General features: G+C 69.2%; 43 protein-coding genes and 2 pseudogenes. 22 read left to right on the forward strand and 23 right to left on the reverse strand.

Features of this window, described 5'->3' with window-relative positions; translation table 11 throughout:
* Nucleotides 1-251 precede the first annotated feature (251 nt).
* Nucleotides 252-476, reverse strand: a complete 225-nt coding sequence (locus ABZS42_RS26775) for a winged helix-turn-helix domain-containing protein (protein ID WP_355149800.1) — start codon at nt 474-476, stop codon at nt 252-254.
* Nucleotides 477-979: 503 nt separating this feature from the next.
* Between ABZS42_RS26775 and ABZS42_RS26780 the strand changes: the two genes are divergently transcribed.
* Complete coding sequence (locus tag ABZS42_RS26780) at nt 980-1,198, forward strand: flavin reductase (protein WP_355149802.1); 219 nt, start codon at nt 980-982, stop codon at nt 1,196-1,198.
* The gene (locus tag ABZS42_RS26785; RefSeq protein ID WP_355149804.1) at nt 1,195-1,368 is read left to right on the forward strand and encodes a hypothetical protein; all 174 of its coding nucleotides are present in this window, start codon (nt 1,195-1,197) and stop codon (nt 1,366-1,368) included. The genes ABZS42_RS26780 and ABZS42_RS26785 overlap by 4 nt, the downstream gene beginning before the upstream one ends.
* 115 nt (nt 1,369-1,483) lie before the next feature.
* Here the strand turns inward: ABZS42_RS26785 and ABZS42_RS26790 are convergent, their stop codons facing one another.
* The 3 genes from ABZS42_RS26790 to ABZS42_RS26800 all read right to left on the reverse strand — a co-directional run bounded on the left by ABZS42_RS26790 (nt 1,484) and on the right by ABZS42_RS26800 (nt 4,056).
* Entirely contained in the window at nt 1,484-1,771 is a 288-nt protein-coding gene (locus ABZS42_RS26790) for a hypothetical protein (protein ID WP_355149806.1), read from the reverse strand.
* A gap of 514 nt (nt 1,772-2,285) precedes the next feature.
* A complete protein-coding gene (locus tag ABZS42_RS26795) occupies nt 2,286-3,332 on the reverse strand; it encodes a hypothetical protein (protein WP_355149808.1) in 1,047 nt (348 codons plus the stop codon).
* A 559-nt stretch (nt 3,333-3,891) separates the two neighbouring features.
* Entirely contained in the window at nt 3,892-4,056 is a 165-nt protein-coding gene (locus ABZS42_RS26800; RefSeq protein ID WP_355149881.1) for a hypothetical protein, read from the reverse strand.
* A 48-nt stretch (nt 4,057-4,104) separates the two neighbouring features.
* Here ABZS42_RS26800 and ABZS42_RS26805 point away from each other — a divergent pair.
* Nucleotides 4,105-4,400 (forward strand): annotated as a pseudogene (locus tag ABZS42_RS26805) (hypothetical protein); the annotation flags it as partial.
* Here ABZS42_RS26805 and ABZS42_RS26810 read toward each other — a convergent pair.
* From ABZS42_RS26810 to ABZS42_RS26835, 6 genes are all read right to left on the reverse strand, one after another.
* Entirely contained in the window at nt 4,384-5,670 is a 1,287-nt protein-coding gene (locus ABZS42_RS26810) for a hypothetical protein (protein WP_355149810.1), read from the reverse strand. The pseudogene ABZS42_RS26805 and the gene ABZS42_RS26810 overlap by 17 nt on opposite strands.
* Before the next feature lie 297 nt (nt 5,671-5,967).
* Entirely contained in the window at nt 5,968-7,455 is a 1,488-nt protein-coding gene (locus ABZS42_RS26815) for an alkaline phosphatase family protein (RefSeq protein WP_355149812.1), read from the reverse strand.
* A gap of 470 nt (nt 7,456-7,925) precedes the next feature.
* Nucleotides 7,926-8,288 carry a hypothetical protein gene (locus tag ABZS42_RS26820; protein WP_355149814.1) on the reverse strand — a complete coding sequence of 121 codons (363 nt, stop codon included), beginning with the start codon at nt 8,286-8,288 and terminating at the stop codon, nt 7,926-7,928.
* Between the two features lie 101 nt (nt 8,289-8,389).
* On the reverse strand, nt 8,390-8,725 hold the full coding sequence (locus ABZS42_RS26825) for a hypothetical protein (RefSeq protein WP_355149816.1): 336 nt from the start codon (nt 8,723-8,725) through the stop codon (nt 8,390-8,392).
* A 315-nt stretch (nt 8,726-9,040) separates the two neighbouring features.
* The gene (locus ABZS42_RS26830) at nt 9,041-9,553 is read right to left on the reverse strand and encodes an NUDIX domain-containing protein (protein ID WP_355149818.1); all 513 of its coding nucleotides are present in this window, start codon (nt 9,551-9,553) and stop codon (nt 9,041-9,043) included.
* Between the two features lie 165 nt (nt 9,554-9,718).
* Nucleotides 9,719-10,762 carry an ROK family protein gene (locus ABZS42_RS26835; RefSeq protein ID WP_355149820.1) on the reverse strand — a complete coding sequence of 348 codons (1,044 nt, stop codon included), beginning with the start codon at nt 10,760-10,762 and terminating at the stop codon, nt 9,719-9,721.
* 409 nt (nt 10,763-11,171) lie between these two features.
* Between ABZS42_RS26835 and ABZS42_RS26840 the strand changes: the two genes are divergently transcribed.
* The gene (locus tag ABZS42_RS26840; RefSeq protein WP_355149822.1) at nt 11,172-12,476 is read left to right on the forward strand and encodes a hypothetical protein; all 1,305 of its coding nucleotides are present in this window, start codon (nt 11,172-11,174) and stop codon (nt 12,474-12,476) included.
* A gap of 154 nt (nt 12,477-12,630) precedes the next feature.
* Nucleotides 12,631-14,514, forward strand: coding sequence for an Ig-like domain repeat protein (locus ABZS42_RS26845; RefSeq protein ID WP_355149824.1), 1,884 nt, complete (start codon nt 12,631-12,633; stop codon nt 14,512-14,514).
* Between the two features lie 147 nt (nt 14,515-14,661).
* Here ABZS42_RS26845 and ABZS42_RS26850 read toward each other — a convergent pair whose 3' ends face one another.
* Complete coding sequence (locus ABZS42_RS26850; RefSeq protein ID WP_355149826.1) at nt 14,662-16,449, reverse strand: glycoside hydrolase family 15 protein; 1,788 nt, start codon at nt 16,447-16,449, stop codon at nt 14,662-14,664.
* 296 nt (nt 16,450-16,745) lie between these two features.
* On the opposite strand from ABZS42_RS26850, the gene ABZS42_RS26855 reads away from it, so the two are divergent.
* Nucleotides 16,746-17,315: an SUKH-4 family immunity protein gene (locus ABZS42_RS26855; protein WP_355149828.1), complete on the forward strand. Its 570-nt coding sequence runs from the start codon at nt 16,746-16,748 to the stop codon at nt 17,313-17,315.
* 22 nt (nt 17,316-17,337) lie between these two features.
* Here the strand turns inward: ABZS42_RS26855 and ABZS42_RS26860 are convergent, their stop codons facing one another.
* On the reverse strand, nt 17,338-18,204 hold the full coding sequence (locus ABZS42_RS26860; RefSeq protein WP_355149829.1) for a hypothetical protein: 867 nt from the start codon (nt 18,202-18,204) through the stop codon (nt 17,338-17,340).
* A 404-nt stretch (nt 18,205-18,608) separates the two neighbouring features.
* Here ABZS42_RS26860 and ABZS42_RS26865 point away from each other — a divergent pair, with 404 nt between their 5' ends.
* Nucleotides 18,609-19,139 carry a SigE family RNA polymerase sigma factor gene (locus ABZS42_RS26865; protein WP_355149831.1) on the forward strand — a complete coding sequence of 177 codons (531 nt, stop codon included), beginning with the start codon at nt 18,609-18,611 and terminating at the stop codon, nt 19,137-19,139.
* Nucleotides 19,136-20,551, forward strand: a complete 1,416-nt coding sequence (locus tag ABZS42_RS26870) for a hypothetical protein (RefSeq protein ID WP_355149833.1) — start codon at nt 19,136-19,138, stop codon at nt 20,549-20,551. Before ABZS42_RS26865 ends, ABZS42_RS26870 begins: the two co-directional genes overlap by 4 nt.
* A gap of 226 nt (nt 20,552-20,777) precedes the next feature.
* Here the strand turns inward: ABZS42_RS26870 and ABZS42_RS26875 are convergent, their stop codons facing one another.
* Nucleotides 20,778-23,462: a fibronectin type III domain-containing protein gene (locus tag ABZS42_RS26875; protein WP_355149835.1), complete on the reverse strand. Its 2,685-nt coding sequence runs from the start codon at nt 23,460-23,462 to the stop codon at nt 20,778-20,780.
* Between the two features lie 318 nt (nt 23,463-23,780).
* On the opposite strand from ABZS42_RS26875, the gene ABZS42_RS26880 reads away from it, so the two are divergent.
* Together ABZS42_RS26880 and ABZS42_RS26885 are read left to right on the forward strand one after the other, a co-directional pair.
* Nucleotides 23,781-23,987, forward strand: a complete 207-nt coding sequence (locus ABZS42_RS26880; protein ID WP_355149837.1) for a hypothetical protein — start codon at nt 23,781-23,783, stop codon at nt 23,985-23,987.
* Between the two features lie 112 nt (nt 23,988-24,099).
* The gene (locus tag ABZS42_RS26885) at nt 24,100-26,700 is read left to right on the forward strand and encodes a M14 family zinc carboxypeptidase (protein WP_355149839.1); all 2,601 of its coding nucleotides are present in this window, start codon (nt 24,100-24,102) and stop codon (nt 26,698-26,700) included.
* Nucleotides 26,701-26,793: 93 nt separating this feature from the next.
* Here ABZS42_RS26885 and ABZS42_RS26890 read toward each other — a convergent pair whose 3' ends face one another.
* Nucleotides 26,794-27,900 (reverse strand): crosslink repair DNA glycosylase YcaQ family protein, encoded by a 1,107-nt coding sequence (locus ABZS42_RS26890; RefSeq protein WP_355149841.1) that lies wholly within the window; start codon nt 27,898-27,900, stop codon nt 26,794-26,796.
* 117 nt (nt 27,901-28,017) lie between these two features.
* Between ABZS42_RS26890 and ABZS42_RS26895 the strand changes: the two genes are divergently transcribed.
* From ABZS42_RS26895 to ABZS42_RS26910, 4 genes are all read left to right on the forward strand, one after another.
* Entirely contained in the window at nt 28,018-28,443 is a 426-nt protein-coding gene (locus ABZS42_RS26895) for an Rrf2 family transcriptional regulator (RefSeq protein ID WP_355149843.1), read from the forward strand.
* A gap of 51 nt (nt 28,444-28,494) precedes the next feature.
* Nucleotides 28,495-29,703 carry a globin domain-containing protein gene (locus ABZS42_RS26900; protein ID WP_355149845.1) on the forward strand — a complete coding sequence of 403 codons (1,209 nt, stop codon included), beginning with the start codon at nt 28,495-28,497 and terminating at the stop codon, nt 29,701-29,703.
* 77 nt (nt 29,704-29,780) lie between these two features.
* Complete coding sequence (locus ABZS42_RS26905; RefSeq protein WP_355149847.1) at nt 29,781-30,224, forward strand: group III truncated hemoglobin; 444 nt, start codon at nt 29,781-29,783, stop codon at nt 30,222-30,224.
* A 9-nt stretch (nt 30,225-30,233) separates the two neighbouring features.
* The gene (locus ABZS42_RS26910) at nt 30,234-30,662 is read left to right on the forward strand and encodes a hypothetical protein (RefSeq protein ID WP_355149849.1); all 429 of its coding nucleotides are present in this window, start codon (nt 30,234-30,236) and stop codon (nt 30,660-30,662) included.
* 16 nt (nt 30,663-30,678) lie between these two features.
* On the opposite strand, the gene ABZS42_RS26915 is transcribed toward ABZS42_RS26910, so the two are convergent.
* Nucleotides 30,679-31,227, reverse strand: coding sequence for a DUF488 domain-containing protein (locus ABZS42_RS26915; RefSeq protein ID WP_355149850.1), 549 nt, complete (start codon nt 31,225-31,227; stop codon nt 30,679-30,681).
* Nucleotides 31,228-31,389: 162 nt separating this feature from the next.
* Here ABZS42_RS26915 and ABZS42_RS26920 point away from each other — a divergent pair, with 162 nt between their 5' ends.
* Nucleotides 31,390-32,592 carry a cytochrome P450 gene (locus ABZS42_RS26920; RefSeq protein WP_355149852.1) on the forward strand — a complete coding sequence of 401 codons (1,203 nt, stop codon included), beginning with the start codon at nt 31,390-31,392 and terminating at the stop codon, nt 32,590-32,592.
* Here the strand turns inward: ABZS42_RS26920 and ABZS42_RS26925 are convergent.
* Nucleotides 32,579-33,367 (reverse strand): hypothetical protein, encoded by a 789-nt coding sequence (locus ABZS42_RS26925; RefSeq protein ID WP_355149853.1) that lies wholly within the window; start codon nt 33,365-33,367, stop codon nt 32,579-32,581. The genes ABZS42_RS26920 and ABZS42_RS26925 overlap by 14 nt on opposite strands.
* A gap of 121 nt (nt 33,368-33,488) precedes the next feature.
* Between ABZS42_RS26925 and ABZS42_RS26930 the strand changes: the two genes are divergently transcribed.
* Complete coding sequence (locus tag ABZS42_RS26930) at nt 33,489-34,085, forward strand: GNAT family N-acetyltransferase (RefSeq protein WP_355149855.1); 597 nt, start codon at nt 33,489-33,491, stop codon at nt 34,083-34,085.
* On the opposite strand, the gene ABZS42_RS26935 is transcribed toward ABZS42_RS26930, so the two are convergent.
* Nucleotides 34,086-34,574, reverse strand: coding sequence for a MarR family transcriptional regulator (locus ABZS42_RS26935; RefSeq protein ID WP_355149857.1), 489 nt, complete (start codon nt 34,572-34,574; stop codon nt 34,086-34,088). It lies immediately after the preceding gene.
* Between the two features lie 131 nt (nt 34,575-34,705).
* On the opposite strand from ABZS42_RS26935, the gene ABZS42_RS26940 reads away from it, so the two are divergent.
* Nucleotides 34,706-35,737 carry an LLM class flavin-dependent oxidoreductase gene (locus tag ABZS42_RS26940; RefSeq protein WP_355149859.1) on the forward strand — a complete coding sequence of 344 codons (1,032 nt, stop codon included), beginning with the start codon at nt 34,706-34,708 and terminating at the stop codon, nt 35,735-35,737.
* Between the two features lie 40 nt (nt 35,738-35,777).
* The gene (locus tag ABZS42_RS26945) at nt 35,778-36,491 is read left to right on the forward strand and encodes an NAD(P)-binding domain-containing protein (RefSeq protein WP_355149861.1); all 714 of its coding nucleotides are present in this window, start codon (nt 35,778-35,780) and stop codon (nt 36,489-36,491) included.
* A 79-nt stretch (nt 36,492-36,570) separates the two neighbouring features.
* Here ABZS42_RS26945 and ABZS42_RS26950 read toward each other — a convergent pair whose 3' ends face one another.
* Nucleotides 36,571-38,421 carry a CocE/NonD family hydrolase gene (locus ABZS42_RS26950; RefSeq protein WP_355149863.1) on the reverse strand — a complete coding sequence of 617 codons (1,851 nt, stop codon included), beginning with the start codon at nt 38,419-38,421 and terminating at the stop codon, nt 36,571-36,573.
* 233 nt (nt 38,422-38,654) lie between these two features.
* Between ABZS42_RS26950 and ABZS42_RS26955 the strand changes: the two genes are divergently transcribed.
* The 3 genes from ABZS42_RS26955 to pdxY all read left to right on the forward strand — a co-directional run bounded on the left by ABZS42_RS26955 (nt 38,655) and on the right by pdxY (nt 41,495).
* A complete protein-coding gene (locus ABZS42_RS26955; protein ID WP_355149865.1) occupies nt 38,655-39,608 on the forward strand; it encodes an acetamidase/formamidase family protein in 954 nt (317 codons plus the stop codon).
* 95 nt (nt 39,609-39,703) lie between these two features.
* Complete coding sequence (locus tag ABZS42_RS26960; RefSeq protein WP_355149867.1) at nt 39,704-40,567, forward strand: ATP-grasp domain-containing protein; 864 nt, start codon at nt 39,704-39,706, stop codon at nt 40,565-40,567.
* Between the two features lie 76 nt (nt 40,568-40,643).
* Complete coding sequence (pdxY, locus tag ABZS42_RS26965; protein ID WP_355149869.1) at nt 40,644-41,495, forward strand: pyridoxal kinase PdxY; 852 nt, start codon at nt 40,644-40,646, stop codon at nt 41,493-41,495.
* Between the two features lie 109 nt (nt 41,496-41,604).
* Here the strand turns inward: pdxY and ABZS42_RS26970 are convergent, their stop codons facing one another.
* Together ABZS42_RS26970 and ABZS42_RS26975 are read right to left on the reverse strand one after the other, a co-directional pair.
* Nucleotides 41,605-42,906 carry a MalY/PatB family protein gene (locus ABZS42_RS26970; RefSeq protein ID WP_355149871.1) on the reverse strand — a complete coding sequence of 434 codons (1,302 nt, stop codon included), beginning with the start codon at nt 42,904-42,906 and terminating at the stop codon, nt 41,605-41,607.
* A gap of 46 nt (nt 42,907-42,952) precedes the next feature.
* Nucleotides 42,953-44,008, reverse strand: coding sequence for a methyltransferase (locus ABZS42_RS26975; RefSeq protein WP_355149873.1), 1,056 nt, complete (start codon nt 44,006-44,008; stop codon nt 42,953-42,955).
* A gap of 214 nt (nt 44,009-44,222) precedes the next feature.
* Here ABZS42_RS26975 and ABZS42_RS26980 point away from each other — a divergent pair, with 214 nt between their 5' ends.
* A complete protein-coding gene (locus ABZS42_RS26980; RefSeq protein WP_355149875.1) occupies nt 44,223-44,582 on the forward strand; it encodes a hypothetical protein in 360 nt (119 codons plus the stop codon).
* Nucleotides 44,583-44,649: 67 nt separating this feature from the next.
* On the opposite strand, the gene ABZS42_RS26985 is transcribed toward ABZS42_RS26980, so the two are convergent.
* The 3 genes and pseudogenes from ABZS42_RS26985 to ABZS42_RS26995 form a co-directional block, all read right to left on the reverse strand.
* Nucleotides 44,650-45,669 (reverse strand): LysR family transcriptional regulator, encoded by a 1,020-nt coding sequence (locus tag ABZS42_RS26985; protein WP_355149877.1) that lies wholly within the window; start codon nt 45,667-45,669, stop codon nt 44,650-44,652.
* Nucleotides 45,656-46,555 (reverse strand): SDR family oxidoreductase, encoded by a 900-nt coding sequence (locus ABZS42_RS26990; protein ID WP_355149879.1) that lies wholly within the window; start codon nt 46,553-46,555, stop codon nt 45,656-45,658. The genes ABZS42_RS26985 and ABZS42_RS26990 overlap by 14 nt, the downstream gene beginning before the upstream one ends.
* Nucleotides 46,556-46,610: 55 nt before the next feature.
* Nucleotides 46,611-46,704, reverse strand: a pseudogene (locus tag ABZS42_RS26995) (3-ketoacyl-ACP reductase); the annotation flags it as partial.

Below are 46,704 nucleotides of genomic sequence, written 5' to 3' on the forward strand. Positions count from 1 at the left end.
ACTGCGAACGCGTCCTGCAACCGCGAGTGCTCACCCGCCAGCAGCTACCGGATCCGAGTCTGCCGCAACCGACCCGGCAACTCTCATTAGCAACCTGCTCGCACGAGGACGCCCGCTGGCGGACGAGTGCGGACGATCGTCCGAGGTCGCAACGAGGACGGACGATGCGGGACGACGCGCACAGAGCTTGCAAGCGAGGGGTCACGAGCCGAGCGAGCGCGGCCGGAGTCGACCAGTTCGGCACTCCCGGTCTACCGGGGGAGGGGGTTCGCGATGTACACGCCCTTGCCTTGCCGGCCGTCAATCAGCCCCTCGGCTTTGAGGATGAGCATCGCGGCGCGGATGACGGTGTTGCTCACGTCGTAGTGGTCGCAGAGGGCGGCGAAGGACGGCAGCTTGTCGCCCGGCTTCAACTGGCCGGAGCTGATCTGCTCGCGGATATCTCGGGCGACCTGTAGGTAGGCGGCTTCAGACATAGGTGGTGCTCCCAGCTTGGCGGCTGGTGCTAGCAGAACACACCCGAGGCTCGACTTACAACGCTATGTGCGTCAGCTGTTGACCCTGCGCACATTGCGTCTTAAGTTGCTCGTGGGGCTACCCAGCTTGGCGGCAAGGGGGTCCTGCCGTGGGTGCTCGTCTCCCGAAGCGGGTGCCCACGGCTCCACCGGTCATTGGCGGGAGGCATGGTGACCAGGCCGAACAACGCAGGCGTTTGGACCGCAAATCCTGCTCTGGATCACGGGCGCGCTGGCGATCGTCGGCGGATCACCCGTGACGGCGGGGCCGATGGCGGTCGACCGCGTGTGCCGTATGACGGGTACCTCCTAGCCGTCGCGCTGACCCTCGCCCGTCGCCATCGACCCGTTTGGTCTTGGCGGCACTGGCGGCGTGTCTGCCGATGCGGCGCGACCCTGCCCTGCCGAAGCCGTCACCGCATCCCGATCAACCGCGGCCACTGGCCCAGCCAGGACGGCCCGCGATGACCACTCACCACCCGATCAAGCCAGCCTGGACGTGCGGCGGCTGCGCGGGGGAGTGGCCCTGCCAAACTCGGCGGCGGGAGCTGCGAGCCGAGTACGACCGCGCATCCGTATCGCTGGCCCTTTACCTGACCGCCCAGCTCGTCAACGCTGCCCAGGACCTGGCCCACGCGCCCGCCGGCCGCCTGCACCGACGCTTCCTCGGCTGGATTCGATGAGCATCCTGCGGCCCGGCGACGAGAAGTTCCACTACAGCGACGGCTCCCACCGGTGGATCCCGCCGAACCCGGACTACGACCAGGAGGTCTGGGACGAGCAGGTCCGCCAGCACAAGCACGGACACCTCAAGAACGAGCGCCCAAAGGTCCGCATCCAGCGCCTCGTCTGATGCCAGCAGTACAGCAGCGAAGTACAGCAGCCGAGCCAGCCGAACCGAGCCGAGAAGCACGCCAGCAGCCCGGATGACCTCGCATCAAGCCCGATCCAGGCGGCCTGCCGAGAGTTCACACCGAAGGGGTCGCGCGGCGTGCGGCTCGTCGAGCCTGCAGCTCTGTTAGCCATTGCCGTACCTGAAACTCATCATGTAAGAAGCCTGCGTCTGGTCCGGCCGGGAGATCGACGCCATAGAGCAGATTCAGCGCCCACCACTCCACGTCGCCCCAGCAAAGCTCGTCGTCGGTCACCCACCGGTGAGCCCACCGGTCAGCAGAGTTCCGGGTCTCGCGACCATCGACAACGGCAAGCAGCCATGCCTCTATCTCGTCGAGGTTCGGTTGCTGGCTGTTGTCCACGGTCGCAACCTTACGGTCCTGGGTGACTGGCTGAGTGACGATCAGGGTGGACGTGGGCGGACAACGATGGACGATGGGGATCGCCTCGGCGGGTCAAGGTCGCGCTCGTTCCGGGTCAGCAGCGTCGTGGTTGCCGAGGCTGCGTTCGGGGTCTTCGCCCAACTCGACGAGGTACCGGACGCAATAGCTCTGTTCGACCTCGCGACGTGGCCGCGTGGCCGGCCGCTGCCGCCGATTGGCACCCGACTTCGCGGAAGGGTGGTGGGCCACCGGCCCGGACATGACGACCATCCAGGGCAGCTACGACCAGCGCCGCTCTGATTCAAGGCTCAGGCATGCCCATGAGGGCCGGGGGATGAACCAGCGCCGGGGGACTGACTCGTAGTGAGCAAGTCAGCCAGTGTCGCAAGATCCGGCACCGGCGCGGAATGATCACGGGTGGCGCTGCCTAGGGGGTAGACGTTTCGCCTGCTGGAGCAGCCCGGCCACGGTCATGCTCTACCCTTTTTGCTGTCTAACCGTCCAGCCGGGACAACAAGTCTTTGCGCAATGGCCAGGACTTATCATTGATGCATTCTGCTAGGCAGGCCAACGCAAGTGCTAAAGGCCAGGAAACCGCGTCTCGATGCTTCCGGGGAAGAATTTCGAGTGGCCGACCGGGATCCCAGAACCGTACGGGGGCGAGGCTGACCGGAATGACATCATGGACGAAGGATCGTTCTACCCGGCGGAGCGTCTTTTCGCGCATTTGATCACTGGTGATGTTTAGGAGCGTTGCTGTGCAGAACTCGGGCATCGCCCCGCGGCTGATCCACCTGCCGTGGCCGACGACAGAGCTGCCCAGTACCTCGCTCGCCTTCAGGTGGCACTCTTCCCGCAGTTCGCGTTCGGCTCCGTTGATCACGATTTGCTGGATGGTCCAGTCGGCCATTCTGCGGGGCACGTCCTTAGGTTCGAGCGCGCCTGACCCGGAAGGGGCAAGCAAGCCAGGGCTGCCAATGTTTTCGGGAGTCTGCGCCACAAGAAGCAGCTGTCCGCTGGTGGTGAAGGCAAGCGTCGACACGCCGATCAGGTTTGCTAGACGACTTCGCCTAAATGAGATCAGTCGGCCTTCCACATCGAGGATGAGGTCTCGACCGCGAAGGACGGGACTCTCGCGACCTGCCTGCCAAATATCCAAGGGGGCGAGCAAATTGCTGCACAAAAAGTCGAAATAGCTGCTGGCCCTGAGCTTGACGACATCGTCGCCTAGAAGGTCAGACGCCAAACAGAGCGTACGGTCGTTGTAAATTCTTCCCGTCTTGGCGCGGTGGCCTAGGTAGTCGACGGACCAGGTCCTCAGGTCGCGGGGAAGCCTGTAGTCGGGAGTCTCGATAATGGCTCGGATGGGACGTCGGCGCAGTTCGGCGTTTTCGCGGGACAGTGCTATACCGACGTCTCGCGCGCTTCTTATGCTCGGCCCGAGGCTGATCGAATGGTCGACTACATCGCTGTAGGTGTCGCCCTCTCTTGGCTGGAAACGCAATTCCCTTGAACGACGGTGATTGGTCCGGATCTCCATGAGGGAGAGGGTAGCCCCTGCAAGGCCCGCAACCACACTGACTTGCCGAGGCAGGTTGACTTGTGCCGTTGCCAATCCAAACGAGGACAGAACCAGACCGACGGAGGTGAGTCGGTATCGCCACAGCCTGTAGCGCCATGCGGATGCTTTCGTCCTAACCGTTCTTTTGAACCCAAGCATTCGCGCCCTCCGGTGGTGCGATGCGCCTCGGAATTTGCATCCTAGCGGCGAAGGAGGCGCTTGGCGGGTGCTCGGGAGCGAGGGGAGGGCAGAGATCCAGGACAATCCCGAACACGACCGGCACCAGTTTGATCTCCCAGGCTTGTCCGTCGGGTATTTGACTGGCCGAACCCCGATCGTGCACATCGACCGCCAAGCGAGCAGTCAGCCCTGCGCACGAGCGGGTCGCGCGCGGGTCGGGAGGTTCCGCCGAGCGGCGGACAGGTGCCGGGGCCGACTCCGACATCGGAGATCGCGGGCGGACGCGAGGCTTCTCGCCAAATTCCTTCTGGCAACGTCAGGCAATGAGGCGGCTCAACGTCGGTGAGGACCCTTCGCCTCACCACCATCCGCGAGTCGCAGGACAGTCACGGCGGCCCAGCTCGAAGACCAGACGATGGGAACGCCAGCGAGGATGATTCCGGCGCAGCTCACACGCCAGCGTCTCCACCTCCGGCACCGTCTTCCGCGGTGAGGAACACGGACGGCTGGAATGATCTACCAGCCCTTACAAGCCCTCGCTCTGATAGCGGGCCAGCCAGCGATGCACCGGATCTACGCCGACCGCGGCTACATTTTCGACACCTACCGCCGCCAGCTACGCAGTCGGGGCATCACACCCGTCATCGCCCGACGCGGTGTCCCGCACGGTTCTAAGTTCGGCACCCGACGCTGGTCGTGGAACAGGCCATCGCCCTGCTGCACTGGTTCCTTGGCCTCCGGATCCGCCGGGACCTCCGCGATGACATCTGCCGTGAGCCCCCGATGCGATCCGGGCGGCCCGGCCGGGAGACCGGACCGCCCGGAGCCGCCGGAACGGCGCCGAGGAATATCAGCAGGTTTGAATGAAGCGTGACCGCACGCCCGCGTCCAGCGTCACCTCATCACCCGTAGCTACGGTGACCCAGTCGGTGTAGCCGTAGTTGGCACCACCGGTCTCGTTCCAGTAGTAGACCAGGTCCGAGTCGACCGAGTCGATGAAGTCGTGCGGGTGGTTGACCTGAAACTCCACGCGGTAGGTGCCCGAACGAACGTAGGCAGTGAAGGTGCCGTCGGGGTTGACGGTGGTCAGCCCGCCGGAGCCGGACTGGCCGGGGGCCGGCAGCACGCTGATGCGGTCGATCCCCTCGGGGCCGACCGGGGCGCCCACCTCGCACGCGTCCCATACCTGGTTGTTGTTGCCGTCCACCCAGACGGTGCCGCGGACGATGGCCCCCTGCTCGACCGTGATGGTGTGCCGGGCAGTGTTGTTCTCGGTGGTCGTTTCCAGCGGCGTCGTCGCCGCGGTCGCCTCCACTGTCACGACGTCGCCGACCGTGGTGGCGGTGAGGAGCCCGCCGTAGTACAGCTCCTCACTCGTCTGGCCCGGCTGCAGCGGGCCGTGGATGCAGCGCCAGCCAGTCCGGCCGTCGGCCAGGCCGTCGCCGAACGCGCAGTCCCACCCCTCACTCGACGTCTCCGAGCCCTGCAACCCGGTGGGCACCGGGATGGTGACGGTCACCTCAGCCGAGGGAGAGTTCCCGGTGTTCCGGACCGACGAGGAAAGATTCACATACTCGTTCGGAAGTAGTTGCTGGTTGGTCGCGGCGGGCACGAACTCCAGATCCACTGTGCTGGGCACGTAACCCACGTGCGCCTGGCCGGTGTTGTTGGTGATCGACGATTCCGTGCCGGTCGACGCCGTGGCGGTGACGGTCAGCGTGTCGCCGGCGGTACCGGCCGGGATCCCGAACGGGATGCTCAGCAGGTCGGCGATTTCCCCGACGCCCAGCGGAGCGTGGGTGCAGGTTGCGGCGCCCTCCAGGTCGCAGTGCCAGCTCGGCGGAATCACCAACCCGTCAGTGGAGAACCAGGCTCCGGCTGGAAGCGTGAACGCCACGGTCACGTCCTGGCTCGACTTCGTGCCGGAGTTGCGCACATCGAGGCTCAGGACCGACCAACCACCGCTGGCGGGCACCTCGACGGGAGCGACGGAGGCGGCGACCACCAGGTCTGCCCGGGAGGGGGCGGCGCCGGCCGGGGCGGCGGGGAGCAGGCTGGCACCGAGCCCGGCAAGTGCGCCGACCACGAGACTGCGGGGGATGAGGCGCCGCCGGATGGGGCGGAGATGAACAGACATCAGGTCCTAACGTCGAAGGGATCGACCGGGCGAGCCGCCCGGTCCTCGGGATGGTCAATATCCCTGCGTCAGAGCGTCACAATCATGGCGAGCGTTACATCGGTGCCACCCCCAATTGCTGGACGCAGGACGACGGCAACCCCGGTCTCGGAGTTGGAGGGTGGCGCGGAGCCACCGCACAGGTCGGGCCGGGCAAGCTGAGGTCTCGATGATTGGTGTACCGGCCGCCCGTACAGAGGGTGAGGGCCCGGCCGGGAAGTGTTTCCCGGCCGGGCCCTCGATGAGCCTCGGTAGGTGTCAGCCGACGTGAGGCCGGTGGCCCTTCTCCTGCCGGGGCATCTGCTGCTTCGCCGGTGGCCCCTCCGGCATCGGCAGGTTCTTGATTGCGTACTGGGTGAAGTTGTAGTCGCCCACGGTGTCCGGCATTGTCGGGGCCTCGGCCCGCCCGTTGTTGAACCGGAACGCCGAGGTCAGGTCACCGCAGGTCTCCCGGCGCCACGCGCTGATGTTGGTCTCCTTGACCCCGGTGATGTGCTCCAGGAACTGCAACTGCGAGGTGTGGTCGGAGACCTCGGAGCAGACGTAACCGCCCGCGGTCCACGGCGACACGATGATGCACGGTACGCGGAAACCGAGGCCGCTGGGCCATCCCCGGCCCTGCTCACCGACGGTGGAGGTCTTGAAGACGAACTCGCCCGGGGTGCCGGCCGGCGGGGTCGGCGGAACGACGTGGTCGAAGAGGCCGTCGTTCTCGTCGTAGGACAGGATGAAGACGGTCTTGGCCCACACCTCGGGGTTCGACGCGATGGCGTCGATCTTGCCTGCGATGAACTGCGCACCGGCCGCGGCCGAGCCCGGGGTGGAGGGGTGCTCGTCGTAACCGGACGGCGGCAGGATCCAGCTGACCGTCGGCAACGAGTCGTTCATGCAGTCGTACTCGAACTGACCCAGGGGTTGGGTCGCCACGCCGCTCTCGTAGAAGCCGTCGCCGGGCTGGGCCTGGGCGAAGTCGGTGAACTTGCTGATCGCGGACGATCCGGTGAGGCCGCCGGGCTGGCGGTAGACCTTCCAGCTCACGCCGGCTTCGCTGAGCCGCTTCGGGTAGGTCTTCCAGGAGAACTGGTTGGCCGGACCACTGGTGGTCAGTGAGGGCCCGCCGGCCAGACCGTCGACATCGATCGTGCCCGACATCCACATGTGTCGGTTCGGGCCGGTCGGGCCGATCACCGAGCAGTGGTAGTGGTCCAGGATGGTGAAGGACTCAGCCAGTGCGTAGTGGAACGGGATGTCCTCACGGGTCAGGTAGCCCATGGTGAACGGCGCGTTCTGGCCGTCGTGGGGAATGTGCGCCGGGATCCAGTTGTCCATCTTGCCGCCGTTCCACGCCTCGTGCTGGCCCTGCCAGCCGTGGTCGGTGGAGGGCAGCGCGTGGCCGGCGAGCTTCTTGGTGTCAAGGTGGAACGGCAGCACGTAGCCGTCCGGGTGACCGTTCCAGGGCTGGTGGAAGACGGAGCGGCCGTTGCCCAGGATCAGCGCATTCGGGTCGTCGAAGCCGCAGACACCCGACATCGTGCCGAAGTAGTGGTCGAAGCTGCGGTTCTCCTGCATCAACATCACGACGTGCTTGATGTCGCTGAGGCGACCGGGGGTCCTCGGCGGCGAGGCAAGCGCCTTCTGCACGTTCGGTGGCAGCGCCAACGAGGCGGCGCCGAGGGCGGCTGCGGCCCCGCTTCCGAGAAGTCGTCGACGGGTGAAGCGGGATGAGTTCTGGTCTTTCCCTGGCATGGGTGGGGGTCCTCTGCTCTCCGGGCCGACTGCGAACTCGTTGATCATTTCGGAGCAACGTGAACGGGACCCTAACCCCAGCGGACGATCGATCGGGAGCACGAGCCACATCGACATCCGTACAAGCGATCGAACGTCAGAGATCGACCGGGCCTGGGCCGGCTCGATTGAGAGCCGGCGGGGTGTGGACCACATCAGCGGCAGGAAGGCGGCTCGGCATCTCCGACGTCGAGTCCAGCGATCCGGCAGGACGGCCGCGTTGACGTGCTCGACGAGCGCCGGCAACACCGGGTGCCGATACGTCGACCGCCGTGGAGATGCGCCGCCAGGCGTCAAGGTTCGCTTGACGTGGCGGGCCGGGCAGCGGCCCGCTCCCCAGAGGGCGGGTCGATGGCATACGGGATGGCGCTCGGCACCAGAGGGTGCTGACTCTCCCCTCTGTGGCAACCACCGGTAAGGATGAGTGGTCTTCAGGATGGGGCGGGGGTTTGCCGGCGCATCGGGGAGCGCAGGATCGGCAACCACACCAGCGCGAGCGCGGCGCAGGCATCCCAGGTGGCAGCGCGCGGACCGGCGTAGTCACCGACGAATGCTGCTGTCGCCGCGCCGAGTGTGAGCGCGCCGCTGAATATCACGCGCAGGGTGCCGTTGACGCGTCCCAGGAGCCGTGACGGCGTGATGTGCTGGGGGAATGACATCAGGACCACGTTGTCGAAGCCGACCGTGAAGATCACGAGTGCCCATTCGAACGCGGCGACCGGCCCGGGAACGGACTGACCGACGAGCGGTAGCACGAGCGAGACCGGGGCGACGACATCGTTGGCCCGCCGCACCGGCGACCGTGGTGGCAAGCAGCGCGGCAGGAGTAGACCACCTACGCCACCCCAGAGTTCACACGAAGAGGCCGTTGGTTCGATCCGATACGGAGGGTGCGTCAGGAATGACGGAACCAGGCTCGGGCGGAGGCGGGAACCAGCACGAGCAGCGCCACCATTGCGCCGTACGCCATCGGCAGAAATCCGAAATCGCTGGACCCCAGCGAATTCAGCCCCGACAGCAGAAGCAGCACGCCGAGCACCACGGCCACGATCCGGGACCCACGCCAGCCGCGCCAGAGCCCGTACCCGGTTGACGCGCAGACACCCACGCCGACCAGGGTGAGCAGTAGCGCCGGCACCAGATTCCGGGCCTCGGACTCGGTCAGCACGAGGACGAGCAACCCGAGCGGCACCAGCGCGCCAGCGGCAACGAGCAGTGCGGCGAGCAGCACCGGCGCCGGTGGTCGGGACGAGACCCGATCGCTCCCGTCCGGTGAGCTGCCATTAGCAGCGCGACTGCGATCAGCATCAATGCCCATACCGGACAAGCTATCTGACATACGCGCGAGCGACAGGCCCCCACGGCGGGCGGTTGGAGTCGGTGTCTGTGCTGTCGACAGCAACGGTGACCGTAACCGGCGCGGACAGAGCTGCCCAAAGAGGACCGCCGCCGGACGGTGGCCCGAGGCGGGGCGCCGACGGACCCCGCGCCGGACAGAGCGCCCAGAACCTACATGCGAGGGGTGGCGGTCGCGGGGCCGGCCTGGCTAGTCCCACCACCTGCTTGACGGATCTGTCGCAGCACATGCACGACAGTCGGCCTTGGTTTCCCGGTCATCCTGGTTGCGGTCGGCGACATCCAGGTGCCTGCGGGCGCACTCGAACTCAGGCAGGTGACGAACCATCGCCGCCAAGACGCCGTGTACGAGGGGAAGTCCGGCCAGCTCGCTGATCCCGACCCATGCGATGTCGTCATGCTCTTCAGGCGCACGGTTGGTGGGAGAGCCGACCCAGTCTCCGATCTGCCAGACACCCACGTGAACGGCGTCCGCACCACTGCCGTCATGCATGACGCCCAACCGCGAAGCGGACTCCGCCACAATCTGAACACCGAGCTCCTCGTGCATCTCACGCGCGAGCGCCTGTAGTTCCGACTCACCCGCCTCGACCTGCCCGCCGGGCAGGTCCCAGACATCTGGGTATGCCCGCTTGGTCGGCCTGCGGTGTACCAGCAGGACCGAGCCGTTTTCAACGAGCGCACCTGTGACGACGACATGCATGACGGAATTAGAGCAAGGGGATGGGACAAATTCGTGCCAGCCGAAGGGGACGTCCAGACGTCCGGACCTGTCGCGATCCGATCGCGGGCGGTGCGGGCTGTCCGTCGGGCTGCGGGTCGACTGATGCCCGTCAGCTGCCGGGGGTAGCGGTACGGCGCCGGGTGTTCAGCTGCGGCCCGCACCGCTCTGGCGGCGTACCCCTGAGGTGCTGCCGGTGTCGACGAGGAGGTCTTCCGTACGTACCAGGGCCGCTGCTCCTTTCAGGTGCGCCGATACGCCGAGGGATCCGGAGGAGATCCGCACCGACGCTGCCAATTGTGGCGGGGTGTACTGGTCGACTGCCTCGCGGATGCCGTCCGCGATGACGTGGGAGGCGGCCCCGAGGGTGGAGTCCACGACGATGGCCTGGGGGTCGAGAAACACCACGAAATCGGCGACGCGGCGGCCGAGGGAGCGGCCGAATCCGCGGAGCGCGCGAATGATTTCGAGCTCTCCCGCGGCGGCCGCGGCGTCGAGGTCGCTCACGCTGAAGGTCCTGCCGTGGGCGGTGGCAAGTTCGCTGAGCAACGCCGGGATGCTCGTGGTCTGCCAGAAGCAGCCGCGCGCGCCGCACTCGCAGAGCTGCCCGCCGTCGTCGACGTGGAGGTGTCCGATTTCGCCGGCCAGTCGTGAGCCGCCACGGTGGAGTTTGCCGCCGATGACCAGACCGGCGCCCGTCCCGTGGGTGAGCGAGACGTGCAGGACGGTGTCGGCCGTGGCCGAGTCCCCGTAGACGGCCTCCCCGAGCGCTGCCAGGTTGGCGTCGTTCTCACAGAAGACGGGGCGATTGAGATGCTCGCCCACGACGTCTGCGGCTGGTCGCCCGGCCCAGTCCCGGAACCGTCGCAGGTGTGACCCGCCGAGCGAATCCAAGCCGGGGGTCCGGGCGAACATGGACGGCCCCGGCAGCCCGAGGACGGCGAGTTCGATGTGTCGACCCGGATTCCCGGCTTGGGCGATCGCCCGATCGAGCAACTCCAGAGCCGCGGCGGGTGGAGTCGGGTCCGCCGTGCCGTGCACCGCTGCCAGAACCTCACCGTCGGGTCGTACCACGCCGGCGAGGAACCCGTGGGCCGCGGCCACGACCACGGCGAGCAGGCCGGGCGATGCCGCGAGCGACCAGGCGCGGGCGGGCCTCCCCCTCGCCGAGCGTTGTGCGGAATGTTCCACGACGACGTCCGCGCTCTGCAGGCGGTTCAGCGCGTGCACGACACTGCTGCGAGCAGCGGAAAGCTCGGCGCAGACCTCGGCGACAGTACGTCGCCGACCATCGGACAGAGCCCGGAGGACAGCTTGCTCAGTGCCGGTGAAACCGTTGTCGAGGCCAGCGCCGGCAGTCGTGGACATAGCCGTTACTTATAGCTGCTTTGTCATAACCGCGCTACCCGTGGCTCGGTGTCAGTACCGATCGTTCGACTTCAGCCTGGTGCATTGCCGTACGGATATACGTCAGGTTGGTCATAAAGGTGGCACGCTATCGGCTTGTTTTCGTCTATTGCTTGTTTCGTGGGCGTTGCGTAGCGTCCGGTGCCAGGGTGCCCTCTGCGGAAGCGGTGCGCACCGATCGGAGGGAGAACGAGTGTCGAAGCGAACGTCCCTGGCTGCGGCGGCCGTCCTTATCGGCGCGGTCCTGATCGCCCCGGGCACTGCCACCGCAGGGCCGCCCGACCGTGGTGGCGACGGAATCCAGAACATCATCCCGATCACGCAGATCCTCGCCTTCGGCCAGAAGGTCACGGCCGTAGTGGTCGAGTACTCGTCGGAGGTGAACCCGAGAACCCTGAATCGCGACACCTACACCGTCTCGGACAGCCTCTACAACTTCCGCTTCGACCCGGTGGAGGACATCACCGACCCCACCAAGCGAGCGGATCGCACCATCACCGCCGTCTACACGAACGACACGGCGGACGTGAACGCCGATCGGCATTCCGACCCGGGCAAGTACGTCATCGTCGAGCTGGACTCAACAGACCCGGGCGGCAACACCGTCATGGCGACGGGCAACTACGTCAAGGTCAACCCTGATCTGCAGACGCAGGTCGTACAGAACGAAGACGTCTACGCCCAGCCCGGAAGGGCGGGCCAGGGCCGCGGACCCCGGCTGGCCACGGCGTCCGACGAGGCGTATCGGCCCACCAGGCCGGCGATCAACCTCCTGGCCGACGACTTCGGGTACGAAAGGTTCACGACGACCACGGGCACGATGATCCCCTACGCGTACCACCTGCCCGATGGCTACGACGCCGCCAAGAAGTACCCCGTCGTCGTGATCCTGCCGGGGCAGGGCATGGGATTCAACGGCTCCAACGAAGGGGTGCAGGTCGCGGCCGACATTCCCGCGACCGCGTGGCTGCAGGAGAAGTGGACGGGCACCAGTGAGGACGTCATCGTCCTGGCGCCCCAGAACCAGCGGGTCGGAAGCGCGACCGCTCAAGCGGACGTCATGGTCGAGCTCCTGAACACGTTCGCGGGGGAGTTCTCCGTGGACCAGGACCGTATCTACGCGTCCACCGTCTCGTACGGCTCGACGCTCGCCTGGGCCGCGCTCGCCACCTACCCCGGACTCTTCGACGGCGCCCTGATCACCGGAGGCTTCGCCGCCATCGCAGCCCAGGCGACCGCCGTCGCCGCCTCCGGCACGCCGGTCTGGATCACCCACGGCACTCATGACCACCTCCTGAGCGTGAGCACCACCGGCCAGGCTTCCTACAACCGCATCTGGAACGCCTACATGGAGCTCGGGAAGACCCCTGCCCAGGCAAACGAGCTGGTCAAGTACACCGAGTACGCGGACTCGGCCTTCTACGAGCCGGATCGCCATCTCGCCGCTGCCCCCACCTACGAGGACGAGACCATCCTGCAGTGGCTTCTTGCCCAGTAGAGCCTCCGTACCACTGATCTTCTGATCCACGCGGGCTCCGGCCGTGCCCGAGCAACGGTCGGAGCCGGCGTGCGTCATCACGTTCCCTGACGACTGTGGCAGGGCTCGTTTCCGAACAGGACCAAGAAGAAGGACTGCAGGGGAGAATGCTCAAATGAGGAAGGCGACCGGAAGGCGCAGGCTCAGGCTTGCGATCTCGATGCTCGCGCTCATGTCAGTCGGCACAGGCGCCATCGCCTCGGCGCCGGCCGCCGTCGCGAACGAGCCCACGATGGTGGAAGGCGCGACCGTCAGGGCGGACAGCGATTCACCGACCGGCTACACCGCAAAGTTCGTCTACCACAACCCGAATGCCACCCAGGTCCGCCTCGGCGGGGACCTGACTCTGCTCGACGTCAACACCGGCAACACGCGGTATCAGCCGGAGGAATGGCAGACGGGGCGGTACCACTCCGGAGGTACCGAGTTTCTCAGGGACATGACCAAGGACTCGAATGGGAACTGGTCGGTCTCGGTCCCGCTGCATGCCGGAAGTCTCAGCTACTGGTACCGGGTCTGGGACCCGACGCAGGGCTGGGTGAACAAGCGCATCTGGGATCCTGCCTCGACGAACCCGCGCCCCCCGGGCGAGTCCTCGTTCCGGGTCAGGAACAACGACGTTCTCGACGCCGTGTACGTGCCGTACGCCGAGAAGCAGAACGACCCGAAGTTGAAGGCTCGCGCGGAATACGAAGTGCCGATCGCGGACCCCTCGAAACGGGGCACCGTCCAGTACGTGCCGTACACCACTGTTCTGGGTGACAGCGGTCATTACCTCGGCGTCTACCTGCCGGCCGGCTACGACGCCAACCGCGCGGAACCCTACAAGGTCGTGTATCTGGCCCACGGCATCTTCGGTGACGAGACCGACTTCATGGTGCCGGCGAATGTGCCGACCATCCTGGACAACATGACGGCCAAGGGCGAGATCGAGCCCACGGTGGTCGTCACCATGGGGAATCACTTCACGGGAACCAGCCTCGGCTTCGACTCGTACAACCAAACCAACGCCGCGAACAACCTGGTCCAGGTCATCCTTCCCTTCATCGAGAAGAACTACAACGTCTCGACCGAGCGGACGGGACGTGCCTACGGCGGGTTCTCGTACGGCGGCCAGACGGGTGGCGTCGTCATCCGCAACTACCCGACCACGTTCGGGGCCTACGGCTTCTTCTCCGGCAATCCGTCCCTCACGTCGCAGGATTACGACAACATCGCCGACGCCATCGGTTCGGACGAGTTTGTCACCTTCCTGGGTAATGGCGTCTTCGAGGGAAGCCTCAGCGCCCAGAACGCCATCGCGGACAACTTCAGGTCTCGCGGGTTCCGCGCCGAAACGACTCAGGTTCCGGGCGCCCACGATGCGATGACGGCGGGCCAGTTGTTCACGATCTTCGCCCGGGACTACCTGTGGTCCGGCGTTGACTCCGTGTCGGTGACTCCCGCGACCGAGCACCTGACGCAGGGCTGGAACTGGGTCAGGCAGTTCAGTGCTCAGGTGACGACCAACGAAGGCGTGAACCCGGCGGTGACGTGGTCGGTCGAGGGAGCGAGATCGGCAGGCACCGTCATCTCCGCGGATGGTCTGCTTGCGGTGGCCGCCGATGAGACCGCGTCGTCGCTCACCGTCGTGGCGACGTCCGTGACAGACTCGACCAAGGCAAGCTCGGCCCGGGTCACCCTGGGCCCTCCGGGCAAGGCCGCCGTCGTGGTGAACGCGAAGGCCGCACCTGCGTCGATCGTCGCTGGCGGCACGTTCAGGTTGAACGTCGATGTGCGGGCGCAGGTCCAGCACCGGACGGCCCCGACGGTGACCGGTGAGATCGCCGTCAGCTTCGGCGGCACCACGCGGGTGGTTCCGCTGACCGGCGGCGCGGCCGTCGTCGCACTGCCGACCGCCGGACTGTCCGCAGGGGTGTACCCGGTCCACGTCGCCTACTCCGGTGACCCGACCTACGCGCCCGATTCGGCAGTGCATCAGCAGCTGCGGGTTCGCTAGCCAGTAGTCATGATGGGCCGACGACCTTACGTCGTCGGCCCATCATCAGCTTTTCGGCGGACGCCGGCGGGTTACCCCCCGGCTGGGCAGCCGGCAGCGGGCGGCATCACCTGACCGCGCCCGAACCCGTCCTCGTCGATCGGCTGATCAGAATTTGAGGTTCGGGTCGGTGAGCCGGGCGGCGGAGATGATCTGGCCTATGTGCGACAGGGCCTGGGGGGTGTTGCCCAGGTGTTCACCCGTCACCAGGTCGTACTGCTCGGCGAAGATGCCGAGGTCGTTGGCTTTGGCGTTGGTGCGCGCGAAGAGGTCCGTCGCTCGTTGGACCTCGCCGGCGAGCACCAGACAACTCACCAGCCAGAACGAGCACCACACGAAGCCGGCGGGTTCGGACGCCGTGCGCCGTACGACGCCGTCGGTGGCAAGTTCCCGCTCGATCGCCTCGATCGTGGCCCGCATCCGCGGGTCGGTGGCCGGCAGGAAGTTGACCAGCGGCATCAGCAGCACCGAGGCGTCCAACTCGTCCGACTCGAAGGCGCCCGTGAAGGCGCCGACCCGCTCGTTCCAGCCCTGCTCCAGCACTGCCCGGCGGATCTCGTCGCGGGCCGCAGCCCACCGCCGAGCGTCCGCTCGTTCCCCGAGCCACGGCGCGAGCCGCACCGCCCGGTCCAGCGCCACCCAGCACCCCACCTTCGACGACGTGTAGTGCCGCTCCTCGGCTCGGATCTCCCACATGCCCGCATCGGGCCGGAGCCAGATGTCCATCGTCTGATCAGCGAGGTCCACCAGCGTCTCCCGCAGTTCCTCGTCGAATTCCCCCAATCGGTCCCGGAGCACGTAGGCGGCTTCGAGCACCTCGCCGGGCACATCCATTTGCCGCTGCCGCCAGGCGTCGTTCCCGGCGCGTACCGGCCGGCTGTCCGCGTAACCGCGCAGATAGTCGAGCTCGTGTTCGGACAGGTCCCGTTCACCGCCGACGCCGTACATGATCGGCGCGGGCTCGGGTCCGATCCGCCCGGCCGAGCGGACCGCCCAGGCGAAGTGCCGGTCGGTGTCCTCGGTGCAGGCGGCGACCCACAGCGCGTGCAGGGTGTACGAGAAGTCGCGCAGCCAGGCGAACCGGTAGTCGTAGTTGCGGTCGCCGCCGAACTGCTCGGGCAGCGAGGTGGTCGCCGCGGCCACGACCGCACCGCTGGGCCGATAGGTCAAGCCCTGCAGGATCACCGAGCTGCGGCGGACGAGATCGGGATAGCCACCGTCGTAGTGATGGTCGTCCTGCAGAACCTGCCACGCTTGGACGGTTTCGGCGATCGCGGCGACCGGATCCAACTCCGCGGCCGGCGGGCCACCGAACGATGGGGCGTACGCCAGGTCGAACCCGACCACCTGGCCGGCAGAGACGTCGAAATCCGCCCGGACTCGTCCGCGTTCGCAGGTCAGCGGTACGCCGGCCCGTAGGGTCAGGCAGACCGGTCCGGCGGCCGCCACAACTCGCTGCGGCTGGTAGTGCAGGTGCGGTGTGAGCAAGCCGTATTCGGGTCGGGGCATGAAGTCGGTCGACATGCGTACCCGGCCGCTGAGCCCCTCGACGGTGCGTAGCAGCACCGCGGGTGACGCGGATCCCAGGTCGTGGCCGCGGGCACCGGGCTCGGAGGCGAGCGCCTCGGTGACCGCGACGCTGCCGCCGTCGGTGTGGTGCACGGTGCGCAGCACGAGGGTGTCGCCGACGTACGCCCGCTCGATGCGCCGGCCGTTCCGCTCGCCGGCCGGACGCAGGACCCAGTGCCCGGCGTCCGGGTCGAGGATCCGGCCGAAGACCGACGGGCTGTCGAATCGCGCCGGGCACCACCAGTCCACCGAGCCGTCCCGGCTGACGAGCGCCGCCGAGCGGCAATCGGACAGAAAGCCGTACTCGGCGACCGGTGTCCGTTCCACGCCGCTCCGCATACCCAGATCTCCGCCGGCCAGACCGCTCGCCCGTGGCCGCTCGGCGCGCCCCGCGTGGGACGGGTTTGCAGGCCAGGCCCCTCGGTGTGACAGCTCACGAACAGCTAGTCGCAGCCTAACGCCGGGGCGCGGCCGATTGGCGGCTTTCCGGCGGCGGCCCTGCGACGCCCCAGCACGCCTCCGGCCCGTCACCCTTTTTCGTTCATCTGGTGCAGCGCCCGCCACCCGGATGGTGGGTGTCAGCACCTCCCGATCCACACCGATCTGCACGAGGATGCGGTTCCATGAGCCCCTTGATCGACCGGACCGTCATGGAGTCCGTGTTTCCCGCCGATGAACTGGTCACCCTGGGCGACCGGGCGCTCGCCGCGATCGCGCACGAGCCGACCCGGACCTTTCTGTGCGAGGTCGGCCTGCCGGACCAGGGCTGGTTCCAGGCCGACCAGCGCCTCCTCGACGGCGACCTGCGCATCGGCGGTGCTGCCTGGCAGGCGGTCTCGCGGAAGTATCCGAGCTGTCCGTTCGACATGTCGACCTGGCTGACCCTGGGCGGGATCGCGCTGGACGACGTCGTCGTCGACACGACCACGGGAGTCGTCTACTCCATCCCGGAGGACGGCTCTCCACACCTGCTCAACACCAGCGTCGACGCGCTGGCGTATTTCCTGCACGCGCTGGAGCAGGAGCGGCCCGAGTACGACGTCGAGGCCAGCGCCGACGAAGGCGTCGACCCGGAGGGTGCCGAGCAGCGGCTGCTGTGCCGCATGCGGGAGGCGGACGCCGTCGCCCTGGAACATCCCGAGTCGACCTGGTTCCTGGTCCTGCGGTACGTGCGCAATCTCCTGCAGGATTAGCGCGGGCTTCCGTAGCCCCTGGTCACCGGCCGCAGGACCGGCACGCAGCGCGGGTGCGCAGGTGGTAATCGCTTGACGCCACGAGCAGGCCGAGCCCCAGGACGCTGTACGCCGACATCGCCACCCAGAGGAACGTGTCGGAGAATTCGCTGGCCGATCCCGACGTCAACTGCACCAGTCCCATGCCGAAGTAGGCGACGATGCCTGTCCCGAGCCCGAAGCCGGGCACCAGCAACAGCGGACGAGGGATCGTGCGGCCGGCGAGCAGCGGTACCCACTGCGGCCAGGTCTCGCCCCAGCGGTGTACCAGCGCCAGCGGCAACAGCACCCCGGCCAGCAGCAGGCCGATCTCCAACCCGATCAGGGAGGCGTCATGGGTGAGGCCGTCGAATCCCACCACGAACTGGGCCGCGAAGCGGGTGACGAGGCCGGCCACCGCGGCGTAAGCGGCCCAGCGCGCCCGCCGTGCGGGTGCTGACCGCTGGTGACCCGGTTGGCCCGTCCGGCAGCAGTCCGGACAGTCGCCGCGGGTTCGTCGCTGATATCGGGCGGTGGCCAGCCCGAGCAGGATCGCTCCGGTGATGCAACCGAGCCGGCTGGCGAACGCCACCGGGTCGAAGTACGGGCCGGCCGCGAACAGCAGGAGGCTCACCAACTCCGGCAGCAGGATCGCGGCTGCCGCGACCAGCGCCCCGGTGACCGTCCAGGCGAGCGCCGCGAGTACCGGCCGCCATGTCGCGGCCCGGTCCAGGGCGGCCGCCAGGACACCCGCGGCCACGCATAACGCCACCGACCGCCAGCCGGTGAAACCGAGCAGGTCCGACCCGAACTGCCCGAACTCGGGAGCCTCGCCGACGGTCCACGCCAGACGTACGCCCCCGTATGCCACGGCCCAGCCGAGCACTGCGTACGTCAGGCCGTGGCCGGCCCTGCGGGCGACCGATGCCGATGTCGTAATGCACCCGATCCTTCCGGCGCCCCGGCCCGCGCGGCCCCCGCCGACGGGGGAGAGCACTCCCTCGTCGGAGGGAGCAGCCGAAGCAACCGCACTGCGGACCGGCCGGCGGGAGAACTCCCACCGAGCTGGTCCGCCGGGTGTCCCGCCCGGCCCGGCCGGAGGTCCCGGAGACACTCGACCGCGACCAACGTTCTCGACTCAACCTCGGCTGTCGCCGGATGCGTCTGGCTCTGTATGCGTACGAAGACAAGCGGCGGACGCGACCTGCGTACGAAGACAAGCGGCGGACGCGACCTGCGTGCGGAGACACGCGGCGGACGCGGCCTGGAGGTGGCGTGACATCGCACCAGGATGACGATCAGTTCCGGCTGTTCGTACAGCGGCAATGGGGGCCGTTGCTCCGAACGGCCTACCTGTTGACCGGTGACCGGGGGACAGCCGAGGACCTCGTGCAGTCGGCGTTGGAGAAAACTCACCGGCGCTGGGGGCGGGTGCTGCGCAGAGACGCACCCGAGGTCTACGTACGCCGGGCGATGGTCAATACGGCGATCTCCTGGCGGCGCCGGCGGCGGCCGCTGGAGGTTCCGCTGCTGACCTCCGACAGCGCGTCGGCGCCGGACCCCTATGGACAGGTGGAGGAACGAGAACTGCTCCTCGCCGCGCTGCGGCGCTTGCCGCCGAGGACTCAGGCAATCCTGACGCTGCGCTATTTCGAGGACCTGAGCGAGGCGGATACCGCCAAGGTTCTCGGCTGTTCCGTCAGAGCGGTGAAGAGTCAGGCATCGCGCGGGTTGGCTCGGCTGCGAGCCGGGTTGGGAGCAACTGCCATTGCGTCCTCGCACCGGCTGAAGGAGGAACCGGCATGAACGAGAGCTTCGCGGAATCGGCGCTCAACTCCGCGCTGAGGCAGGCCGCGCACGGCATTGGTGTACCCGAGGACCCGTGGCCGTCGTTCGCGCGGCGCGAGCAGCGGCATCGACGCATCCGACTGATGTGGACGGCGGCGGTCGCCACGGTCGTGGCCATGGTCGTCGGCGTCCAGACCAATGTGGTGAGCCTGCCCGGTTGGGCACCCGGCATCGCCGTCGCGGCCGCCCCGGCGTCGCTGCTCGACGCGCCGCCGCGCGGTGCCCTGACCGGCGACAAGGCCTGGCTGGACACGCTGCGGGCGCGGCTGAGCACGGACTCGTCTCTGGGTGGCTGGCATCCGGACGGCATGTGGAAGGTCGGTGACCGCGACCGGATCCGCCTGCTCTACGGCAGCGACCAGCCGGGCCACCGGGTGGCGCTGGTGGCGGTGCCGCTGCGGATCGGCCTGCTCACGAAGAAGTCGCTGGTCTGGTTCGTGGGTCCGCCCGGGGCCGGCGTCGAACAGATGCGCTACGCCGGCCACAGCGAGGGCGAGGACAATTCCGTGATGACCCTGATGCGGACCGGAACCGGGTCGAATGGTCTGGCGATCGTCGTCGGGCCGACCGATTCCACCGTGACGATCAGCGGTGGCCCTCGATACACGCCAAGGGGAACCGTGGAGTATCAGAACCTCGCGAGGCCCGACGGCAGTGGAGTCGGGATCGCGGTCCTGCCTGCCGAGCCGCTGTGGAGCGAGCCCGTCGTCCGGGTCAGCCGCGGCGACCATGTGCTGTTCCAGAGCGGCCTGGGAGGCGGCCCGTACGCCGCCCCGATCGGGCGGCGCATAGAGGCTTTGCTCACTGAGATCAAGCGCGGCATCCGGGGCGCTCCGCTCGACGACACGAACCTACGGAACTTCGTGGAGACAGCACTTTCCGACAGTCGCCTGCCCGTTGCCGGGACGACGGTGCGGGTGCGCTGGTCGGCGAGCGTGAACGGCCAGGATGTCGCGCTGCTGACCGTGCAGCCGGCCGGCGGTGGGGTCATCGCGTACGCCATGCACGGCGACGACCCAAGCTGGTGGAGGGACCTGCGCTTGCTGCTGCCCGCCGAGGGCGCCGACCAGCGGCCGATCGGCTGGCGTCTCCGGGCCGACAACCCGAGGCGCACGCCGACAGACAAGGTGCGTGTCGTCGCCCCGCCGGACGCGGCCCGCGTCACGGTGGCGGTCGGCAGCGCATCTCCGATCACGGTCACCCTTGACGCGTCGAACGCCGGCACCGCCTCGGTGCCGCATGACCAGCCGGCCACCCTCACCGCCTACTCCTCGGACGGAGACGTTCTGGGAAGTACTCCAGTGCCCCTGGTCGAGACCGACATGTCAGGCCTGCCAGGAGAGAGCCAGGCCACCCGCGTGGTCCCCTGACCGGCCGCCTCACCGAGGGTGGAGGGTGTGGACGAGGGCCGCCGCGAGAAGGCGCGGACGGGTACCGGACAACGCGGACGGGGCCGCCGCGAAGGATCGCGACGGCCCCGTCCGGAGGCGCACCACCATGGTTCGGCGCCGGTCTCGGCGAGCCCCGGCTACCCGGAACGCGCCCCGCACCGATGCGTCGGCGTCCAGCCGTACCGCGCCCGAGAGCGGACCTGGGTCACTTCTTGCCCACGACCCGCAGGGTCGCGGAGGCGGTGCGGGTCGAGTAGACCTTGCCACCGATCGAGTTGGTGTAGACCGCGCGGTACTGGCTCCCGTCGACGGCCTTCGACGCGACGACCTTGAGGACGTCGGAGGTGGCGCCGGCGATCGGCGTCCACTTGTCGTTGCCCGGGGCGCCCTTGCGCATCTCCCAGCTCACCGTCGCGGTGGGCATGCCGTGTCCGCTGGCGTCGAGGGTCGCGGTCTCACCGGCGATCGCGATCCGCGCGACCGGGGACGCGTCGATGCTCGGGGCCTGCTCTCGACCGACGACGATCACCGGGGCCGGAGACTTGTCGGCGCTCGCGAGGTAGACGATGCCCCGCTCGGGGTCGACACCCACACCGCCGATCGAGGTGCCGAACTCCGGCTGGTCGAAGCGGGTCACCTTCCCGGCGAGCAGGTCGACGACCGAGAGGCCGTCGTTCTCGGCATCCCCCTCGACGGCCGCGTGGCCGACGTAGGCGACGCCGACCGTCATGTCGACGTCGAGGGAGGCGGCACCGGCGTCGAGGGCGTACTCGGCGAGTTGGCGCATGCCGTTACGCGTGTCGAACAGACGGAGGCCGGGCTTGCCGTCGACGGCGTTGTCGTAGGTCACGTACAGGGTGCCGGTGGCGTCGTCGAGGCGGATGGCCGACAGGCCGGCACGGACGTTCGCCTGGCCCACCGGCTTGAAGTCCCCGTCGAGCCAGACCACGGTGCCGTCCGCGAGGCCGAGGAAGACCTGCCCGGTGGCGCTGTCGTACTGCACCGAGACGACCTTCATCCCGGTCGGGATCGGCGGGATGTACGGGTCGCCGAAGTGGCCCGGGCTGACGATGAACGACGCGATCCGACCGTCCTGGTAGGCGACGAGAACGCCGTTGAACGCCGGATCGTAGGAGAGGTCCTTGATCGGCGCTCCGGCCTCGAACGAGCCGGTGACCTTGCCGGTCGTGGGGTCGACGGACTCGATCCGCCCCTTGCCGGTGCTCGCGCCGTCGGCGACGTACACCACGCCGGTGGTCGGGTTCGCGGTCGTCGGGCCGGGCTGCGCCACGGTCGGCGCGGTGAGGGTGCCGATGCGCTCGTGACCGAGCGCGACCTCCGCGGGCTGCTGGGCGGTGGCCTCGTCCGCCGTGCGCCTGTTGCTGACCTTGTCAGTGCTCTTCGGCTCGGGGATCGGCATTCCGGCCTCGGTCACGTACTTCTCACCGTCGTCGTACTTGGTGATGGTGAAGGAGTCGAGTGTGCCGCCGACGGGGACGTCGGTTGTCGACTTGTCGTCCCACTTCCCGGCGACGACCGACTCGTAGTGGATCTGGTCCTTCGACACGCTGATGCCCTGGAAGGTCGACGTGTGGGCGGCGTGGACGACCTGGGTCGCGCCGTTCTGGGTCCACGTGTTGTCGTCGTAGGGGGCAGGCTCGTAGTACTTCGGTCCGGACACCGACATGGCGTACACCGGGCCGGTCGTCATGCCGGGGGTGCCGGTCGCGTCCGCGTCCACGTAACCCCGGACGTAGTTGTGGTCGTGGCCCATGAGGACGAGGTCGATGTCGTCACGCTCGAAGACCGGGAGCCACGCGGCGCGCAGGTCGGCTTCGTCGCGGCCTTCTGAGCCCGAGAAGACCGGCTGGTGGAAGACCGCGACCGCCCACTTGTTGGGGTTGTTCCGGAGCACCGAGTCGAGCCACTCGCGCTGCATGTCGAGCCACAGCTCGATGGGGTTCGGGCACGCGACGTGGCACTCGGGGAGGTCCTTCGGCGTCATCAGTTCGAGGGCCTCGGACCGGGTCGCGTTCAGCGTGATGAAGCGGACGCCCTGGTAGTCCGTGTAGTACGCGGTCTCCACGAGCGCGATCTGAATCTGCTTCTGGTAGGCGAGCTTCTGCTTCTCGCCGTCCGTCATGCCCTTGGTCGACGTGGAGTCGGCGACCGGTCCGTCGCCGGGGAACTCGAAGTTCGACTTGAAGGTCTTGAGGACGTCGGCCTCTTTGTATTCGTGGTTCCCAGGGGCCGCGATCACGTTGCGGGTCTGGCTGTACCCGTCCATCGCGCCGAACCACTCGTTCCACAGGCCGTTGTCGCTGCCCACGTCCACGAGGTCGCCCGCGTTGACCGTGCCGACGGCGTCCGGGAAGCGCTGGAACGCCTGGTCGACGACCGGGCTCCACTTCTTGCCGATGTCGTTCTGCGCGTCGCCGAAGTAGATGAACGAGAAGGGATCGCCGGCCTTGCCCGCGGTGGTGAACGTGTAGCTGTCGCTGATCTTGGCAGCGTTGCCCACGTAGTACTCGTACCGCGTGCCGGGTTTGAGGTCGTCGACGGTCACCGAGTGCGTGCGGGTGGCAACGCCGCCGCTGATGAGCTCCTCGTTGACGCGGGCGTCGGCGACGCTCCACTTCTTCGTGCCCGCCTTGCGGAGGTGCACCTCACCGTCGGTGACCTTCGCGCCGGTCTGCCAGGTGAAGGATTGCGCGGTGTCGGCGTGCTCGGCGGGCGTGAGCACGATGTGCTGTGGAGTCGCGTCGGCGGCGTCGGTTGCCGCGGACGCGGGTCCGGCCGCCGCGAACGGGGTCAGGGCTACGACGACGGTCGCCGCGGCGGCGATCGCGGATCTCGGATGGAGACGCGACCTCGTGCGGGGGTTACCCATGTGACGGGTCCTTTCGATTTCCGGGGACGCGGCCGGAGCTTGCGGTGCTGTGGAGCCGATCGCATGCCCGGGTGATGCCAGGTCACCGGCTCGCGTCACCGTCCGACCGTGCGCCGGACAGGCCGCGCGCCGGGGAATGTTCGACGCCCGGCAGGAGAACGCGGGGGAAACTTCGAGTCACCCCGGCGCGCTTGAGATGCAGGTCACGGCATGGTTGTGACAGACGGTGCCCGGCCGGGCACGATTGTCGGACGGTGCCGTCGTCGACTAGCGGGCCGAAGGTGCGCGGGGGCGTCCGGAGTCCCTTCGCGTGCCGCGGTGAGCCGGGCCGAGGTGGACGGTGCCAAGCCGGCCATTGGCGCGCACCTGTGGTCACCGTCGGTGGACCGGACGGTTGTCCCGATATTTGGTATCGGCGTGGATCAAAAGTCTGAAGATCGGCCGACCGGCGGACGGATGGCCGTGCGAGCAATCGATCTCGGGAAGATCGTCTTCATTTTGATCTTACCGGGTGGTAATGGTTGACCGGCTCACGGCATCGCCACGAATCTATCGCCACCAGTTTTCCAGGCGAGGAGGCGAAATGAGGTTACGGCACGTAGCCTCCGTGGCGATCGTCACGGCCATGGTCGGACTCGTGGCTGTACCCGTACAAGCCCAGTTGGGCGAGCGGGTGGCAGCACAGGCCGGCGCCAAGGTCAAGGGTGTCCCGACGCCGAAGGACTTCTTCGGTTTCGAGATGGGAGATGAGGGGAAACTCGCCGACTTCAACAGCGTCAAACGCTATTTCAAGCTCATCGCGGATCGGTCGGACGAGGCCGAATACCAGGTTGTCGACCGGACGACACTCGGCAACGACTACCCGATCATGTTGATGAGCAACAAGCACAACCTCAAGAGAATCGACCAGATTCTCGACATCAACAAACGGCTCTCCGATCCGCGGGTGATGCGGGAGGAGGCGAAGCGTGCCGGAGTCGCGGTCGACGAGTACGCCAGGAAACTCGCCGCCAAGAGCGTGCCGGTCTACTACATCGAGGGGACGATCCACTCGACCGAGGTGGGATCCACGCAGTCTCTGGTGAACGTCGTGCACCGGATGGCGACGGAGAACTCCGACTTCACCCGGCAGATCCTCGACAACACGATCCTGCTCATCGTCCCGTCGCAGAACCCCGACGGGCAGCATCTGGTGATCGACCACTTCAACAAGACGGCGGGCACCAACTACGACCGGACCTACCCGGACCTGTACCACCACTACGCCGGGCATGACGACAACCGCGACTGGTTCATGATGACCCAGAAGGAGTCGCAGACCCGGGTCCGGCTCGAACAGAAGTACCGCCCGGTCGCCCAGCACTACATGCACCAGGCGGGAACGACGTCCCCGCGGATCTGGTCGCCGCCGTGGGACGAGCCGATGTCCGACACGTTGGACCCGATCGTGGTGTCCGCGTCCAACTCGCTCGGCATGCAGACCCAGCGTGACCTGGTCGCGGAGGGCAAGAAGGGCTCGAAGTGGAATGACGCGTACGGGATTCTGTGGAACGCCGACGTCATCGGCTACAGCCCGTTCCTCGGTACGTCGACCTGGTTGACCGAAATCGCGTCGGTCCGGGACCTCGCGTACACCTACACCTCCGACAAGATCCTCGAACCCGCCGACAACACGTTGCGGTCGGTGCTGCCGTACGACAGCAAGACCTGGACGCTCAAGCAGATCGTGGAGTACGGGGAAGCCGCCGCCTACTCGGGTATGAAGACGGTTTCCGGCGACCCCAGGTCGTGGCTGTACAACAACCTCTACGTGTCCAACCGGAACAGCGAGGACTGGAACGGCGGCCCGTACGCGTACGTGGTTCCGGCGAACCAGCGCGACCCGTACGCCCTGTACGACATGATGAAGCTCCTCGATTTCGGGCAGGCGGAGATCGAGAAGGCCACGCGGGCGTTCACCGTGGGGGACAAGGAGTACCCCGAGGGCTCGTACATCCTCAAGACCAAGCAGCCGATGGGCCGCTGGATCGATCAGCTACTGCGGATCGACGAGTACCCGGACAGCGCGCGTAAGTGCGCCCAATGCCCGCTGATCATGCCGTACAGCGAGACCACCGACAATCTCGCCCTGCTCCTGGGTGTCGACGTCGACGCCGTGGTGAAGCCCTTCGAGGCGGCCACGACCCGGGTCAAGGGCATCGAGCCGGTGCAGCAGCGGATGCCGGCCAACCCCGGCCAGCGGGGCGCCTACGTCCTCAGCCCCACCTCGTACGGCCTGGCTCAGGTCATCGCCGACCTGCAGAAGGCGGATGTGCCGACGTACCGTGCCAAGGCCGCTGTCACGGTCGAGGGCCGGAAGCTGCCCGCCGGTGCGCTGCTCGTGCCGTCGAAGGATCCGAAGGCACGGCAGGTGCTGACCCGCGCGAGCCAGGAGACGGGCCTGCCGGTGTACGCCGCCAACGCGGTGCCCAAGGTCGACGCGGTCAAGCTCAAGGACGACACGCGGGTGGGTCTCGTTCGCGGGGCGAACAACATGCCGGGCGGTTGGATGATGTGGATGTTCGACCAGATCGGCGTGAACTACCAGGTCGTCTCCGCGGACGACTACGCCGACCTGGGCGCCAAGTACGACACCATCGTGCTCGCTCCGGGGATCTCGGCGAACAGCATCACCCGTGGTCTCGACCCCGCGAAGAATCCCCCCGAGTTCGCCTGGGCTCGCGGGGTGCCGGACGGACTCGACAAGCTTCAGCAGTTCGTGAAGTCCGGCGGCAACCTGGTGGCGCTCGGCAGCGCGTCCACGACCGCGGCCACGTCGCTCGGTCTGCCGGTGCAGAACGTCACGCCCACCGACCGGGCCGCGTTCAACGCACCCGGGGCGCTGCTCAAGCAGAACTACGACACCGATGTTCCGGCGGCCTGGGGTATGCCCGAGTCCTGGCCGACCTGGTTCAACAACGACGCGGCGTTCAAGGTGACCGGTGACGCCGAGGTCGCCGCCTCGTATCCCGACGAGGACAACCTGCTGGTCAGTGGCTACGCCAACGGGACCAAGGCCATCGGCGGCGCCACCAACGTCGCCACGTTCGACGTCGGCAAGGGTGAGGCCACCATCGCCGGCGGCCACATCACCTTCCGGACCTGGCCGCGCGCCTCGTGGACGGTGGTCACGAACGCCGTGTACAACGGCGCCGGGCAGGACGTCGACGCGGACCAGTTGGGCAAGCTCTTCCGGTAGAGCAGGCCGCGAACGTCTCGTCACGATCACGTCGGCTGCGGTGCTCCTCGGGTGCCGCAGCCGACGCGATCGAGCGCCCCGCCCCACCCACGATCAACGTGTGCTCGTCGGCACCAGGGCCAGCCGGAGCCAGGCCGCCAGGTCCTCGATCTCACGGCGTACCGCGGTGGTCATCGCCGGAGTGAACGGCACGTCCTGGTACAGGGCGTTCACCCGGAGCACACCGGCCCTGCGGTCGGCCGTGGCGTCGAGCTTCCCGACCAGCCGGTCCCCGTGCAGGATGGGCATCGCCCAGTAACCCCAGCGGCGCTTCGCGGGCGGCTTGTACATCTCCAGCTGGTAGTCGAACTCGAACAGTTCCGCTATCCGCGTGCGGTCGAAGACGAGCCGGTCCAGGGGCGACAGCAGCGCCGTCCGAGCCTTGAACGCCTGGTCCAACAGCTCGGGGTCGATCCGCCACCGACCTTTCACGCCCTCGACGACGGCGGGTTCGCCGGCCGTGCGAACGTCGTTCGGCTCGCCCGGGCACACCGGCGCACGTTCGCGGGCGATCCCCAGCGCCCGCAACCGGCGCTCGTTCCGGATCCGCATCGCCTCGTCGTGCGGCACCACCTCGTCCGGGTAGATCCGCTCGGCGAGGTCCCACAGCCGGTCGGCGCCGCGCCGCCCGGCGGCCGCGACCTCGCCCCGCTGGACGAGGAGGTCGAGCAGTTTGGTGACGTTGCGGTTGTTGGTCCAGCCGGAGGAGCGCCAGGGGACCACGCAGGTGTCCGGTAGCTCGCGCGAGATCAGTGGCTCGTCGGCGCGGAGCCGGGCGAGGATGTCCAGCCGGCAGCCGTTGTTCGCGGCCACCCAGTCCTGCAGGTCCTCCTGCCATTCGCGCAGTGGGGGACGGCCGGGCCAGTCGGCCATCTCGGCCCGGTAGAGAGCGAGGTCCCCGGGCGGCCGGATGAAGCCGTGCAGCTCCAGCAGGGTCTGCTCGTCGAGCGCGTCGCGGAGCTGCCCGGGGGAGTACGAGAAGCCGAGCCGGCTCCACAGGACCAGGTCGGCGCTGGGCGCGACGGCCGCGGTCAGGTCGTTCTGCACCAGCGTCAGCTGGCCTACGACCTCGAACATTCCGATCGGCCGGTGCGCGTCCAGCAGTTGGGCGCGCACGGCGAGGCGACGCGCATCGGTACGGGACAGCGTGTGCACGGTCACCCAGCCTAGGCGGGCGGGTGCACCGGTGGGGGTGCGCCGGCGCGGGCCCGGTGAGGCGGGCGTGAACCGACCCACATAACAGGACTCTGAGATACCTGTTTTTGTTAGCCTGCCGATGTGCAGCTCAATCAGTCGACGGACATCGGTCTCCGAGTCGTGATGCTCATGGGGACCCGAGACGGTAGGACCACGGTCGACGAACTGGCGCAGTCCCTCGCGGTGCCACGGAACCACCTCGCGAAGATCGTCCAGCGACTCCAGCATCTGGGGCTGATCGAGACGATCCGCGGCCGTGGCGGTGGCGTCCTGCTCGCGGACGGCGCGACCTCGGTGAGCATCGGTGGCCTCATCCGCCGGCTCGAAGCCGACGAGGAGGTGGTCAGGTGCGACACACCCGCCTGCCCGCTGCGGGCCGGTTGCCGGCTCCGTGGCGCCCTCCGCCGCGCGCAGGAGGCCTTCTACGCCAGCCTCGACGAGGTGACCATCGGCGATCTGCTGCACCCGCCGACCCGGGATCTGCTCCTGTCGCTCACCAGCAGGTGAGTGGCGGGACCCGCCCGAGTCACTGATCCACCACAGCTGATCGGAGAAACCGTGCTGTCCGACAAGCACGAAGCGACCGTGCGCGCCACGCTGCCCGCCGTCCGCGCACACATCGAAACAATCACCGGGCTCTTCTACGACACCATGCTCACCGAGAACCCCGAACTGCTACGCCTGTTCAGTCGTAGCGCGCAGGCCAGCGGGGAGCAGCGCAAGGCGCTCGCCGGTGCCGTGGTCGCCTTCGCGGCGGATCTGGTGGGCGAGGGGACGCCCTTCGATCCGGTGGTGCGCCGCATCGCCCACCGGCATGCCTCGCTCGGCATCCGGCCGGAGCAGTACACGATCGTCGGTCGATACCTGCTGAACGCGGTCGGCGCCGTGCTCGGCGACGCGGTCACTCCCGAGGTGGCCGCCGCCTGGGACGAGGTCTACTGGCTGTTCGCCTGCCGCCTGATCGGCCTGGAGGCCCGGCTGTACGCCGACACCGAGGTCGACCCGGATCATCCGTGGCGCGAGGTGGTGGTGAGCCACCGACGCGAGGAGGCGCAGGACACCGTCTCGTTCGTGTTGACCAGCGCCGACGGGTCGCCGACGCCGAGCTATCGGGCCGGCCAGTACGTCAGTGTCGCCGTCGACCTGCCGGACGGCGGCCGGCAGATCCGCCAGTACTCGCTGTCCCAGGCCGCCCACGGGTTGGGCGGGCTGCGGATCACCGTGCGTCGGGTGCGGGGCGTCGGCGGGGCGCCCGACGGGCTCGTGTCGAGCCATCTCGTCGACCACGTTCGTGCCGGGGACCGGCTGGCGGTGAGCGCTCCCTACGGAGATCTCACCCTGACCGCCGGAACCGCACCGTTGGTGCTGGTCAGCGCCGGCGTCGGGATCACGCCGATGGCCGCCATCCTCGACCACGTCTCCCGGGCGGAACCGAACCGCGATGTCGTCGTCGCACACGCCGAACGCAGCCCCGAACGGCACTGCCTGCGACCCGACATCATCGGCAGCGGAGCCCGGCTGCGCTCCTTCCGGCATCTGGTCTGGTACGAGCAGCCCACGCCGCGCGAGTTCGACGGGTCGACCGAGGTCCGCGCCGGACGGATCGATGTCGACGAGATCCCGCTGACCCCGGAGGCGCAGGTGTACCTGTGCGGACCGCTCCCGTTCATGCAGGCGGTCCGCGGCCGGCTCCGGGAGCTTGGCGTCCCCGGCACCCGGATCCGGTACGAGGTCTTCGGCTCCGACGCGTGGGCCGGTAGCCGCTGACCAGGGCTCGGGTCGAGGTTCCGGGGCTGTCCGGAACCTCGACTCCGACGCCCGCCCGTGAGAAAGGAGCGCCGGAGATGGCGAGCGACATCACCGACCGCAGCGACATCGCCGGTATCGTCACCGACTTCTACTCCCGCGCCTTCGCCGACGACCTGCTCGGGCACGTCTTCGTCGACGTGGCGAAGCTCGACCTCGACCGGCACCTCCCGATCATGTGTGACTTCTGGGCGACCGTGATCTTCAAAGCCGGCACCTACCGGCGTAACGCCCTTCAGCTCCACTTCGATCTGCACCGGCTGGAACCGCTGACCGAACGGCACTTCACGCGTTGGCTCGCGCTCTGGGCCGCCACCATCGACGACCGGCACGCCGGGCCCCACGCCGAGTACGCGAAGCTCCAGGCCGGTCGGATCGCCGGGTCGATGCGACGCCGGCTGGCCGGTCGTCCGCCCGGCCGGAGCCCCGTCCCGGTGGCCGGTCCGACCCTCCAAGCGCACGAAGACCCGCCGCAGGGATAGGAGATGTCGATGAGCCCGCCGTCAGCCCTCGCCACCGCTGTGGTCTTCGTCTGGCTCGGGATGGTCCTGGCCATCTCGTTCCTCGAGGCGCCGCTGAAGTTCCGCGCGCCCGGAGTCACGGTGCCCATCGGGCTCGGCATCGGACGCCTGGTCTTCCGGGCGCTCAACGTGATCGAAGCCTGCTTCGCGCTGACCCTGCTCGCGACCGTCGTCCTCGGGCCGGCGTCCGGCGCCGTCGTGGGGGTGGCCGGCCTGGCGGCGGTGGCGCTGCTGCTGCAACTCGCCGCGGTCCGGCCACGGTTGAATTCCCGGACCAAGCGGGTGCTCGCGGGTGAGGACGCGCCCCGCTCCGGGAGCCACCTCGGCTACGTGGTGCTGGAGGTGGCGAAGGTGGGCACGTTGCTCACGCTCGGCATCTTGCTGCTCGCCACCCCGTAGCGCGGCGTGGCTGCGCTCAGCCGCCGATCCACTCGACAAGTCCGTCCGGACGCAGCCGGGCACCGGCCGCCACGGGATGCGGCGCCAACCGTCCGTCCGGCATGAGGTGGCGTACCGGCACGGCACGGCTCAGGATCGTGACGTCGGCGATCAGCCGGCGATGACAACGCCACCAGACGCTCTCGCTGCACATGACCGCGGTCCGGTCCGACGCGGCCTGTTCGAGCACGAGGTCCAGCGCTGCCAGGAACGGTGGTGTACGGGTGTATGCGGCGTAGGCGCGGAACGCGGGGACGGTCCACCACACGTCGTGCGCCGGCGTCCCGGCCGGCAGGTGCCGTCGGCCACCGAGGCGCTCCTCCCAGCGGTATTCGATCCCCAGTTCCGGCAGCCACTGCGCCAACGCGTCGCGCCGGACGTCGGGGTTGGCGCGGCTGCCGGGAAAGCGGCGTACATCGACTACCAGTTTCACGGCGGCGTCGGCCAGCAGGCGGCCGAGCGCGGCACGGGGCAACGGTCCGTGGCCGACCGTCAGTAGGGCCGGCGTGTCTTCTGCCGCCTGCATGACCAGATCATCTCGCGTTGCCGTTCGTGGCGCCGGTTTTCCCCGGTCTCCCTGCCGTGACGCCTGCCCGCCGAGACCGAGGCAGAGGTTGAGGCCGAGCACAGCGCGAGCGCCGCCAGGCATGATGCAAGACGGCAATCCATCTACAGGGGAGGCACGGGGATGGACCTTCAGACCGCGCTGGCGTCGCTGTTCCTGCCGGAAGGACGCGTCGACCCGTACCCGGCCTACGACGTGATCCGGGCGCACTCACCGGTCTTCCAGGCGCCCGACGGCCGCTGGTTCGTCACCACCCACGCGCTCACGAACCGGCTGCTGCGCGAGCCGACCCTGCGCATCGCCGACGCCACCGACTACGACGGTTTCTGGCCCGACTGGCGGCGTAACCGCGGTGTCGCCTCGATCGTGCTGTCCATGCTGCAGACCAACCCGCCGGAGCACGGCCGGGTACGCCGTGCGGCCTCGGCCACCTTCACGGCCCGCCGGGTCGCCGAGATGCGCGACGTCATCGCGGGGCAGGCCGAGGACCTGATCAAGTCGATGCCGGCCAGTGCGGACTTCATGAGCGCTTTCGCGTTCCCGCTGCCGATCGGGGTGATCTGCGCGCTGCTCGGCATCCCGGAGGCGGACCGGCTGTGGTTCCGGCAGCGGGCCGCGGACCTGACCGTGGTGCTGGAGCCGATCAGCACGGAGGAGGAGATGCGGCTCGCCGACGTGGCGGGCCGGGAACTCGAGGCCTACTTCGTCGACCTGATCGAGGAGCGTCGCCGGGCCCCACAGGAGGACCTGACGAGCGCGCTGGTCGCCGTGCACGACGAGACCGGCGGTATCGGCTTGACCGGCGAGGAGCTGCTCGCCAACCTGGTGCTGCTGCTCGTCGCCGGCTTCGAGACCACCACGAACCTGCTCGGCACCGGCATCAAGCTCCTGCTGGAACGTCCCGAGCAGGCGGACCGGTTGCGGGCCGACCCGAACCTCGCGCCGGCCTTCGTCGAGGAGATCCTGCGGTACGACTCCCCGGTGCAGCTCACCGGCCGGCTCACGACCGTGCCACTGGATCTCGGCGACGGGCTGAGCCTCCCGGGCGGCGCAGACGTCACCATGCTGCTCGGCGCCGCCAACCGGGACCCGGCCCGCTACCCGGACCCGCACCGGTTCGACCCGGGCCGTCCGAACATCCAGCCGGTCTCGTTCGGTGGCGGCGCACACTACTGCCTCGGGGCGCCGCTGGCCCGGCTGGAGGCCCAGGTCGCGTTCCCGCTGCTGCTGGCGATGCTGCCCCGGCTGAGCCTGGCCGGTCCGGCCGTGCGCCGCGACCGTCTGGTGCTGCGCGGCTACGCCACGCTGCCGGTCACCACCGGCTGATGCCGAGGTCGGTGCAGTACGCGATCGTCGCGTCGTCCGCCGGCACCGCGTGACGTGCCTCCGCCTGCCGGACCCGACGGATTATCTCGGCGGGGCCGCTGGACGCGAGGACCGTCAGAACCTCCGGCCAGTCGGCGAGGGCGAACCGGTCCACGATGCGGCTGGCTCCGTTGCTGAGCAGTACGGCGCCGGCCAGCCCGGCGGCCGGGCAGCTGCCGGTGATCGCCTGCTCGGCCGCGCGCGGGTCGTCCTTGGCGACCCAGAAGCCGCCCGGCTGGTTCCGGTTGGCGCGCAGTTCCCGCAGCAGCCGGTGGTACTCGTCGCTGCCTGCGACGGTGGCTTCGATCGCGGACCGGTACGACCGGCTGATGACCACTTCGCGCGGGTCGGTGACGACGAGCGGCGTATCGCCGGCCCGGTCGAGGACGAGCACCGAGTCGCCGAGCACCAGGTGGTCGACGAGGCCGTCGGCGACGCGCAGGATGGCGACGGTGGCCGAGGGACTGACGGGGTCGGCGACGTCGCAGGTGTCCCGGTGATCGTCCGTCACCTGCTCGATGGCCTCGGCGAGCAGCGCCGGGAGGCTGCGGTCGCGCACGAGTGACACGAGGCCGAGCAGGCGGCCACCGAGGCGGGTGGCGTACCAGGCCACGCCGTGCCGGCAGATCGATTCCGCGCCCGGGATGCCGGCGCCGTCGATCAGCACCGCCGCCGTCGGCACGGCGCCGGTGAAGTCCTCGTTGACCCGGCCGGTCCCTGCCACAGCGGTCGTCATTGTCACCCGCATGCCCGGTGCCACCTCTCGCCGATCGGGGCGCGGGCGGGCAGCCGCCGCGCGGTCGGAGCGTACGCATGAGAACTTGACACGCGAGGCGGCCGCCGGGAAAGGATGGGTGGTGGACTCAGCCCTCTCGACGCCGCCCGCCATCCCCGCCGGCACGTTGGCCGCCGGCCCGCAACCCGTGCTCGCGGCCCCGGCCGATCTGCTGCTGCGGCCCTGGGAACCGACCGACGTGCCGGTCTTCCTCGCCGCCTATCGTGACCCCGAGATCCAGCGGTGGCACACCCGCCGGCCGGCGTCCGAGGAACAGGTCCGGGAGTGGTTCGACCGGTATCGCCGGGACTGGGCGCAGGAGAGCGGCGCGCATTGGGCCGTGACCCGCGGTGGGGGCGAGGTGCTGGGGCGCATCGCGATGCGGGGGATCGACCTCGATGACGGTGTCGCCGAGTGCGCGTACTGGGTGCTCCCGGCCGCCCGTGGTGCGGGTGTGGCGTCCGGCGCGCTCACGGCCTTGAGCGTCTGGGCCCTCGGCGACGCCGGCTTCCACCGCCTGGAGTTGGATCACTCGACCCGTAACCTGGGCTCCTGCCGGGTGGCCGTCAGGTCCGGCTTCCGTCTGGAGGGCACCAAGCGGAGCGACGCCGTCCACTCCGACGGCCGACACGACATGCACCTGCACGCCCGCATCCGGGGCGACGAACAGACTGCTTGATCATTTCGCCTGCCGGGCGTCGAGGTGGGCGCGCAGCGCCGCGGCGATCTCGCCGGCGGCGAGGAGTTGTTCCGGGGTGAGCGCGTCGACGAAGAGTTCGCGGATGGCGCGCAGATGCGGAACGGTGGATCCGCGGAACGCCTCGGCGCCCGCCGCCGTGAGGTGGACCTCCGCTCCGCGCGGATCGGTCGCGCACTCCTGCCGGCGGATGAGGCCACGCCGCTCCATCCGCCCGAGGTGATGGGAGAGCCGGCTGCGTTCCCAGCCGATGTGCGCCGCGAGTTCGGAGGAGCGCATCTGCTGTTCCGGGGCTTCGGTGAGGGCGAGCAGTACGGCGTAGTCGCCCGGCGACAACGCGGAATCGCTCTGGAGGCGTGACGCGATTCGGGACCGGAGCACGTCCGTCGTCTCGATGAAGTCGCGCCAGATCCGGAGCTCCTCCGCGGTCGGCAGTTGGCGTCCGTGCTGCCGCGGTGTGTCCTTCGTCATGCTCGCTCCCGGGTTGACATGTCAATTCCACGCTAACATGTTTGACATGTCAATCGTCGAGGGAGTTCGACGGTAGCGGGTAACCACCCGGTGATGCGAGCATCGCCACCAGGCCGAGAAGGAGTCCGCAAATGTCTGATCTCGAGTTCGGTCTCGACACCTTCGGTGACGTACCGGAGGACGACGCCGGTAGGCCCGTCTCCCACGCCGCGGCGATCCGGCAGGTCGTCGAGGAGGCGGTGCTCGCGGACGACCTCGGCGTCGATGTCATCGCCCTCGGCGAGCACCACCGGCCGGAGTACTCGGTGTCGACGCCGGAGACCGTGCTGGCGGGAATCGCCACCCGTACCTCGCGCATCCGGCTCGCGTCCGGCGTGACCGTGCTGAGTTCGGACGACCCGGTCCGGGTGTTCCAGCGCTTCGCGACGGTGGACGCGCTGTCGAACGGGCGCGCCGAGGTCATCCTCGGACGCGGCTCGTTCACCGAGTCCTTCCCGCTGTTCGGCTACGACCTGCGCGACTACGACGTGCTCTTCGAGGAGAAGATCGAGCTGTTCGCGAAGCTGCTGGAGGAGAAGCCGATCACCTGGAGCGGCAGCGTACGTGCCCCGCTCGAGAACGCCGACGTCTTCCCGAAGACCGAATCGGGTCACCTCGACACCTGGGTGGGCGTCGGTGGTTCGCCGCAGTCGGTCGTGCGTACCGCCCACTACGGTTTCCCGCTGATGCTCGCCATCATCGGCGGCAGTCCCGAGCGCTTCGCGCCCTACATCGACCTGTACCGGCGGGCGGCCGAACAGTTCGGCACGACCGCGTACCCGGTCGGGATGCACTCGCCGGGCTTCATCGCCGACACCGACGAGCAGGCGAAGGAACTGTTCTGGCCGTACTACCGGGTCATGCGGGATCGGATCGGCAAGCTGCGCGGCTGGCCGCCGATCCGCCGCGAGGAGTTCGACTCCGAGGTGGCGCACGGATCCCTCTACATCGGCTCGCCGGAGACCGTGGCCCACCGCATGGCGGGCGCCATCCGCAGCCTCGGCGTCGGCCGGTTCGACCTGATCTACACCGCGGGCGCGCAGCCGGTGAGCGCCCGGATGCGCGCCGTGGAGCTGTACGGCAGCAAGGTGATCCCGATGGTCCGCGACATCCTGGCCGGCTGACCGGAGCAACGGACGTCAGATCAGTATCCGGAAGGAAGACATGGACGACAGCGTCCGGAACGCGCCACAGACCCTCGGCATCCTCGGTGCCGGCAAGGTGGGCACCGTGCTCGCCCGCCTCGCCGTCGCCGCCGGCTACCGGGTGCTCATCGCCGGTTCCGGTGACCCGGCGAGGATCGCCCTCACCATCGAGGTGCTCACACCCGGAGCCGTCGCCACCACCGCGGCCGACGCCGCCGGCGCCGACATCGTGATCCTCGCCCTTCCGCTGGGCAAGTACCGCGGCATTCCCGTTGAGGCGTTGCGCGGCAAGCTCGTCGTCGACGCCATGAACTACTGGTGGGAGATCGACGGCATCCGCGACGACCTCACCGACCCGCGCACCTCGTCCAGCGAGACCGTCCAGGCGTTCCTGCCCGACTCCCGCGTCGTCAAGGCGTTCAACCACATGGGATATCACGACCTCGAGGACGAGGCGCGGCCCGCCGGTGCCGCCGGCCGCAAGGCCATCGCGATCGCCGGCGACGACACCGCCGACCTCGCGGTCGTAGCCTCCATCGTCGACCGGCTCGGCTTCGATCCGGTCGTCGCCGGCCCGCTGGCCGAGGGCGTACGGCTCGAACCGGGTAGCGAGCTGTTCGGCGCCGACGTGAGCGCCGACGAGGTACGGGCCATGCTCGACCGTTTTCCCGACTCGGAACGCGGGCGGACCGTTGCCGCCGCGCGAGCCGGAAGCCCGGAGGGGGCGGCCTGACGGACGAACGGGCCCCTCACCAGGAAGATGCTGGTGAGGGGCCCGCCGGCTGGTCTACCCGATCGGCGGTGCTTCCTGGTCAGAAGCCCAGGGCGGCCTTGCCTCCGACGACCGGAAGGGTCACGGTGCTGCCGTTCAGGTACACCGTGATCTCGCTGCCGATAGCGGCGGTGTCACGTGCCGGCCGGTTCGACGTCGGGTTCGCGTCGTAGTTTCCGGTGATGACGAGCCCGATCCGGTGCCCGGCCGGGATCACGTGCTCGGACGGAAGGGTCTTCCACTTCACGTTGTACTGCTTGCCGGGCGTCAGTGGCTGGCTCCGCCGGAGGTCCGGCGAGTTCTTGACGTCGATGTGTCCCCAGGCCAGGACGCGCTCGGGAGTGATCGCGACATCGGTCTCCATCGGCTCGGCGCACCCGGTCCGGCTGGCCAGGTCCTCCGGCTCGCACGGCTCCTGGACCACCTCCAGCGGGTCCTTGCCCGCCACGGTGACGGTCGGTCCCGCGCCGTAGTCGACGAGCATTGCCGACAGCAGCGCGGTCTCGGCCGTCGTCGACATCCGGACCGCCAGCTCGGGCGTGCCGGACAGGCGTACGTCGGACGCGAGCGGCGGAGTCACGTAGGCGAGCCGGCCCGGCTTGGCCTGCTCGGCATCACCGACCTTGATCGCCTGCGACTCGCGCTGGTCGACGAAGCTCTGCGTGGGGTTGCCGCTCGGATTGTGCGGAGAGAGCGTGCCCGCCGCGTCGGCCGTGGCGGGGCCGAAGCGCAGGTCGACCTTCTTCGCGCTCGCGTCCGGCCAGGTCGAGTGGGTCTCCCAGCTGCCGTCGGGACGCTGGATGTCCGCCATCGGCTCGTCCATGACCCCGTTCGGGATGTCGTACAGCCAGTAGTCCATCCACCGGTGCATGACCGCCTGCCACTCCGCCGGGCGGAAGCTGGTCGGGTTCACGTGCGCGCCCCGGTGGATCCAGATCTTGCGGGGCATGTTGCGCTTCTCGATCTCGTGCCACAGGTCGGCGAAGTGCATGGTCTTGACGTTGAAGTCGGTCAGACCGTGCACCATGAAGACGGACGTACCGGCCGTCTTGATGTTGTTGGCGTCCGGCAGGTAGTTCCGTTCCTGCCAGAACGGGGTGAAGTCGGAGTCGCTGGCCTCCTCGGCGTCGCCGATCCCGGTGATGACCGACTCGCAGGCCGGTGCCGACGCCGAGCCGGGGAGTGTCCGGCCGACGGAGACGTAGTCGGCGAGGTACTCGGTGTACCGGAAGTCGACGTTCTCGCTCCAGGTCGACCAGGCCACCCCCTGGTCGTTCACGTACCGGTACCAGCTGGAGATCGCGGAGATGGGCACCACGGTCCGCAGGCCGGGCACGCCCTGGGTGGCGACGGCGTTGGGCAGGGTGCCGACGTACGAGACGCCCTGCATGCCCACGTTGCCGGTGCTCCAGTCGGCGACCGCCACGCTCCCGTCGTGGTGGAAGCCGGGGGCGCGGCCGTTGAGCCAGTCCACGACCGCCTTGGCGCTGATCGTGTCCTCCGGCCCACCGGTGGTGGGGCAGCCGAACGACCGCGAGGTGCCCTGCATCTCCACCTGGACGATCGCGTAGCCCCGGGGAACGAAGTACTCGTCCCACCAGCCGGGGAAGCCGCGGGTCTGATCCGGCAGTGGGTCACCGGCGTCCCGGCCGTAGTACGGGCTGGCCTCCATGATGGTGGGCACCCGCATGCCCGCCTCGGTCTCCGCCGGCCGGATCACGTCGACCTCGATCAGATCCCGGCGGCCGTCGGCGTCGCTGTCCATCGGCGCCTCGACGTAGACGACCTCCTGAATTGCCTCGTCGTACGAGAAGACCGGCTGGGTCACCCCGTTCTCGAGCACGATGCTGGGCGCTTTCACCTCGGCGCTCGCCACTGCGGGCGCACTCACGATCGCCATTCCGACGATCGCTCCGACGGCTGTCAATCGCCGCGCAAATCCCATGCCCCTACCTCCGTCAGCTCCAGAGACACATGGCTGATGAATGGTCATCGATATCTGTCGGCCGGGTCAATGACCATCCGTAGTGGTTGGGCTCTGCTCTGTTACGACATATGTCGTGCCGCACCGGTCGGCGGGGCGGGGGCTACCCCGATCCCCGGGTCAGCAACTAGCCTTCGCGGATGCGACACATCCTCGCGCCAGGCGACGAGACGCTGCACGGACACTTCTCCCCCGACCTTCCACCGGTGCTCACCATCGACGCGGGCGACACCGTCACCTACCGCACCCTGGACTGCTGGTGGTCGGCCGGACCGTACGAGGGAGGGCGGAACCGGGATCGGGCCCGGGTCCCGCAGCACCAGCCGGACCACGGACACGCGCTGATCGGTCCGGTCGCGGTCCGCGGGGCCCGCGCCGGCCAGACCCTCGAGGTACGCATCGATGCGGTCGTCCCGGCGAGCTGGGGAACCACCGTGGCCGGCGGCTGGCCGAGCGGTTTCAACGAGCGGTACGGCGTCGAGGACCACGGGGTGGTGCACGCCTGGGAGCTCGATCCGGTGGCGATGCTCGGCCGTAACCAGCACGGGCACACGGTGGCGCTGCGCCCCTTCATGGGGGTGCTCGGTATGCCGCCAGCTGAGCCGGGTCTGCACTCGACGGTCCCGCCCCGTCCGTGGGGCGGCAACCTGGACTGCAAGGAGCTGACCGCCGGCAGCACCCTGTTGCTGCCGATTCCGGTCGACGGGGCGCTGTTCTCGGTGGGGGACGGACACGCGGCGCAGGGCGACGGGGAGGTCGGCGGCACCGCGATCGAGTGCCCGATGGACGAGGTGAGCCTGACCGTCGACGTACGTGACGACTTCCCGATCACCGGCCCGGTGGCGCGTACCGCGGACGCCTGGTTGACGCTCGGCGTCGGCGCGACCCTCGACGACGCCACCTTCATGGCGCTGGACTCGATGCTGACCCTGATGCAGCGGCAGTACGGGATCAGCCGCCCCGACGCGGTGGCGCTGGCCAGCGTCGCGGTCGACGTACGGGTGACGCAGATCGTCAACCAGACCGTCGGCGCGCACGCGGTGCTCCGCGACGGCGCGTTGCGCTCGACCCCGATGCCGCGCGCCGACGGGTGACAGCGCTACCGGCTAAGGCCCGGCCGGAGGTGGCGCACCCGTCGTGGCGGGCACCCGATGGAGGCGGTGCGGTCGGGCCGGGCAGTATCCGGAGCATGTTGCTACTCGTTCCCTCGGATCCGCTGCGGCCGCGCCGTCCCGATGAGCATTTCGCCGCGGAGGCGCGGGCGGCCCGGGACGCCGGTCTGAACGTCGCCATGGTTGATCATGATGTGCTGGCTCGGGGCGAGGAACCGGAGCGAGCGGTGCCGTCCCTGCCCGCCGGGGAGACCGCCGTCTACCGGGGCTGGATGCTCGCCGGCGATCGGTACGGTGCGCTCGCACAGCTGCTCGCCGAGCGTGGCGTGACGATGCGTACGAGTGCGGAGCAGTACCGGCGGGCACACGAGTTGCCCGGCTGGTATCCGGCGCTGGCACCGGTGACGCCGCGTTCGGTGTGGACGACCGACGCGCGCCGTGCGGACTTCGACCGCGCGCGGCTCGAGTTCGGCGCCGGCCCCGTGGTCCTGCGCGACTACGTGAAGTCGACGAAGCACCACTGGGACGAGGCGGCGTTCGTCCCGGACGTCTCGGACGCCGACCACGCGTGGCGGGTGGCCTCCCGGATGAGGCAGCTGCGGGACGACGACTTCGTCGGCGGGTTCGTGCTGCGGGAGTTCGAGACGTTCACCTCGGCGGAGGTGCGGACCTGGTGGGTGGAGGGCAGGTGTGTCCTGGTGGGACCGCACCCGGACACCCCGGAGGCGCGACCGCCGCACCGGCTCGACCTGGACTGGCTCGTCCCGTTCGTCGGTGCGGTGGCCCTGCCGTTCGTCACCGTGGACCTCGCGTTGCGCGTCGACGGGGTGTGGCGGGTCGTGGAACTCGGTGACGGGCAGGTCAGCGACCGGCCCGCCAGCGTCGCGCCCGCGGAGATCATCACGGCGCTGGCCGGGGGAGAGGCGGCCGTCCGGGCCTGAGCCGTCGGAAGTGGGTCACCCGACAGATGCGGCGGTCCGTGCGTACGACGCCGCCGGCAACCGCCATGATGGGCCGGTGAAAATCTTGTCCATCCAGTCTTCGGTCGCGTACGGCTACGTCGGCAACTCGGCGGCCGTCTTCCCCCTGCAGCGGCTCGGACACGAGGTCTGGCCGGTGCTGACCGTTCACTTCTCCAACCACACCGGGTACGGCGCGTGGCGTGGGCCGCTGCTGGCACCCGCCGACGTGGCCGAGGTGATCGCCGGCATCGAGGACCGCGGGGTCCTCGGAAGCGCCGACGCGGTGCTGTCGGGCTACCAGGGCGACCCGGCGATGGGTACGGTGATCCTCGAAACGGTGGAGAAGGTCAAGGCGATCAACCCGAACGCGGTGTACTGCTGCGACCCGGTGATGGGCGATGCCGGCCGTGGGATGTTCGTCCGACCCGGCATCCCGGTGTACCTGCGCGACGTGGTCGTCCCGCGCGCGGACATCATCACCCCGAACCACTTCGAGCTGGACTTCCTCGCCGGCCGGACGACGAACTCGTTGGCGGAGGTGCTGGACGCGGTCGACACGGTGCGCGCCACCGGGCCGCGGCACGTCCTGGTCACCAGCGTGCTGCACGGCGACGTGCCGGAGGGGTCGCTGGAGGTGGTCGCGGTCTCGGACGAGGGCGCCTGGGCCGTCACCACGCCGCTGCTGCCGATCAACCCGAACGGCGGCGGCGACATCACCGCCGCGCTGTACCTGGCACACCTGTCGACGACGGGCTCACCCGCGACGGCACTGGAGCGCACCATCGCCTCCGTCTTCGCCGTACTCGAGGCAACCCTCGCGGCGGGCACCCGGGAGATCCAGCTGATCGCGGCCCAGGACGCGATCGCCGAGCCACCGGCGAGATTCACCGCCCGGCGGCTGCGCTGACCCGGCGGACTGCGGGCGTCACGTCCGGTCCGTAGGGAGGTGTCGAGCACCAGGACGGGGATGAGCCGTCACCGTGCTGCCGGGACCGGTCACGACGCCTCGGCTGTCATCACCGGTCGGGCCGGAACGTCTGAGCCTCAAGCTGGGCGATGCCCTCGAGCGCCTCGCCCATCCGAGTGACGGCGTCGGTGAGGATCGCGGGCGAGGTGGCGAAGTTGAGTCGTACGAAGCCCGCGCCGCCGGTGCCGAAGACGTGCCCGGAGCTGAGGGCGACCCGTGCGCGGTCCAGGAACATCCTCGCGGGCCCGGCGAGGTCGCTGGCCACGCCGGGCGCACCGGTCGGCGGCGGTGTGGCGATGCCCAGCCGGGTGCAGTCCAGCCAGGCGAGGTAGGTGCCCTCGGGGCGGTGGTAGGTGACGGCGGGCAGGTGTTCCGCGAGCAGTGTCCCCAGCAGCGTGCGGTTGCCGTCGAGACCGTCGAGGAGGAGGTCGAGCCATTGCCCGCCGGCGCGGAACGCGGCGGTGTGGGCGAGTGCGCCCAGGTGGCTGGGGCCGTGGCTGACTTCTTCCGGCATGCGGTCGAGGTCGGCGACGGCCCGCGGCCCGGCGATCGCGAGCGCCGCCTTGAGGCCGGCGAGGTTCCACGCCTTCGAGGCGGAGGTGAGGGCGAAGGCGTCTTCGGCACCGGCCACCGTGAGGTACGGCGTGAAGTGTGTCCCGGGAAGCACGAGTGGGGCGTGGATCTCGTCGGAGATCACCCGCAGGCCGTGTCGGCCGGCCAGCTCGGCGACGACCTGCAGCTCGTCCCGGCGGTGCACGACTCCGGTCGGGTTGTGCGGGTTGCACAACAGGAACGCCGGCCGGCGGCCGCAGGCGCGGGCCCGGCCGAACGCCTCGTCGAGAGCGGCGTGGTCCAGCCGCAGGTCCGGCCCGAGCGGAGCCTCGATCACCTGCCGGTCGGCGTGCGTGACGAAGGCGTAGAAGGGCGGGTACACGGGCGAGCAGACCACCACGGCGTCTCCCGGGTCGGTCACGAGCCGGAGCACCTCGACGATGCCCATCATCACGTCGGGTACGACGGTGGTGTGGTCGACGCGGAAGTCGTGCCAGTCCCAGCGCCGGGCCGCGAAGTCCCCGAGCGCCTCGGCGTACGCCGTGCCGTACGAGTAGCCGGTGTCGCCGAGGTCGATCGCGCGGCGCAGCGCGTCGGCGACCGGGGGAGCGAGGGGTGTGTCCTGCTCCGCGACCCAGAGCGGCAGCACGTCGGGCGGGTACATCCGCCACTTCACGCTGGTGCGCCGGCGGAGCTCGTCCAGCGTGAGCACGGTCAGCGGATTCCGGGCGGTCGAGCCGCCGGTGTCGGTGGCCGCACCAGCGGCTTCGTCCGCTCTCGGAGCCCTAGCGCCTGCCATGTCGTCCACTTTGGGCGTACGTCGAGGTTCCCTCTCGTAGGTCCACTCAGGCCGGTCCGGCGACGATCAGCCCGGCCGGCGCGGCCAGCGGTCGATACTCCACGAGCCGCCACCCGGTCGCGTCGAGCCACTGCTGCGCGTCACCCGCCTCGTAGGTGTCGCCGCCGCTGATGATGAGGAACTCACCCCCGCCGAGGCGGGTCGCGGGGTGAGGCGCCGAGGCGTCGCGCCACCAGTCGACCAGCAGCAGCCGGCCGTCCGGCGTCACGACGTCGCGTAGCCGGGCCAGTAGTTCGAGGTTGCGCTCCGGAGGGAACAGGTGCAGGAAGTTGGCCACGATCACCACGTCGTGCCCGTCCGGCAGCGGATCGGCGAACGCGTCCGCGCCCACCAGGTCGAGCCGGTCGGCGAAGGCGTCACCGGCGATCTTCTCCCGGGCCACCGCCACCACCTCGGGCAGGTCGAGCAGGGTCGCGGTGAGGTGCGGGTATGCCCCGAGGAGGGGCTTGGCGAAGGTGCCGATGCCGCCACCCACGTCGAGCACCCGGCGGTGGGGGCTGAAGTCGTACGTCTTGGCGAGGTCGACGGCCGTCTCCGCGGTCACCAGAGCCACCGACGCCTCGTACGCCTGGACCTGTTCCTCGGTGAGGTCGCCCCGGACGCCCTGCCGGGTGCGGAACGCGGTGGACGCCCGGGACCAGGCCGAATAGCTGACCAGGTCCCAGTAGGTCAGCATGGGACGCATGTCGAGCGGGCCGCGCTCGGCGAGGAACGCCTCGGTGTCGGGGGCGTTGCGGTAACGCTCACCGTCGTGTTCGAGCAGACCGGTGGGCACCAGCAGGTCGGCGAGCGCGCGGGCGCTGCGCACCGGGATCCGGCAGCGTTCGGCGATGGCCGGCGCGGTCGCGCCCTCGGCGGGAATGGCGGCGAAGAGGCCGACCTCGGCGGCGACGAAGAGCGCCTTGGCGGTCATGAAACCGGCCGCCACGCCGGTGATCCGCGCGGGGCTCAGTGGCGCTGCCGGGGCCGGGCCGTTCGGGGCCTGCCGCTCGGGCCCGTCGGACGGCGGTATGAACACACGCTGGATCTGCTGCTCGGCCACGCGCCCCCCGAAGATGGTCGATCATCTATGCATGTCGCCTCATGCTACGGCGAGGCAGCGGGCGTAGCCACCCCCTCGGGAGTCGTGCTCGGTCGATGCGATGGTCGGGATTCCCGCGCCGAGCGACGCGTTGTGACGACTGCCGGCGGCTCGGCAGCAGTTCACCGACGGTGTCGAAGACGACGTCGGGGCCGGCACGGCCTAGCCTGGGGGCATGTTCGAAGCCGGCAGCCGCGCGCGCGGCCAGCCACCTCCGCCGGGCGTCGTCTTCGAAGCGCTCACCGAGCCCGACCTGGATCCGGCGCGTCCCTGGCTGCGCCTGCTCGACGACGAACAGTCGCCGCAGATCCTGCGCGCCGACCGTCCGCACCTGGTCGTCTGGTCATCGCTCTGGCCCCGGCGGCCGGACGCCCAGGTACGTTTCGATCTTGAGCCCGACGGCGGTGCCGGCACGCGGCTGCGCTGGACGCTGCTGGTCGCCGAGCCCTTGCCCGACGCGTCGTTGCTGGGACACCTGCGCAAGCGGCTCAACGTACTGATCAACGCGAACCTGCGCTACACCTTCGGCCAGTAGGCGGCCCCACGGCCGGCGGCGTGCCGCAGCCGGGGATTCCCTGCGTGCGGCGATCGCACGGGTGGAGCTACTCGGATCCGGTGTCCGGCTCCAGGTGCTCGTCGACCATCTCCAGCAGCGCCGCGGTGGCCGCGGTGATCCGCCGGCTGCTCGGGGTCGCCACGTGCAGCGACCACTCCAGCGACTGGCAGGTCAGCGGCAGGGTCCTGAGATCGTCCCTGGCCGACGCCATCCGGGCGGGCAGGAAGGCCACCCCCAACCCGTGGCCGACGAACTCCGCGGCCACCGCCACGTCGCTGACCTCCATCGCGATGACGCGTCGCAGTCCGGCGGCGGCGAATGCCTGGTCGATCGCCGTGCGGTTGGCGTAGCCCACCGGGTAGTCGATGAACCGCTCGTCCGCGACCTCCGGCAGGTCGACGGTGTCCCGGTCCGCCAGCGGGTGCGTGGCGGGTACGGCCAGCACCTGCGGCAGGCGCAGCAGCCGGCGGGTACGTAGCTCGGGGAACGGGCGACCAGCGAGGCCGAGGAAGGCCACGTCGAGTTCCCCGACCGTCAGTGACCTGGCCAGACCGGCTGACCCGTCCGACTCCGCCGTTCGCAGCCAGAGCCGGACCAGCGGGTACCGGGCGTGGAACTCGCCCAGCAAACCCGCGAAGTCGATCCCGCCGACGCCGCTGAGACAACCCACGGCGATGGTGCCGCGGAGTTCCTTGCCGACCTGCTGAACCGCGTCCCGGGCCGCGCGGGCGGTGTCCAGGGTCGCCCGGGCCTTCGGCGCCAGCGCTTCCCCGGCGGCGGTCAGCGCCACTCGCCGGGAGTTGCGTTCGAAGAGCACCGCGTCCAGTTCCCGCTCCAGTGCGGAGATCGCAGCCGAGACGGCCGACTGGACGACGTGCAGCCGGTTGGCCGCCCGGGTGAAACTCTGCTCGGCCGCGACCGCGAGGAAGTACTCCAGCTGCCTCAGTTGCAGGCCACCAGGTTCCGAGGAACGGTCCGCCCGGGACCGCCGGGCGTCGCGTCCGGTACGGCGCGACGCCTCGGCGACCCTGGTCCGGGTGCCCGGTCCGAACTCAGCGGGGGGCAAGGTGTGGTCCGAGCAGGTCGGCCAGCCCGATCCGGGTGAGCAACTCGGCCCGTACCCGATCGGCGACCGCGTTGACCACCTCGGCCCCGTCGTCGGAGGGATCGATGTGCCTGCGAAACGGGCGCTTGCCGGCGGGCGTGTCCACCACCTCGACGATGGCCGCGGCGACCGACTCGACGTTCGCGTCCGGCGGTTCGATCGCGGCCAGCCGCTGGCCGACCTGCTCCAGCAGCCCGGGGTACAGCACGTTGTACGCGGCGACGGTCGCCTGGTCGGTGGGGTGGCCCCCGTTGGCGAAATGGTTCGTGCCCTTGGTGAAGGCGCCCGGGACGATGATCGAGGTCTCGATGCCGAACCGGGCGAGCTCGGCGGCGTAGCTGACCGCCAGCGCGTCCATGGCGGCCTTCGCGGCGAAGTACGGCGCCAGGTAGGGCGGGGTGCCACCACGGGTGCTGGAGCTGCCGACCCAGACCACGAGACCGCTGCGCTGGGCCCGAAGGTGCGGCAGAGCGGCCCGGTTGAGGCGCTGGGTGCCGAGCACGTTCGTGTCGTAGACCGCGGCGAACTCCTCGGGGGTGAAGGCCTCGGCCGGGCCGGTGACCATGTGGCCGGCGTTGTGGATCAGGACGTCCAACCGGCCCTGTTCGGCCAGCACGGTGGCGATCGCGGCGTCCGCCGACGGCTGCGACAAGACGTCGAGTTCCAGCGTGCGCAGGTCGACACCGTGCTCGGTGCCGTACGCCTCGGCGTCGGCGACGGCCCGGACGTTGCGTCCGGCCCGGTCGCGCATCCCGGCGTACACGGTGTGACCGGCGTGGGCCAGCGCCCGGGCGGTGAGTGCGCCGAATCCGCTGGTCGCGCCGCTGATGAGGATGATCTTGCTCATGTCGGAAACCTCGGATCTGGTGAGGGGGAAGGTTCTCGGGTGTGGGGTGGAGCGGTCAGATGGCGCCGCCGTTGGCGTACACCACCTGGCCGTTGATCCACCGGCCCGGGCCGGCGAGGAACGCCACGATCGGGGCGACGTCCTCCGGC

The sequence above is a fragment of the Micromonospora sp. NPDC005367 genome (genome assembly GCF_040606825.1).
Lineage (GTDB): Bacteria > Actinomycetota > Actinomycetes > Mycobacteriales > Micromonosporaceae > Micromonospora.

Excerpts from the sequence above, each read along its gene's own strand:
- ABZS42_RS26775 (WP_355149800.1), bottom strand. The coding sequence starts at position 476 with ATGTCTGAAGCCGCCTACCTACAGGTCGCCCGAGATATCCGCGAGCAG.
- ABZS42_RS26780 (WP_355149802.1), top strand. The coding sequence starts at position 980 with ATGACCACTCACCACCCGATCAAGCCAGCCTGGACGTGCGGCGGCTGC.
- ABZS42_RS26785 (WP_355149804.1), top strand. The coding sequence starts at position 1,195 with ATGAGCATCCTGCGGCCCGGCGACGAGAAGTTCCACTACAGCGACGGC.
- ABZS42_RS26795 (WP_355149808.1), bottom strand. The coding sequence starts at position 3,332 with ATGGAGATCCGGACCAATCACCGTCGTTCAAGGGAATTGCGTTTCCAG.
- ABZS42_RS26810 (WP_355149810.1), bottom strand. The coding sequence starts at position 5,670 with ATGTCTGTTCATCTCCGCCCCATCCGGCGGCGCCTCATCCCCCGCAGT.
- ABZS42_RS26815 (WP_355149812.1), bottom strand. The coding sequence starts at position 7,455 with ATGCCAGGGAAAGACCAGAACTCATCCCGCTTCACCCGTCGACGACTT.
- ABZS42_RS26830 (WP_355149818.1), bottom strand. The coding sequence starts at position 9,553 with ATGCATGTCGTCGTCACAGGTGCGCTCGTTGAAAACGGCTCGGTCCTG.
- ABZS42_RS26845 (WP_355149824.1), top strand. The coding sequence starts at position 12,631 with ATGAGGAAGGCGACCGGAAGGCGCAGGCTCAGGCTTGCGATCTCGATG.
- ABZS42_RS26855 (WP_355149828.1), top strand. The coding sequence starts at position 16,746 with ATGAGCCCCTTGATCGACCGGACCGTCATGGAGTCCGTGTTTCCCGCC.
- ABZS42_RS26870 (WP_355149833.1), top strand. The coding sequence starts at position 19,136 with ATGAACGAGAGCTTCGCGGAATCGGCGCTCAACTCCGCGCTGAGGCAG.
- ABZS42_RS26875 (WP_355149835.1), bottom strand. The coding sequence starts at position 23,462 with ATGGGTAACCCCCGCACGAGGTCGCGTCTCCATCCGAGATCCGCGATC.
- ABZS42_RS26905 (WP_355149847.1), top strand. The coding sequence starts at position 29,781 with ATGGCGAGCGACATCACCGACCGCAGCGACATCGCCGGTATCGTCACC.
- ABZS42_RS26910 (WP_355149849.1), top strand. The coding sequence starts at position 30,234 with ATGAGCCCGCCGTCAGCCCTCGCCACCGCTGTGGTCTTCGTCTGGCTC.
- ABZS42_RS26915 (WP_355149850.1), bottom strand. The coding sequence starts at position 31,227 with ATGCAGGCGGCAGAAGACACGCCGGCCCTACTGACGGTCGGCCACGGA.
- ABZS42_RS26920 (WP_355149852.1), top strand. The coding sequence starts at position 31,390 with ATGGACCTTCAGACCGCGCTGGCGTCGCTGTTCCTGCCGGAAGGACGC.
- ABZS42_RS26925 (WP_355149853.1), bottom strand. The coding sequence starts at position 33,367 with ATGACGACCGCTGTGGCAGGGACCGGCCGGGTCAACGAGGACTTCACC.
- ABZS42_RS26935 (WP_355149857.1), bottom strand. The coding sequence starts at position 34,574 with ATGACGAAGGACACACCGCGGCAGCACGGACGCCAACTGCCGACCGCG.
- ABZS42_RS26940 (WP_355149859.1), top strand. The coding sequence starts at position 34,706 with ATGTCTGATCTCGAGTTCGGTCTCGACACCTTCGGTGACGTACCGGAG.
- ABZS42_RS26945 (WP_355149861.1), top strand. The coding sequence starts at position 35,778 with ATGGACGACAGCGTCCGGAACGCGCCACAGACCCTCGGCATCCTCGGT.
- ABZS42_RS26955 (WP_355149865.1), top strand. The coding sequence starts at position 38,655 with ATGCGACACATCCTCGCGCCAGGCGACGAGACGCTGCACGGACACTTC.
- ABZS42_RS26960 (WP_355149867.1), top strand. The coding sequence starts at position 39,704 with ATGTTGCTACTCGTTCCCTCGGATCCGCTGCGGCCGCGCCGTCCCGAT.
- ABZS42_RS26970 (WP_355149871.1), bottom strand. The coding sequence starts at position 42,906 with ATGGCAGGCGCTAGGGCTCCGAGAGCGGACGAAGCCGCTGGTGCGGCC.
- ABZS42_RS26980 (WP_355149875.1), top strand. The coding sequence starts at position 44,223 with ATGTTCGAAGCCGGCAGCCGCGCGCGCGGCCAGCCACCTCCGCCGGGC.
- ABZS42_RS26990 (WP_355149879.1), bottom strand. The coding sequence starts at position 46,555 with ATGAGCAAGATCATCCTCATCAGCGGCGCGACCAGCGGATTCGGCGCA.